A 57671-nucleotide genomic window follows, 5' to 3' on the forward strand; every position below is an offset into this window, starting at 1 on the left:
GGTTGGGGAAGCTCACGGCGAGAATGCGGTATGCGCGATGCGTTGATCTTTAGAAGACGACGCGCAGGATAGACACCGTCGCCGCAGCGATGGCGGCGGCCGCCGGAAGAGTGATGACCCATGCCAAAGCGATGGGCTTCATCAGCTTCCAGTTGGCGGCGTGGTTCACAATGCCGACACCAAGGACGGCACCGATGAGGATGTGGGTAGAGGACACCGGCAGGCCCAAGAGGGAAGCGGCCATGACGACGGCAGCAGCGGCCAGCTCGGCAGCGAAACCGGAGGAGGGGTGCATCTGGGTGAGGCCAGAACCAACGGTCTGGATGACGAAGCGGCCGATGAACCAGAGGCCGGCAACCAAGGCGATACCCATGGCTACCATGACCGGCAGCGGCACGGAAACTTCATCGGAGATCTGGTTGGTCTGCAAGACATCGAAGACTGCGGCGAAGGGGCCGATGGCGTTGGCGATGTCATTGGAACCGTGCGAGAACGCGAAGGCGGAGGCGGTGAAGACCTGCATCCAGGAGAAGAGGAGGAAGGTAGAGCGCTTCAGGGACTTCTTCTTCAGGGAGCGGGCAAAGATGAAGACGGCCATCCAGACGATGGCGCCAACCATGCCCATGACCAGGAAAGTTTCTAGGGCAGTGACATCGATGCCGGTGTGCTTCAGACCCTTGAAGAGCAACATCGCGGAGATAATCACGGCACCCAGAGCCGCGAGCAGCGGAACCCAGTTCTCGAGCGCGCGGTGTGCATTGACATCCTCGAGATCCTTGTTGAGGTTGTGCAGATCGCGGTAGTAGTCGGACTCGAGAGCCTCTGGGTCGTAGTCCTCTTCGGCGGTAAGGGCGGCGTCGCGAGCCATCGCATTTGTATAGGAGATCTGCTGCAGCTCGTTCATGCGCTCAAAGCGGGTCTTGTGCTCCTTGCGCAGCTCGGCGCGGCGAAGTTTGATGTCACGCAGGCGTTCGTCTGCGGCGTCGTTATACACCAAGATGGAAGACTTGATCCACTTGAAAAGGAGGTATGCGGCAATACCGCCGAGAACCGGAGAAAGCACCCAGGAGAAAGCGATGGTGCCGATTCCGCCCCATTGCACCATGTCCATGCCGCCCTTGCCGGTGATGAAGCCGACGGTTAGAGCGGCGCCGACGATGCCGCCGACGATGGAGTGGGTGGTAGAAACCGGCCAACCCATGCGGGTGGCTACCAAAAGCCAGATGGCAGCGCCGAGGAGTGACGCCATCATGATGTAGACAAATTCCATCGGGTCGAGGCCATCGATGGCATCGAGGTCAACGATTCCGGAGCGGACCGTATCAGTCACCTCGCCGCCGGCGAGGATGGCTCCGGATACCTCAAAGACCGCCGCGACAGCGAGGGCCTGCTTCATGGAGAGGGTTCCCGCGCCCACGGAGGTACCGAAGGAGTTGGCGACGTCATTGCCGCCAATGTTGAAGGCCATAAAGACAGCGAAGATAATTGCTGTAACAAGGACTACCTTGTTGGTTCCCTCAGCAACTTCTCCGTTGCCCCAAATGATGAAAAAGATCAGGGTGACAGCCGTGATGGCGCCGAAGAACAGGTGCCAAATCCAGTCCTTGTTCTTACCATTCATCGACTCAAGATCAGGCATCGTCGGCGTGGCGGTGCTCAAAACGTCGTTCCTTTCATGAAGAGAACGCTGCGTGATGAGACAGCGTGAGCAGGCCGCGGGCGGGGTGCATTCGGCGTTGGCGCGGGCAGCGCCATACCTACCGCGGTGCAGGTGATAATGACATCACGCGCAGTTCTTTTATGCTTTTAAAGACAGAGCGGAACCCACCACGAACCGGCGGGAACTTGACTACCTTAAAGCATTAAGGTGTACGACAGGTAAACACTTGGTGTATGTGAATCTAATCTGGGCTAATGGGGCACATTTGGGGGTGGTGCGACCTTGGGGTGGGCGCTTTTTAAGACCCTAAGACTTGTAAACCCCACGGCCTAAGGTGTCACACTGCTCCATTTTGCCGGAATTATAACCGGCGAGGAACGACTGCGCACGGTCTTCGGAAGAGCCGTGCGTCCACGTATCGGGGCGTACTTCGCCCCCTGAGCGGCGCTGGATGTTGTCATCGCCCACGGCGCGTGCAGTGTTGACGGCATCAGTCACCTGCTGCTCGGTAATGGTTTCGAGCAGGGCATCGTCACCCTTGTCGGCGTAGTGCGCCCACAGGCCGGCATAGCAATCGGCTTGCAGCTCAATCTTCACCGCGTTGGAATCCTCGCCGGGCTCGTTGTAGTTCGAGAGGCTGAGTGTTCCTTCCAGCTTTTGGATGTGGTGGCCGAATTCGTGGGCCACGATATACATTTGTGCCAATGGGGCGTTATCGCCGCCAAAGTTGCGGAGCTGATCAAAGAAGGCGGTGTCGAAGTAGGCCGACTCATCCGCCGGGCAGTAGAACGGGCCCGTGGCGCCGGAGGCCTGGCCACAGCCCGACATAGTGGTGTTGTTAAAAATGACGCGGCCAGGTTCGACGTAGTCGATGCCAGCCTGGTCTGGTAGCTGCTGCGCCCACACCTTGTCCACGGACTGGGCCGCAAACATGACGCGGCAATCGTCATACTTGTTGCCGTCTTCAGCGGTTTGGCAGTGCGCAAACGCGTCCTCCCCGCTTTCTTCGGGGCCGACCTGGGTCTGGTCGGCCTGGGGATCGCTTCCGGTGATGGCGCCGGGATCGCCGCCGAGAAGGAGATAGAGGCCGATGAGGAGGAGCGAACCAATGCCGCCGCCGGTAGCGATCATGCCGCCGCGGCCTCCACCGCCGGAGCTTGCTCGCTTACCATCAAAATTGGCGCCAGATTTAAAAGTCATGCTCCAGATTTTGCCACATGCTGGTGGTGGTGTCTGCTCGATAGTGGGTGCACCGCCATGCGCGCGGTGCTCACCCTAGCGCTGAGCAAGTCCGGTGCGGGCGGTAGACTTGGGCCGTTCAAGTACTTGCATCCCTCGGCGCGTGCTGTCTACGCGTGGCGTGAGTGGGTGTGAGCGTCAACGATGAGAAGGGATTGAACGAGAGTGCTGCGTACACATTTGGCAGGCGAACTGCGCAAGGAGTTGGCGGGGGAGACCGTCACCCTGACGGGGTGGGTCGCACGCCGTCGCGACCACGGTGGTGTTATCTTCATTGACCTGCGTGACCGCTCCGGCGTTGCCCAGGTTGTTTTCCGCGAGACCGAGGTAGCTGAGCGCGCCCACGATCTGCGTTCCGAGTACTGCGTCAAGGTCACTGGCGTCGTGGAGCCCCGCCCGGAGGGCTCGGCCAACCCGAACCTGGCCTCCGGCGAGATCGAGGTCAACGTCACGGACCTGGAGGTACTCAACAAGTCCGCAGCGCTGCCGTTCCAGATTGATGATCCATCCTCCTCCGGTGAGGTCGGTGAGGAGACCCGCCTGAAGTACCGCTACCTGGATCTGCGCCGCGAGCGCCAGCACGAGGCGCTGCGCCTGCGCTCGGCCGCGAACCGCGCTGCCCGCCAGGTCCTGGACAGCCACGATTTCACTGAGATCGAAACCCCGACCCTGACTCGCTCCACCCCGGAGGGCGCCCGTGACTTCCTCGTGCCGGCGCGCCTGAAGCCGGGCAGCTGGTACGCACTCCCGCAGTCCCCGCAGCTGTTCAAGCAGCTGCTCATGGTCGCCGGAATGGAGCGCTACTACCAGATCGCTCGCTGCTACCGCGATGAGGACTTCCGTGCTGACCGCCAGCCGGAGTTTACGCAGCTCGACGTCGAAATGTCCTTCGTGGACCAGGATGATGTCATTGCTCTGGCAGAAGAGATCGTCTCCGCGCTGTGGAAGCTCATCGGCTACGAAATCAAGACCCCCATCCCGCGCATGACCTATGCCGATGCCATGAAGTACTACGGTTCCGACAAGCCGGACCTGCGCTTCGACATCAAGATCGTGGAGTGCACGGACTTCTTCAAGGACACCACCTTCCGCGTCTTCCAGAACGAATACGTCGGTGCCGTCGTCATGGAAGGCGGAGCCTCCCAGCCGCGCCGCCAGTTCGATGCATGGCAGGAGTGGGCAAAGCAGCGCGGTGCGAAGGGCTTGGCCTACATCACCGTTGCTGAGGATGGCACATTGGGTGGCCCGGTAGCCAAGAACATCACGGATGCCGAGCGCGAGGGTATTGCCGCCCACGTCGGCGCCAAGCCGGGCGATGCCATCTTCTTCGCTGCCGGCGAGACCAAGGCTTCCCGTGCGCTGCTGGGCGCAGCTCGCGGTGAGATTGCGAAGAAGCTCGATCTCATCAAGGACGGCGACTGGGCCTTCACCTGGGTCGTCGACGCACCGCTCTTCGAGCCCTCCGCCGATGCCACCGCCTCGGGTGACGTGGCTTTGGGCCACTCCAAGTGGACTGCAGTCCACCACGCCTTCACTTCGCCGAAGCCGGAGTACCTGGATAACTTTGACCAGAACCCGGGAGAGGCCTTGGCTTATGCCTACGACATTGTCTGCAATGGCAATGAGATTGGCGGCGGTTCCATCCGTATCCACGACCAGGATGTGCAGAAGCGCGTCTTCGACGTCATGGGCATCGGCGAAGAAGAAGCCCAGGAGAAGTTCGGCTTCCTGCTCGACGCCTTCCAGTTCGGTGCTCCGCCACACGGCGGCATCGCTTTCGGCTGGGATCGCATCGTCTCCCTGCTGGGTGGATTCGAGTCCATCCGCGATGTCATCGCCTTCCCGAAGTCCGGTGGCGGCGTCGACCCGCTGACCGACGCCCCCGGCACCATCCCCGCCGCGCAGCGCAAGGAGACCGGTGTGGACTTCAAGCCGGAGAAGGCTGCGAAGGCTGCCCAGGGTGAAAAGGCTGGGAAGGAGTCCTAAAGGCCCCACACCATGGGTGTACCTCATTGGGCCGACAACAAGTGGAAGCAGGCAAGCAAGTGAATCCGACGGGACACGAGTCCATGAATAATTCTGTGGCTGATGTCGTGGTAGCAGAAGCCTCACAGATGATTTCGCGCCGCTATGGCGGGGAGCCTGAGCTGAGTGACGTTGAGCAACTCACCGGCTCGGGCAATGCCGTGGTACTTCGTGCTCGGACGACTCCCAGCGCCTTCTTCCCGCATCGTTCGGTCGTCATCAAGTACAACCCGGTCACCGGGCACACTATTGATGACGCCGCACTTCTCCGTGAAGTGGTGGCCTATCAGTTCACCACGGCGCTGTCTGAGGAGGTCCGCCCAGGACCTGTGTTGCTCGCGCACGACGTGGACAAGCGCATTCTTGTGCTGTCCGACGCCGGCGAAGGCGACACCCTGGCGGACACCCTTGCGCGCAGCGGTGATGAAGACCGCGGCGAGCTGCTCAGGGCTCTGGGCAGCGCGTTGGGCAAAATGCATGCTGGGACCGCCGGGCGCGAAGAAGACTATGACGCCCTGCTCAAGCGCCAGTTACGTCGGCATCCCGAATACGCTGAGCACCAGGCATTGCGCGATGATTCCTTGCAGAGCTCCATTCTGATTGGTGCGGATATCCTCAGCGAGGCAGGACTGGAACCGCCGGAACACGTCCGCACATTGGCCCGTGCCGCCATGCAGAGTCTGAGTTCTGGCCGCAACCGCGCTTTTACTCCCTTCGACCTGTCCCCAGACAACATCATCGTCGGCTCAACGCTGACCTTCTTGGACTATGAGTGGGCCGGTTTCCGCAACGTCGGCTTTGACGTGGCCTGCGTGGTGGCCGGCTTCCCGCAGTTTCTTTTTTCTCGGCCGATCACTGATGCCGAGGCGGGGCTTTTCATCCATGCCTGGCAGCGCCGCATTGTCGATGTCTGGCCGCAGCTCGCCGATGAGAAGACGCTGCACGAGTTGCTCGTCTCCTGCCTCATCGGTTGGGCTCTGTCGAGCGTGACCACGATGTATGCCGGCGGGATCGAAGGGGTCGTCGCGTTGGCGGAAGGCAACGCTGAGATCTACCGTGACCCGCACCGTTCTCTGCTTCGTCGATCCGACCATGGTCCGTTCAGCGAGGATGAAATACTGATTCGGCGCGATCTTTATGAGACCTTCGAAGCGCTGTCGCGGTTTGCCGCGCAATGTAGCAATGACGGGTGCTCTGCGGTCGCCGAGTTTGGGCGAGCCGTGGCCTCTCGACTCCGGGAGCCCTGATGGGGCAGGAGTCACTCTTCGGCGATGACCAGTCAGCGCCAAGCCTGCCGGGTGGCCCCGATATGTTTGCAACCCACCCCGGTTCGCCGCTGGCCGCGCGCATGCGGCCGCAAAACCTCGATGAAGTAGTGGGGCAGAAGCACCTCCTGGAGCCGGGAACCCCGCTGCGTAGGCTGGTGGAAGGCTCAGGCGAGGCCTCCGTCATCCTGTACGGGCCGCCGGGAACCGGAAAGACGACGCTGGCCTCACTCATCGCATCTTCCTTGGGAGATAACTTCATTGGGCTTTCCGCCTTGGACTCCGGTGTGAAGCAGGTTCGAGAGGTGATCTCCCACGCCCGCCGTGAGCTGATTCAAGGGCGCCGCACCGTGCTGTTCATCGATGAGGTGCACCGCTTCTCCAAGACTCAGCAGGACGCGCTGCTCGCGGCCGTCGAAAACCGCACCGTGCTGCTCGTGGCCGCCACCACCGAAAATCCTTCCTTTTCCGTCGTGGCCCCGCTGCTTTCGCGTTCCTTGTTGCTGCACTTGGAGCCGCTGGACGACGCCTCCCTGCGCACCCTCGCCGAGCGCGCATTGACCAGCGAGCGGGGATTGGCGGGAAGGATCACCGCAACGGACGATGCTCTAGACCAGCTGGTGCTGCTCGCCGGGGGCGATGCTCGGCGCACACTGACCTATCTTGAGGCGGCGGCCGAGGCAGTGCCCGATGGCGGTGAACTCACCGTTGAGGTTCTCAAAGAAAACGTCAATCGCGCGGTGGTGCGCTATGACCGCGACGGCGACCAGCATTATGACGTGGTCTCCGCGTTTATTAAGTCCATCCGCGGTTCCGACGTGGATGCCGCGCTGCATTACCTGGCCCGCATGATTGAGGCAGGCGAAGACCCGCGTTTCATCGCCCGCCGGCTTATCGTGCATGCCTCCGAAGACATCGGAATGGCTGATCCCACCGCGCTGCCCACTGCCGTGGCCGCAGCGGAGGCCGCGGCCCTTATCGGATTACCCGAGGCGCGTATTCCGCTGGCTCAGGCGACAATCCATCTCGCTACGGCACCGAAATCCAATTCCGTTATCAACGCCATCAACGCGGCCCAGGCCGACGTTCGCGCCGGCAAGAGCGGGCATGTGCCCGCGCACCTGCGCGACGGCCATTATGAGGGAGCGAAACGCTTGGGCAATGCAGTGGGCTATCAGTACCCGCATGATGATCCGCGCGGTGTACTGTCCCAGCAGTATTTGCCGGAGACGCTGGCGGATGCCGAGTACTATCACCCCACCGACCATGGCGCGGAGAAGCGTGTGCGCGAGTACCTGGGAAGGCTGCGGGACATCATCCGGGGGCGGCGTCGCTAAGCACAGCACCGGACGGGTAAAGTTGAGCGCTGACTAGAAACCATTCAACAGTGAAGGAATTTTGCTCGTGAAGACTCATGAGATCCGGGAACGCTTTACCCAGCACTTCGTCAAGGCCGGCCACGAGGCCGTCCCCAGCGCGTCGCTGATCCTGGATGACCCGAACCTGCTCTTCGTTAACGCCGGCATGGTTCCCTTCAAGCCCTACTTCCTGGGCCAGCAGAACCCGCCTTTTGCTAACGGCACGGCGACCTCTATCCAGAAGTGCGTGCGCACCTTGGACATCGAGGAAGTGGGCATTACCACCCGTCACAATACCTTCTTCCAGATGGCGGGTAATTTTTCCTTTGGCCAGTACTTTAAGGAAGGCGCAATTACCCACGCCTGGAACCTGCTGACCACCTCCGTCGATGAAGGCGGTTTGGGCCTCGACCCGGAGCGTTTGTGGGTCACGGTCTACCTCGACGATGATGAGGCGGCCGATATTTGGCACAACAAGATCGGCGTGCCCACCGAGCGTATTCAGCGCCTAGGCATGGAAGACAACTACTGGTCCATGGGTATTCCCGGGCCGTGCGGTCCGTGCTCTGAGATCTACTATGACCGCGGGCCGGAATATGGCCAGGATGGCGGCCCGATTGCGGATGATAACCGCTACATGGAGATCTGGAACTTGGTCTTCATGCAGAACGAGCGTGGCGAAGGCATCGGCAAGGGCAACTTCGAGATCGTGGGCGAGCTGCCCAAGAAGAACATTGATACCGGCATGGGCATCGAGCGCGTGGCCTGCATCCTGCAGGGTGTGGACAACGTCTACGAGACGGACCTGCTGCGCCCGGTCATCGACGTAGCCGAGGAACTTACCGGTGCGACGTACGTTCCGGATGCTCCGAAGGAAGACCTCATTCGCTTCCGCGTGGTGGCGGACCACTCGCGTACCGGCATGATGCTCATTTTGGACGGCGTTACCCCCGGTAACGAGGGTCGTGGCTACATTCTGCGTCGCTTGCTGCGCCGCATCATCCGCTCCGCCAAGCTGCTTGGTGCGAAGGGGGAGACCATGGAGCGTTTCATGAACACCATCATGGACACCATGACTCCGTCCTACCCGGAGATCGCCGATAACCGCGAGCGTATCCTGCGCGTTGCCGTGGCGGAGGAGAAGGCCTTCCTGAAGACGCTGGAGTCAGGCACCAAGCTTTTCGACGAAGCCGTGGAGGAACTGAAGAGCACCTCTCGTGCGGCCACCCCGAAGGTCCTCTCCGGCGAGAAGGCTTTTGAACTGCACGATACCTATGGTTTCCCCATCGACCTGACCTTGGAAATGGCTCAGGAAGCCGGTTTGACCGTAGATATGGACGGCTTCGACGCCGCCATGGGCGAGCAGCGCCGCCGCGCCAAGGCCGATAACCAGGCCAAGAAGCATGGTCATGCTGACCTGTCGCTCTACCGCGAGTGGGTGGATAACCACCCGACGTTGTTCACGGGCTATGAAACCCTGGAGTCCGAGGCCAAGGTCATCGGCCTTGTGCGCGATGGTCAGAAGGTAACCGAGGTCGAGGCAGGAGATACCGTCGAGGTAATCCTGGACCAGTCGCCGCTTTATGCTGAAGCCGGTGGCCAGACCGCCGACCATGGTCGAATCTTCGCGGGCGAGACCCTCCTTGAGGTCAACGATGTGCAGAAGATTGGCAAGAAGCTGTGGGTGCACAAGGCTACGGTGACCGCCGGTGGGCTTGAGTTGGGCAACGGCGTGACGGCTGCCGTTGATGAACAATGGCGCCACGGCGCCGTGCAGGCGCACTCGGCGACGCACCTTATCCACGCAGCGCTGCGCCAGGTGCTAGGCCCGACTGCAGTCCAGGCTGGTTCCTTGAACCGACCCGGCTACCTGCGCTTTGACTTCAACTACACCGACCAGCTCACCCAGGAGCAGCTCGATGAGATCGCTTTGGTGACGAACCAGGCGGTGGACCAGCACTTCCCGGTCAATACCATCGAGACGTCTTTGGAGAAGGCCAAGGAGATGGGCGCGATGGCCCTCTTTGGTGAGAACTACGGTTCCGAGGTCCGCGTCGTGGAGATGGGTGGCCCGTTCTCCATCGAGCTCTGCGGTGGTACGCACGTGAAGAACACCGCTGAGATTGGCCCGGTGTCTGTCCTTGGCGAATCCTCCGTGGGTTCGGGCGCGCGCCGTATCGAGGCTTATTCGGGTCTGGATGCATTCCGCTTCTACTCCAAGGAGACCGCACTCGTGGAAGGCGTGTCCCGCGAGCTCAAGGTGCAGACTGAGGATCTTCCGGAGCGCATCGCGCAGCTGACGGAGAAGCTCAAGGCCGCTGAGAAGCAGATTGCGGAGCTGCACAAGGCCCAGCTCATGTCGCAGACCGCGGAGATGATTTCTGGTGCGACCACCGTTAATGGCTTCACCCTCGTATCGGTCAAACTTCCTAACGGAGTAAACGGCGGTGATCTGCGCACGTTGGCCTCGGATATCAAGAACCGTCTCGGTGATGTCGCCGGTGTGGTTGTCCTGGCATCGGAGAACGAGGGCGGCAAGCTCCCGTTCATCGTTGGCGCCACTAAGCCTGCCGTCGAGCGCGGCGTCAAGGCTGGTGACTTGGTCAAGGTTATTTCTGGCTATGTTGACGGCAAGGGCGGCGGAAAGCCCGATATGGCTCAAGGTTCCGGCGCCAACGCTGAAGGTCTCCAGCAGGCCTTCGACGCCGTCCGTGATGAGCTCGAAGCCCACTAACGAACGCGCCCTAGTTGGCTGCAGTTGTAGCTGACTCGCAGAATCAGGAGGAGCACGATGGCCGTAGAACCCGACAAACCAGTCGCGGACGATCCCGGCCCGGGGCGCCGTTTGGGCCTCGACGTCGGTACTGTCCGCATCGGCGTGGCCGTCTCTGACCGGGACGCGCGCTTGGCCATGCCGGTCGAAACCGTCCGGCGTGAGACCGGGTTTAAAGACCGCGATCAGGGTGATATCGACCGCCTGCTTGAGCTGATTTACGAGTATGACGTGGTTGAGGTAGCCGTTGGTTTGCCGCGCGATCTCAAGGGCAATGGTTCATCAAGTGTTAAACATGCCAAGGAAATCGCGTTTCGTATCCGCCGCCGCTTGGCAAAAGATGACAGGATGAAAGAACCTCCGCCCGTGCGTATGGTGGATGAACGCCTTACTACCGTGGTCGCCTCCTCCGCATTGCGGGCCTCTGGCGTATCAGAGAAGCGAGGTCGCTCGGTGATTGACCAAGCAGCCGCGGTGGAAATTTTGCAATCCTGGCTGGATGCGCGCCATTTCGCGTTGAACGGCCACAGCCCTTCAAACGTAGGAGACGAAGTACGTGAGCCGTAAACCTTCACGCATCGGACGCTCGATGGAACCCCAATATGTCAAGCGCCGTCAGCGCGGCATGGCCGTGCTCATTGCGAGCTTGGTCCTGATCATCGGTGGACTTGGCTACATTGGTTTCCGCCTGTTGGGAGGGGGCAGCACCTTGGACTATGAGGGGCAGGGCAATGGAGTAACCCAGCTTGTTCAGGTTCCGGAGGGCTCGTCGATGAGCGAGCTGGCACCTGAATTGGCGGAGAAGAACGTGGTGAAGACGCCCGAAGCTTTCTCTTCTGCGGCCAACTCGAATCCGCGCGCGAGCCAAATCAAGCCTGGATTCTACCGCCTTCAGGAGGAGATGAGCGCGAAGTCTGCCGTCGAAGCGCTGCTTGATGAAGGCAACATGGTTGACCTCCTCGACGTGCAGGGCGGAGCTACGCTTCTCGACGTCAACGTGGTCGGCGGTGATGTCCGCTACGGTATTTACTCGCTGATTTCTCAGGTCTCCTGCAAGGAGGGCGAATGCGTATCCGCCGAGGAGCTGGAGAAGATCGCGGCCACGGTGGATCCTGCTGAGCTGGGTGCGCCGGAGTGGGCATTGGAGGAAATTCGTGCCCGCGGTGAGGACCCCAAGCGTATTGAGGGCCTTATCGCTCCGGGCCAGTACGTCCTCGATCCGAACATGGACGCTAAGGAGATTCTGACGGATCTCATCACACGTTCGACGAAGAAGTACAACGACACCAATATCGTTGACCGCGCCCAGGCAATTGGCCTCAAGCCCTACGAGCTTCTTACTGCGGCTTCGCTGGTGGAGCGCGAGTCCCCGGCCGGTGAGTTCGACAAGGTCGCCCGTGTAATCCTCAACCGCCTTGATGAGCCGATGCGCCTCGAGCTGGACTCCACGGTCAACTATGGCCTCGAGGATGTTGAGCTGGCCACCACCGATGAGGATCGCCACCGCGAGACTCCTTGGAATACCTACGCGAAGGACGGTCTCCCTGACTCACCGATTGCCTCTCCTTCGGAGGAAGCTATCGGGGCCATGGAGAACCCCGCGGAGGGCAACTGGCTCTTCTTCGTCACCGTCGACGACAAGGGCACCACGGTGTTTACCGATAATTACGACGAGCACCTCGCCAACGTCGATGACGCTGTTCGCTCCGGCATCCTTGACAGCCAGCGCGAAGGCGCTGGCGAGCCGCCGGCCGGCGAGCCACCGGCTGAGGAGCAGTAACCTGATGCCCCGCGCCGCAGTTCTGGGCAGCCCTGTCGCTCATTCCTTGTCCCCGGTCCTCCATAACGCAGGCTATGAAGCTGTGAATTTGGAGGATTGGGACTACACCAAGATTGAGGTGACGGACCTAGCTGCCTTCCTCGCCGATGCGGGGGAGGAGTACCGCGGCTTTTCGGTCACCATGCCGCTCAAGTTCGACGCACTCGCCTGCGCGAACATCGTCAGCGAACGCGCCGAGCTCATCGGCTCCGCGAATACCCTGGTGCGCACCGAAGACGGGTGGCGTGCGGATAACACGGATACTGAGGGAGTTCTGGGCGCGCTCGACGAGCTGCTTGGAACGTCCCAACCGTCGACGGCACTGCTCATCGGAGCAGGTGGAACCGCACGGCCTGTCCTGTGGGGCCTAGCCCAGCGCGGTGTGCAGGACGTTACGGTGCTCAATCGCTCCGACCGCCTCGCCGAGCTGCGCCCGCTGGCTGATGACCTTGGCCTCACCCTCCACGCGGCAACGTTCAGCGATGATCTCGCGGGGCTTGCGCGTTCGGTAGATCTCGTGGTCTCCACCGTTCCCTCCGCCGCCGTGGAAGAGCACCTAACGCAGCTGGCCAAAGCTCCGGTATTTGACGTTATCTATGATCCGTGGCCAACTCCGTTGACCGTTTATGCCGCTGCCGACGGCTACCCGACAGTCGGCGGGCACGTCATGTTGGCCAACCAGGCCTATTCGCAATTCGAGCAGTTTACAGGGCACACCGCTCCACGGGCAGAGATGCTGGCTGCATTAAACAAGGCGCTCAAGCTATCCTGATCGGTTCCCCAAACCACCGCGTGCGCCTTGTCTTTCCGCGCGGTAGGCTGCGGGCTATGGGGGACGTGCTTTTCTTGGCGTGGGGGTGCGCCTTAATTGTTTATGACCTGCGTTTTAAGCGCTTGCCTAATTATCTGACGCTGCCAGCCGCGGCTTTATCGTTGTGCTGGTTCAGTTTGGCGGGCCTGCTCTGGATAGGGCTCTACGTGCTCGTGGCCTGGTTTAGCCGTGCCGGAAGCGTGGGCGGGGGCGACCTCAAGCTAGCTCTGCCTCTGGGAATGGTGACCGCCCACGCAGCGGGCCTACCAGGGGTTGCGTTGGCGATGATGGGGGCGGCGCTCAGCACCGTGTTGTGGGGAATCATCACGCGGGATAGGGCGCCTGCGCATGGTCCCGGGATGCTGTTTGCTGCGGCTCTCGTCGTGTTCTTTAGCCCCAACACGGTGTGATAGTTGGCCTAGTGACCACGAAAGAAGCCCTGGCATGCGATAATAGTCCGCATGCTTCGTTGGACTACCGCAGGTGAATCTCACGGTCAAGCGCTCATTGCACTCATTGAGCACATGCCCGCCGGGGTTCCCGTTTCCCAAGACGACATCGCTCTCCAGCTCTCTCGCCGCCGCCTTGGCTATGGACGTGGCGCGCGCATGAAGTTTGAGGCTGATGACCTCACCCTGCTCAGCGGCATCCGCCACGGCTTGACCCTGGGCAGTCCTATCGCCATCATGATCGGCAACACTGAGTGGCCAAAGTGGACCACCATCATGTCGCCCGATGCCTTGGATCCGGAGGATCCGGAGTCCGCTAAAGCTATGGCTTCCGGTCGCGGCGCCCCGCTGACCCGCCCGCGCCCCGGCCACGCTGATTTTGCTGGCATGGTGAAGTTTGATCACTCGGAGGCGCGCCCCATCTTGGAGCGCTCTTCCGCGCGTGAGACCGCCGCCCGCGTGGCCGCAGCCACCGTCGCACGCAATTTCCTCCGTGAAACATTGGGCGTCGAAGTGCTCTCCCACGTGATCTCGATTGGCGCCTCCGATCCCTACGAAGGCCCGTCGCCCAGCTTTGCAGAAATCGAAGCTATCGATGCTTCTCCAGTTCGGGCCTGCGATAAGGCCGCAGAGGAATCTATGATCTCAGAAATTGAAACCGCTAAGAAGCAAGGCGATACCCTTGGCGGCATCGTTGAGGTCATCGTGGAGGGCTTGCCAATTGGCTTGGGCTCGCACACGTCAGGGGAGGACCGTCTCGACGCACAGCTCGCCGCTGCCTTGATGGGCATTCAGGCCATCAAGGGCGTTGAAGTCGGTGATGGTTTTGCTGAGGCCCGCCGTCGTGGAAGCGAGGCTCATGATGAGATGGTCCGAACCGATCGCGGCGTGGATCGAGAAACTAACCGGGCGGGCGGTCTAGAAGGTGGAATGACTAACGGCCAGACGCTGCGCTTGCGCGCGGCGATGAAGCCGATTTCCACCGTTCCGCGCGCCTTGAAGACGGTGGATATGGCCACAGGTGGAGCGGCGACCGCCATCCATCAGCGCTCCGATGTGTGTGCGGTTCCGGCTGCTGGTGTTGTCGCAGAAGCAATGGTGGCGTTGGTCCTTGCGCGCGCCGTGTTGGAAAAGTTTGGTGGAGATAGCCTCGCTGAGACTAAGCGGAATATCGCCTCCTACCAGGACTATGTGGCAAGCCGCCTGGATTGGGGTGAAGCATGAGCTCCCCACACGTCGTCTTAGTTGGGCCTCCCGGCTCTGGAAAGACCACGATTGGTCGCCGCTTGTCACGGGCGCTGAACTGTGACGTTGTTGATTCTGATGATCTGATCGAGGCCCGCTACGGCAAGGCCTGCGGTGAAGTGTTTTCTGAACTGGGTGAGCCGGCATTCCGTGAGGTAGAAGCAGAAGCGGTGCGCGAGGCACTGGCCACCACTGGGGTCGTGAGCCTCGGCGGCGGAGCAGTGCTGACCGAATCCACACGTGCCTTGCTCGATAACCTGACCGTCGTATTCCTCGATGTCACGCCGGAAGAAGGCGTAAGCCGCACGTTGGGTGATGCGAACCGCCCCGTGTTGGAATCTGCAGATCCATTGGCGCACTATACCCAGCTTTTGGAGGCGCGCCGCCCCCTTTACTCGGAGGTAGCTGATTTGAAGGTGCGCACTGGTGTGCGCTCCCCGCAACAGGTAGTGGGCGATATTCTGAGTTTCCTTGAAACCCTCTAAATCGCCGGCTGTTTTGCTTTAACCTCATGATGAAGCCGCACAATCACCGCTAGCCCAGCCAAAGGAGCACTACTCATGCACACTATTCCGGTTAAAGGACCTTCACCTTATGAGGTCACAATTGGCACTGGTCTGAGCACAGAAGTGATTGGGCGCGTGGCGGACATTGGAGCGGCTAAGGTGGCGGTCATTCACCAGCCGCCGCTCGCGCAGGCTGCCGGTGACCTCGCCGAGCAAGCCCGTGCACAGGGAATAGAGGCAACTCTGGTCGAGGTACCTGATGCAGAGGCAGCTAAGCAGCTCGATGTACTTGCCCGGCTTTGGGATACCTTCGGGGAGGCTGGTTTCAGCCGCCGTGACGCCGTTATTGGTCTCGGCGGCGGGGCCGTGACCGACTTGGCAGGCTTTGCCGCAGCGACGTGGATGCGTGGTATCCCAGTAATTCAGGCCCCGACCACACTGCTCGCGATGGTGGACGCGGCCGTTGGTGGAAAGACAGGTATTAACACTGCCGCAGGCAAGAACCTTGTTGGGGCTTTCCACGAGCCGGACTCAGTCTTTGTCGATCTGGACCACCTGCGCACCCTACCTGCCGACGAAATCGTCGCCGGTTCTGCGGAGATCATCAAGACTGGCTTCATCCATGATCCGCGCATCATCGAGCATTACCTTGCGGATCCTGCCGCTTGCTTGGACCCCGACGGCCTGCTGCCCGAGCTCATCCAGCGTTCCATCGCGGTCAAGGCGCACGTGGTGGGCCAGGACTTAAAGGAATCGGGGCTGCGCGAAACCCTCAATTACGGCCACACCTTCGGCCACGCCGTAGAGCGCCGCGAAAACTACACCTGGCGCCACGGCCGCGCGGTAGCAGTGGGCATGATGTTCATCGCCTACTTGTCCCACGCACGCGGGCTTATCGACGCCAACCTGGTAGTCACCCACCGCGACATTCTCACCCGAATTGGGTTGCCCACAACCTATGAGCAGGGCCATTTCGAACAGCTGCTGGATGGCATGCGCCATGACAAGAAGAACCGCGGTGGCCACATCCGTTTTGTGGCCCTCACGGGAATCGGGGAAACCACGCGCTTGGAAGATGCTACCGTCGACGAGCTGCGCGCAGCCTATGCGCAGCTCGCCTCATAAAAGCTTAAGGAGTTTGCCATGACCATTCTCGTTCTCAACGGCCCGAACCTCAACCGTCTGGGCAAGCGCCAACCAGAAATCTATGGCAGCGAAACCCTAGAGGACATCGAGCGTCGCGTCCGCGCAGCGGCGGGGGAGGAAGAGATCGTCTTCTTCCAGTCCAACCACGAGGGCGAGCTCATCGAGCAGGTGCATCGCGCCGCCGACGAAGGCTGGCCCGTCATCATCAATCCGGGTGGGTTTACGCATACGTCGGTGGCACTGCGCGATGCCCTAGCGGAAGTAGCCGATGGTGCAGGTTTTGTTGAGGTACACCTATCTAATGTGCACGCGCGGGAAGCATTCCGTCAGCACTCCTATCTGAGCCCGATCGCACGCGGTGTCATTGCTGGGCTTGGCTCTTATGGATATGTCGCGGCACTGGGGTACTTCCTCGCAAATTAGCTATCATGGAGTATCGCTTGAAATGAATGGAGTGGTTCTCACATGGCATTAGCCGATACTCGTTATAGCAACCGCCGCCGCAAGCTCATGACCGAGCTATCTGGTCAGCGCGTCGACGCGATCATCGTCACCCATTTGACGCACGTGCGTTATCTCACCGGCTTCTCCGGTTCGAATGGTGGTCTACTGTTGCGCAAGGACCTCTCCGCGCTCATGGCTACGGACGGCCGCTACACCACACAAATTGCTGAAGAGGTCCCGGATATCGAAGCCAGCCTCGGTCGCGATGTGGGCCCGCACCTGCTGGGGCAGGTTTCTGAGGACCTTCGCGTTGGCTATGAAGCCGACTATGTCACCGTTTCACAACTTGAGCGGCTGGAGAAAGCAAAACCGGAGGGCGTTACTCTGGTGCCTGTCACCGGCGTAGTAGAGAAGATTCGCCTCGTCAAAGACAATGTCGAGCTTCAAAAACTCGAAGAAATCGCAGCTTTGGCAAACCAGGCGCTGACCGACCTCGTCGAGGCCGGGGAAGTAGCCGCCGGACGCACGGAGCGCCAGGTAGCTGCCGACCTTGAATACCGGATGCGCATGCTTGGCTCGGAACGCGTGAGCTTCGACACCATCGTGGCCTCCGGCGAGAATTCTGCAAAGCCCCACCATGGTGCGGATGACCGCGAACTGTGCAAGGGCGATTTGGTAACGATTGACTTCGGCGCTCACCTCCGCGGCTTTAACTCAGACTGCACCCGTACCTTCGTCATCGGTGAGGTTTCTGATTTCGCCCGCGAAATCTATGACGTTGTCCTGCGCGCCCAGGAAGCGGGTGTCAAGGCAGCGGTGCCAGGTGCCAAGCTTGTCGACGTCGACGCGGCCTGCCGCGACATTATTGCCGATGCTGGCTATGGTGACTACTTCGTTCACTCTACTGGCCACGGCATTGGTCTCGACGTGCATGAAGGGCCTTATGCGGCCACAACCGGAAAGGGTACGTTGGCTGAGGGCATGACCCTGACCATTGAGCCCGGCATCTACGTCCCAGGCAAGGGAGGAGTGCGCATCGAGGACAGCCTCATTATCACTTCAGGTGCCCCGAAGATCATCACGGCTTACCCGAAGGACCTTCAGGTGCTTTAGCTAGCACCCCTTGGCGCCGTACTTGATGCGCGTACGGTATGCTTAGACACTGTTTTCATAGTTTCGACTACAAGTTATTTGGGAGAGTCATTTCATGGCAGATACCACTGATTTCAAGAACGGCCTCGTTCTGAAGATCGACAACAAGCTGCAGCAGATTGTTGAGTTCCAGCACGTCAAGCCCGGCAAGGGCCCGGCATTCGTGCGCACCAAGCTCAAGGACGTGGTCTCTGGCAAGGTGACCGACAAGACCTTTAACGCTGGTGTGAAGGTGGAGACCGCAAACGTCGACCGCCGCGACATGACCTACCTGTACAACGATGGCCAGAACTACGTGGTCATGGATGATAAGACTTTTGAGCAGTTCGAGCTGCCGTTTGATAAGTTCGGCGACGCTGGCAAGTTCCTGCTGGAGAACATGCGCGTTCAGGTGTCCTTCCATGACGGTGAGGCTTTGTTCGGCGAGCTGCCGATCTCCGTTGACCTGAAGGTGGAGCACACCGAACCGGGCCTGCAGGGTGACCGCTCCAATGGTGGCACCAAGCCGGCAACGCTCGAGACCGGTGCCGAGATTCAGGTTCCGCTGTTCATTGAGATCGGAAACGTTCTCAAGATTGATACCCGTACCGGCGAGTACCTCTCTCGCGTCAACAACTAAGATGACCCAACCAGAGCCAAACTATAAGCGCCACACGGCGCGCTACCGAGCACGTCGCCGCGCCGCGGATATTCTTTTCGAAGCTGAATCGCGCGATGTCGATCCGGTAGCCATCGTTGAGGACCGCGTAGAGCTGGCCCGCGACCCTGAAAACGGCGTGGCGCCGGTCGCGGACTACACCCGCGAAATCGTCAGCGGAGCTGCCGAAGAACTGGATGACATCGATGATGCGATCGCCCGCTACCTCTCCAGCGAGTGGTCGCTCGAGCGCATCCCGGCTGTCGATCGTGCGATCATGCGCGTAGCGGTATGGGAAATCCTCTTTAACGCGGATGTGCCTAACGCTACCGCGCTCGTCGAAGGCGTGGAGCTTGCCTCGGAATACTCCAATGACAAGGCAGCACCTTATATCCACGCTGTGTTGGATGACGTTATCCAGGCCCAGTCTGCGGATAGCCCAATGGACTCGGCATCTGCCGAGGAATCTGAAGAACCCGCTGAGACTGCGGAAGATGAAGGCGACTCCGAGTAGAGCCTACGTCTTTCCCTGAATCCCGAAACTCCGGCCAACTAACCTTTGTGGACTGGCCGGAGTTTTGTCTTGGTCGAGTTCAAATAGGAAACTGCCCTAGCTGCCAATGATCCTGAACCTGCCTGCGGCAGGAGCAAAGGTGTTGGCAACTAGGGCATTTGCGGTAGTGATGCTGCGTGCTAGAGCAGCGAAGAGAGGAAATCCTTCGTGCGCTGGTGCTGCGGATTGTCCAAGACTTGCTCGGGGGTTCCGGTTTCAATGACGCTGCCGCCGTCCATGAAGACGATGTTGTCGGCGACTTCACGTGCAAAGCCCATCTCGTGAGTAACGACGAGCATGGTCATGCCATCGGCGGCAAGCTCCTTCATAACGCGGAGGACTTCGCCGACCAGCTCGGGGTCGAGTGCGGAGGTGGGTTCGTCGAAAAGCATCAGCTTTGGATCCATGGCCACAGAGCGGGCAATGGCGACGCGCTGCTGCTGACCACCGGAAAGCTGCACCGGGTACGCATCTGCCTTGTGCGCGAGGCCCACCTTTTCCAGCAGTTCCATCGCTTTCTTCTTTGCCTGTTCTGGATTCTGCTTTTTCACCTGGACGGGGGCCTCGATGATGTTTTCCAGTACTGTGCGGTGGCTGAACAGATTGAACTGTTGGAACACCATGCCGATGTCTTGGCGTTGAGCGGCGGCTTCCTTTTCGGAGATTTCATAGAGCACGCCGTTGCGTTCACGGAATCCGATGAGTTCGCCGTCGACGTAGAGGCGGCCGGCCGTGACCTTCTCTAGGTGATTGCAGCAGCGAAGGAAGGTTGATTTTCCGGAACCGGAGGGGCCCAGTAGGCAGGTGACCTCGCCGGGCATGACGGTGAGATCGATGCCCTTGAGAACCTCGAGCTGACCGAAGGATTTATACACATTTTGTGCAGAGATCATTGGGGTGGTCATTAGTTCTTTACCTCCGGGATGACAGACACGTTGCGGGGAATGGTTCCTTCAGCATCCGCCAGCGCAGCCAGCTGGCGGCCGGTGAGCTCGCGGGTGGCGCCACGTTCGAAGCGGCGCTCCAAGAAGTACTGGCCCACCATAAGAAGCGAGGTGATGGCCAGATACCACGTCGCCGCCACCATGAGTAGCGGGATGGGCTCGAAAAGTGCGGCGGAAATATCCGTGGCGCGGCCGAAAATCTCTGCGGTGTAGGGAATTGCCACCACAAGGGAAGACGTCTTCAGCAAGGAAATGAACTCATTACCGGTCGGCGGGATGATGATGCGCATGGCCTGCGGGAGAACCGTGCGGCGCATGGTCATCCACCAGCCCATGCCCAGGGCCTTGCTGGCTTCTTTCTGGCCCTCGGGAACCGAGGAGATTCCGGAGCGGACGATTTCCGCCATGTAGGCGGCTTCGTTCAGGCCCAAACCGAGCACGGAGAGTAGGAATGCATTGGTGAGTACCTCTGTGAGAGAAATCTCCGTAAACCCGAGGTTGATGGATTGGTAGAGCGCGGAGAGCAGGCCCCAGAAGACGAGCTGCACGTAGATCGGGGTTCCTCGGAATAGCCACAGGAAGAGCCAGGACACACCGCCGAGCACGGGGTTGGGGGACATACGCATCACGGCGAGAGCGGCGCCGCCCACGACGCCGATGATCATCGCCAGAATCGTAATCGCGATGGTATGCAGCGCGGCGGTGGCGATGCGTGTGTCGAAGAGGTACTGGAAGTAGGTGCCCCATCCGAAGGCCTCGTTGCGTGCCGAAGAGATGACGAACCACACAGCAAGGAGAACGAGGAGGGCGGCGAAGACCCATCGCCACGGGTGGCGAAGTGGCCGGGCTTCGATCTTTGGTGGGGTAGCCGAAGCCGCAGAATCCGATGCTGCTGGGAGAGAGGAATTAGTCATTGATCGGCCTTTCATTAATCATTGCGTGTTCGACGAGTCCCTCGGTAACGCCCCATTTTTCGAGGATTTCTGCGTAGGTCCCGGTGTCAATAAGGTGCTGGAGCGCGGCCGCCACGGCAGGTCCGAGCTCGGAGTCCTTAGGTACGGCAAACCCATAGGGAGCGGCGTCAAACATTTCGCCGACCATGGACATACGCCCGCCCGAGCGGTTGACCGCCCACGCAGAGACTGGTGAGTCCGCCGAAAGTGCGTCCGCGCGGCCCATGAGTACCGCAAGGGCGGCGTTGTCACTCGTGTCATAGGGAAGGATGGTTAGGTCCCCATCGCAGGCTTCTTGCTTCGGACGTAAGTCGTCCGTCTCGGACACGGTGGTGCGTTGCACCGCGACGGTGAGGCCACAGGGATTCGATGGATCAACCTTGTTGGGGCTGTCGGTGAGCTCCGCCCACTGAATGCCGGCGTAGAGGATATCGACGAAATCGAAGTTCTCACGGCGCTCATCGGTATCGGTAAACCCAGACCCGCCGAGATCAATCTGCCCGGACTGGACTGCCGGCAGGATCATGGAAAAGTCCTGCTCCACCGGCTGGAATTTGAGGCCCATCACTTGAGCGACTGCATTGGCCAAGTCCATTTCAAGACCGATGAGTGAACCATCGGAATCCTTGAACTCGAAAGGCGCAAACGGTGGGTTTGTGCCTACGGTGAGGACCCCATCTGCGTCCTGGTACATCGCGGCGATCTCGGGTACTTCGTCCACGTTAGGCTCTGACCAGCCTTCTGGCAGCGCCGGCTCCTCGTTGGTGACGCAGCCGGAGAGGGCAACAGAGGCCAGCGCTCCGACGGCGCCCACGACGGCCTTCTTCTTATTCATGCTTTAACTCTCTTGATAACTTGCGGCTTTGCGCCTATCCACGACGATGAAAATGGCGACGATGATGCCGCCGAGCGCGAACATGAGCAGGATAAGTGGTGTGGAAGCATCCTGGTCCGCGCCCCACGGCCATAATGCGCGAAGTGAGCCCAGCATAAAGCCGGCCATGGCGGCGAGGGTCGGATCGCGGTGGGTATCGAGTAGGTAATTCAAAATCTTGACGAACGCGGCAAGGCCGCACACCGCGCCGAGGGCGAAGACGCCTACGACGGTCATGTTCCGGTCAGAGACCGCGCCGATGACCGGCTGGTAGAGGCCCATTGTCAGCAAGATGAGTGAGCCCGAAACGCCTGGGAGAACGAGCGCGCAGACGGCCACCATGGCCGCCAAGAACACCACAATCAGGCTGGGGTCTTCGACGGGAGTTGAAGTAAAGCCGGTAACGAAGAAGATCGCGACGGTGGCGATGATGAATGCAGCGATGGACGCGGGGGTAAACCGCGACATCATGCTAATTGGAACGATGATGGACACGGCGACCATGCCGAGGAACAATGCGCGGGACAAGGACACTTGCCCTTCCACAAAGTTGTGGAGCAACGTGGAAAAACCGAAGACGGCAAGGAACATGCCGGCGGCGACTGAGACGAGGAAGCCCCATTCAACTTTTTTGAAACGGCCGGAAATGAGATCATTGGCGTTGTGCAAAGCGCGTTCATAGATGCCTACGATGAGCGCGACGGTGCCTCCGGAAATTCCGGGGACCAGCTCGGCCATGCCAATGAGGGCGCCGCGAATGGCGTTAAGAATATAGTGCATAAACCGAAAGTAACGTTGACAGTCTCCTCGGTGGGGATGCCGTGCCGAGGGAGAGGAATGAGCAGATGACTCCTTATTCTCTCATTGTGCGACGTGCTTATGCAAACTATTCAGCCCATAGAAGGTTATACGTTGACTACATCGGCAAGCGCTTTGCTACTTCGCCATAGATTGAGCCCAAGATGGCGAAGGCGGCGAGGCCTACGAGACCGTCGAGAAGCACGGTGTAGAAGGTATTCAATTGCGGGTCATCGGAGGAGGCTGCGGACTTGCGCAGCTCCTGGTAATAAGAGGAGCCTTCCACCTTGGAAGAAACTTCCTTGTCGGTGCTGGATTCCGCAGCGGTAGCAACAGTGGTACCGCCCAGAGTAAGGGCGGCTGCGGTGCTCAAGGCAATGATCGTGCGACGCATGATGACGGGTTCCTTTCGGTTGAAAACACTAATACCCCACAACATTCTCTGTTGCGGGGTGGAATTGTGCCCCTGGTGAGACTCGAACTCACACTACACGGGTTTTGAATCCGTTGCCTCTGCCAATTGGGCTACAGGGGCGCACAAGCAACGATACTAGCGCAGCTGACCAATGGGAACCTAATTGCCTGCCTAAGGGCAGCGTCGGTGCTGATTGGCGCAACACGTTAGGATGGGCCGGGTGACTACTTCTCAGCCCCGACTCTTGCTCATCGACGGCCACTCCATGGCCTTCCGCGCATTTTATGCACTGCCCGCGGAGAACTTTTCTACCTCGGGCGGGCAGCATACGAATGCGGTCTACGGATTCCTTTCCATGCTGGCGAATATCTTGGCGGAGGAGAAGCCGGACTTCGTCGCGGTAGCCTTCGACGTGGGCCGCAAGACCTTCCGCACGGAGATGTTCCCCGCCTACAAGGCACAGCGCGAAGCCGCGCCGGAAGAGTTCCGGGGGCAGGTTGAGCTCATCCGTGAGGTTTTGGAGACGCTGGGAATCACTACGCTGTCGCGCGAGAACTTCGAGGCCGATGACATCGTGGCTACGTTGTCCACGCAGGCGGGCGCGGACTATGAGACCTTCCTGGTCACCGGTGACCGCGACTATTTGCAGCTTGTCGACGACTCCACGACCGTCCTCTATCCCATGCGCGGGGTGTCCAAGCTGCATCGCTTTACTCCAGAGGCAGTGGAGGAGAAGTACGGTCTGACCCCGCAGCAATATCCGGACTTTGCTGCCCTGCGCGGAGATCCTTCCGATAACTTGCCCTCCGTGCCAAAGGTGGGGGAGAAGACCGCCACGAAATGGATTACCCAGTATGGCTCCCTCGATGGCCTTATCGAGCATGCCGAGGAGATCAAGGGAGTGGCGGGCCAGAACTTCCGCGACCGCATCGAACAGGTCAAGCTCAACCGACAGCTCACCCAAATGGTGACGGATATGGACCTGGAGGTTGGCCCCGCGGATCTGGAGTTTAAGGGAGCGGTCGCTAGCGAGGTCGCGGCTCGCTTCGACGAGTTGGAATTCGGCACCAACCTGCGCGAGCGGGTCCTCAACGCCGTCCCGCACGACGCCGCCGCGGAAGCTGCTGCGGCTGAGGAAACCCCGGACGTCACGGTTACCGTGGTGGACACTCCGCTGGCTGAGTGGCTCGAGGGTAAGGAAGACGTAGCAGTCTTCGTACAAGGTGATGGGACCCCGGGCGCGGGTGATGCTGCAGCACTGGCACTGGTCGATTCCTCCTTTGAGGGCCGCCAGATTGAGTTGGCAGATCTCGATGCTAAGGACGACGCCGCGCTGGCCGCGTGGTTGTCATCAGACGCGCCGAAATACCTACACGAGGCGAAGGCCGCCTGGCACATGCTGGCCGGCCGGGGGATTGAACTGCGCGGAATTGCTCACGACACCGCCCTTGCCGCCTACCTCTTGCGTCCGGGTCAGCGCACGTATGCGTTGACGGACGTGTACCAGCGCCACCTACAGAAGTCCCTCGGCGCGGCCACGGAGCAGCTCTCCATCCTTGATGAGAACCCACTGGTGGATCAGGCCGCTGCCATTATGGAGTTAGCGGCAGAACTAACGCGTCAACTCCAGGAGATTGACTCCTTCGAGCTCTATACCGACCTAGAGTTGCCGCTGGTAGGCATCCTTGCCCGCATGGAAGCCGCCGGTATTGCGGTCGACAGAGATGTCTTAGAAACTCAGCGTGATGCCTTCATTGAGCAGGTCAATGAACAGGAACGCGCCGCCCGCGAGCTGGCCGGTGATGATTCTCTCAACCTGAATTCCCCGAAGCAGCTGCAGTCGGTGCTCTTCGATACCTTTGACATGCCGAAGACGAAGAAGACCAAGACCGGCTATTCCACCGCGGCTAAGGAAATTGAGCAGCTTGCTGCAACTCATCCGCACCCCTTCTTGGATCACCTGCTGGCCCACCGCGAGTATCAGAAGATGAAGACAACGCTGGAAGGTCTCATTAAGACCATTCAGCCGGATGGCCGCATCCACACCACGTTTAACCAAACGGTGACTTCGACGGGCCGTCTGTCTTCGACGGAACCGAACCTGCAGAATATTCCGGTGCGCACTGAGGCAGGACGCCAGATCCGTTCGGCTTTTGTGGTCGGCGAAGGCTTTGAGTCCTTGATTACGGCCGACTACTCCCAGATTGAGATGCGTGTCATGGCGCATCTCTCCGCAGACCCCGGGCTCATCGAGGCCTACCGCGAAGGCGAGGACCTGCATAACTACGTCGGATCCAAGGTTTTCGATGTACCGGTGGATGAGGTCACCTCGGAGCTGCGCCGCCGAGTCAAGGCTATGTCCTATGGCTTGGTCTATGGACTTTCCGCTTTTGGCCTATCGCAGCAGCTGGGTATCCCAGCGCGCGAGGCTAAGGAGATTATGGAGAGCTACTTTGAGCGTTTCGGCGGCGTGAAGCGCTACCTCGACGAGGTAGTGGTGCAGGCCCGAAAGGACGGTTATACCTCCACGGTCTTTGGGCGCCGCCGCTACCTGCCGGAGCTAAACTCCGATAACCGCGTGGCCCGTGAGAACGCTGAGCGCGCTGCCTTGAACGCGCCCATCCAGGGAACTGCTGCGGATATCATCAAGGTTGCCATGATCCGTGTGGATAAGGCCCTTGAAGGCATGGCCTCGCGCGTGCTGCTCCAGGTTCACGATGAGCTTGTCGTGGAGGTGGCTCCCGGAGAGGCAGAAGACGTACAGCGCATCCTAGAACGCGAAATGGACAAGGCTATCGAGTTGACTGTTCCGCTCGAGGTGTCCGTTGGCGTGGGCAAGAACTGGGATGCCGCAGCGCACTAGAGGTTAGGTCAAGCCCACCGCGCGCTCGTCCTCGGTGGGCGTGCGGCGCTCGACCAAACACCCGGCGAGGAGATCGAAGGGGGTTTGGCCCAGCACAAGGACGCTGAGGCCAAGGATGGCCAAGATGGTTGCTTCAACATAGGGGAGTCCTGTCAGCGCAACAAGAGTAAGGAGTAGCCAGCTGTTGCGAATTGCTGCGCTGGCGATTCCGGGATGCTCAGCGATGACTTCTAGCTTCAGCGACCACTTGCCTAGAGAAGTGTGCTTCGTTGACTCCGCCCACACCCGGTAGACGTAGAAGACGAGGGCGAGCGCGATGATGTCGTAGATAGCTCCTGCTCTGCCGCTCAATACTCCGTCGGTGCCGAGGTTGATTGCCCATTTGATCACCACGATGACAGCGGCGGCGAGGAAGGCGTCAATCCACCAGGCCACCGTGCGGCGCAGGAAAATCCCAAGGCGTTCTAAAAGCATGGCTGCCAGCTTAGTTCGCTGCGGGCGGCACACTCCGCACCAGGGTAGGCAAGGTCCGGTCTATCGTGCTTCGCACACGAAGATGGCGGTGCCGGGGAAAATTACACCTCGTTCTGGAGACCACTGGCCCCACGTGAGGTCGAGGCCCTCTGGCCACTCGGGTTCAATGAGGTTGCGAATCTCGAAGGATCCGCGAACCTGTAGTGCTCGCACCCAATCACCCATCGTGCGGTGAAACTCGGCGTAGCTAAGCTTACCGTTGGCATCCTGCTCGAGGTAGGCGCGCTCAAAATAGGACAGCTCTGCTGTGAGGCTCTGGGGACCGTCTGGGAAGACCCAGCGCATTGGGTGCGGCACAGAAAAGACAAAGCGTCCACGTGGGCGCAGGACCCGGTGGACCTCGCACAGTGCCGTGTCCAGGTCGGCCACGAAGGGTAGGGCGCCGAAGGCGGAGAAGACGACGTCAAAGGATTCGTCGCGATAGGGAAGCGCTAGAACATCAGCTTGGACTAGCGGTAGCTCGGGCGCGGCATGGGAGAGCATTCCCGACGAGAGATCGAAACCCGTCGCAAAGCGTGTGCGTCCTTGCAACCACTGCGTGCACGGCGCGGAGCCGCAACCGAGCTCGAGAACGGTGGCGGAGGAGACGTCGCCAAGCAGCTGCGCCTCAGCCTCATGCAGCATTTCCGGGCACCAGTAGAAAGAGGATAGGTACTCGGGGTGTTCCGCGTGGTAGGAATCGGCGTCACGATCCCAAAAATCGCGGTTGGCAGAGGATGCCGAAAACGCTGCTGCAGACACTCTTCCTTTCCCAATTCTTTTTCCATGGCGCATTTGCCGTTTTAGCTGCGAGGATGTAGGGTTGTACGGGCGTGTCTATGACTCGGGACGCGCTGGGCTACTGTAGGAGAGCTCGGCACGGCTGCGAGTCGGGATTGAAATCCATCTTAAGCCTTGCGCATTCGCGCTGCTTAATGACGCTTTTCAAGAGACGCGTAACTGTCCAATTACGATCTCCTACGTTTATTCGGAGCATAACTACATGCCAACTTCTAACACCCCTCAGGTTGCGATCAACGACATCGGAACCGCAGAGGACTTCCTCGCAGCTGTCGACGCCACCATCAAGTACTTCAACGATGGTGACATCGTCGAGGGCACCGTGGTCAAGGTTGACCACGACGAGGTCCTGCTCGACATCGGTTACAAGACCGAGGGCGTCATCCCGTCCCGCGAGCTCTCCATCAAGCACGACGTCAACCCGGATGAGGTTGTCGAGGTCGGCGACGAGATCGACGCACTTGTTCTCACCAAGGAGGACAAGGAAGGCCGTCTGATCCTGTCCAAGAAGCGCGCACAGTACGAGCGTGCTTGGGGCGCCGTCGAAGAGCTGCACGCCAAGGAAGAGCCGGTCACCGGTACCGTCATCGAGGTTGTCAAGGGTGGTCTCATCCTGGACATCGGCCTCCGTGGCTTCCTCCCGGCTTCCCTCGTTGAGATGCGCCGCGTCCGCGACCTGGAGCCGTACATCGGCCAGGAGCTCGAGGCCAAGATCATCGAGCTGGACAAGCAGCGCAACAACGTTGTCCTGTCCCGCCGTGCATACCTCGAGCAGACCCAGTCCGAGGTCCGCTCCGAGTTCCTGCACCAGCTGCAGAAGGGCCAGGTCCGCAAGGGCGTTGTCTCCTCCATCGTCAACTTCGGCGCCTTCGTCGATCTCGGCGGTGTCGACGGCCTGGTTCACGTTTCCGAGCTGTCCTGGAAGCACATTGACCACCCGTCCGAGGTTGTCACTGTGGGCGACGAGGTCACCGTCGAGGTTCTCGACGTCGACCTGGACCGCGAGCGCGTGTCCCTGTCCCTGAAGGCAACCCAGGAAGATCCGTGGCGCGTCTTCGCCCGCACCCACGCTGTGGGCCAGATCGTTCCGGGCAAGGTCACCAAGCTCGTTCCGTTCGGCGCCTTCGTTCGCGTCGAGGAGGGCATCGAGGGCCTCGTCCACATCTCCGAGCTGGCTCAGCGCCACGTGGAGGTTCCGGACCAGGTTGTCAACGTTGGCCAGGAAGTCATGGTCAAGGTCATCGACATCGACCTCGAGCGTCGCCGTATCTCCCTGTCCGTTAAGCAGGCAGACGAGGACTACACCGACGAGTTCGATCCGTCCAAGTACGGCATGGCTGACTCCTACGACGAGCAGGGCAACTACGTGTTCCCGGAGGGCTTCGACCCGGAGACCAACGAGTGGCTCGAGGGCTACGACGAGCAGCGCCAGGCTTGGGAGGCTCGCTACGCAGAGTCCGAGCGTCGCTTCAACCTGCACACCGCTCAGATCGAGCGCAACCGTGCTGCAGCCGCTGAGGCCGCCGAGTCCGCTGCCAACTCCAACTACTCTTCCGAGTCTCAGGATGCAGCTCCGGCATCCGATTCTCAGGCAGAGGTTGGCGGCTCCCTCGCTTCCGACGAGCAGCTTGCTGCTCTGCGCGACAAGCTCGCTGGCAACTAAAAGCTAAGTCCTCTCGGATAGGCTCCGCCGTTTAGTCCGAGACGATCTAGTTCTTGCAGAAAGGCCGCTTCTCCCCGCTGTGGGAGGGGCGGCCTTTCGCGTATCCTAAGCCGGTATGAAACTCATTGGCCTCACTGGCGGAATCGGCAGCGGAAAATCGACTGTAGCGCAGCTTCTCGTGCGCCACGGCTGGGAATTAGTGGATGCCGATCAGATAGCCCGGGACATTGTTGAACCGGGTCAACCAGCGCTCACAGAACTGGCGCAGGCTTTCGGGGAAGACATTCTCCAAGAAGACGGGAGCCTGGACCGGGGGTTGCTAGCTTCCCGTGCCTTCTCTAGTCGCGAGAAGACCGCTGTGCTCAACTCGATTACGCACCCGCGCATTAACGAGGAAACCCAAGCCCGCTTCGACGAAGCGCGGCAAGCCGGTGCGGATTTCGTGGTCTATGACATGCCACTCCTCGTGGACAAAGGACTCCACAAGGATATGGACGCCACCATTGTTGTTGACGTTGACGCAGAGGAGCGTGTGCACCGCCTGGTGGCATACCGCGGGCTGGATGAGGAGGACGCACGCCGCAGGATCGCGGCGCAGATTCCGGACGATGTGCGGCGTGCTGCCGCTGATTTCATCATTGACAACAACGGCCCCCGCGAAGCACTGGATGAGCAGGTCGAGGGGGTCGTCGCCAAGCTCCGCGCCCGCCTAGGTTAGGCACGCAACTTCCTAGCAACAGTTTTCTGGCAGAAGCTCCTAGCGCGTTGCTACGACGTCAGAGACTGCGATGTGGTCGTTGTTTTCCATGTCCTCGCCCACGAAATCAAGGTCAGTGCGCATCAGCATGGTGTTGTAATCGTGCCACGATGTCAGCGTGTAATACAGGTGCTGGTCATCCTGGTCTGGCAGCACGAAGGGCGCGTACGTGTCGTTGAGTGGCTCGCCGCTGACAACCTCGGTGGTCTTCGCGCCCACAAGCATGCGGCGCGGCGACCACGGTCCTTCGGGGCTATCTGCGGTGCGCATGACGATGCCCTCTCCCTCCACTCCATACATGGTGACGTACTTGCCCAAGTAGTGGTTGTAGGCCACGGAAAGCTCGGAGACTTTGCCATCGAGCACCTCGGTGGCCCGCGCGGGATCCTTCACCCATGAGCCATCTGAGTAGTAGCTGAAGGCATCTTCGTTGGGGAATTCAGATTTCAACGCGCGGGATAAATATGCCGGGCCACGGCGGCCGTTTCCGGTGGAGTAACGGTAGATATAGTCGTCGTGCTCGATGAAGGCCGATTGCTGCAGCTTTTCGAACCCTGGGCGGTAGTTTGCGCCGCCGGGAATGGGAGCGTTCGTCCCGTGGCTAGCGTTAGTGCGTGTGGCCTCCGGTACCGCGCGCCACGTGACTCCGCCGTCGGTCGACTTCACGGTCCCACCAAAGTTGGTTGACCAGCCGGTTTTCGGGTCGTGCCAAGAGCGCACGGACATGTAGTCGATGTAGTGCACGCCGTCGACCACGATGCCCGCTGTGGGGATGGTGGTGCGCTCGCCGTTGGTATCTTGATCTCCCACCTTTTGGGAGGGGATGAACTCCTTTGCGCGGCCATTGGCGGACCATCCGGAGTTAGTCAGCGCCTCCTCCAGACGTAGGCCATCACCGTAGTCGTGGTCGCTCGTGCGCAAGAGGAGGTTGGAACGCCACCCATCACCGTCGCTCGAACAATCCATGGAATCGCCGAAGACGTAGTAGGAGCGGCCCGCGTTGTCAGAGTAGGCAATGCCGAGGTCGGTTCCGGAAATGTCGAATTTTTGGTCGGTGCGGTTCGGGGAACCGGAACCGGTGATGAGCTGCATGATTTGTGTCGGTCCGCCGGTGATTTGGCGCTGGTTATAGTTGCTGCGCTGTGGTGCTGCGGAGTCACCTGAACTGCTCGAACGGGAGGAGCTCCCCAGCAGCGCGTCGAGCCCTCCTAGCGAAGAGCCGCCTCCCGGCCCGGAGGCCTCGGGCTTCGACGTGAAGCTACCGGACTTCGAATAGGCCGTACACGGAGAAGCTTGGGCGGTGGGCGTGTGGGACACGATAGCGACGGGCACGAGACCGGCGATGGTCATTGCGCTGGCGAGGGAACGAAACTTCATGCCAGCCGATTCTAAAGGAGAGCGGCAACTTTTAAAGCATATGGTGGCTAAAATTTACCTTGTGCTCGCGCACCGTTCATCTTGAGTGCTTAATCTGCCCCTCCATGGGAACCTGGGACGTTGGGCCTTTTGATAATCACGCCGCGTGCGAAGTGCTCGCGGAAATTCGTGATGGCTCCTTCGACCTCGACACGTTTAAGAAGAGCTGCGTGGATTCTCCCATCGATGTTGACGACGCCGAGGTCGTCATCGCCTTAGGCGCACTGGCGACGTCCCCGGCGGACAAACTTCCCGCTGGAGTCAGTGTCGAATCCGTTAAAGCGCTGCGCACGCCGCAGACTCGGGCCTGGCTGCGCCAGAAAATTAACACAGCGATGGAGCCCAATAATTCCCCGATTTATGCTCTGTGGGAAACCACGGGTGAGTTAGATCTGTGGCTGCGCACGACGCGTGCTGTATTGCCCTAAACCGTTCTCTCTTGCCTCACACAGTGGCTGGGTTGTTGACCTGCCGGGACCTAGCAGGTTTAGGCTTCGGCGCGTTAGACTGGTCGGCATGGCTTTTGCTGCTGAACACCCTATCCTGCCGGTCTCGGAACACCGTCCTGTCGGTGAAATCGAACGGCGCTCGGCCGATTTTCGTGTTGAATCAGAGTACCAGCCCGCCGGCGACCAACCCGCCGCCATCGCGGAACTGGATGAGCGGCTGAGCCGCGGCGAGCGCGACGTCGTCCTCATGGGTGCCACGGGTACCGGTAAATCCGCTACTGCGGCGTGGCTCATCGAAAAGCAGCAGCGCCCGACACTCGTGATGGCGCCGAATAAGACGCTGGCGGCCCAGTTGGCAAATGAGCTGCGCCAGCTCCTCCCGCACAACGCCGTTGAGTACTTCGTTTCTTACTACGATTACTACCAGCCGGAAGCCTATATCGCGCAGACGGATACCTATATTGAGAAGGACTCCTCGATTAATGAGGACGTGGAACGCCTGCGCCACTCCGCCACCTCGGCGCTTCTTTCCCGCCGTGATGTTGTCGTTGTGTCCTCTGTGTCCTGCATCTATGGCTTGGGCACGCCGCAGTCCTACCTCGACCGCTCAGTCGTGCTGGAGGAAGGGGAGGAGATTGACCGCGATCGCTTCCTGCGCCTGCTCGTGGATATCCAGTACGAGCGCAATGACGTGGGTTTTACGCGCGGAACCTTCCGCGTCAAGGGCGATACCGTGGATATCATCCCCGCCTATGAGGAGCGTGCGGTGCGCATCGAATTCTTCGGCGATGACGTGGATGAGCTCTACTACATCCACCCGTTGACGGGCGATGTTCTCGAGCGAGTCGACGAGGTGCGAATCTTCCCCGCGACTCATTACGTGGCGGGTCCAGAGCGCATGGCGCGGGCCATCGAGGACATCAAGGAAGAACTTGCGGAACGCCTCGCCGAGCTGGAGAACCGCGGCAAGTTGCTCGAAGCACAGCGCCTGCGAATGCGCACCGAATACGACCTCGAGATGATCGAGCAGGTGGGCTTTTGCTCCGGCATTGAGAACTATTCGCGCCACGTCGACGGGCGCCCTGCCGGTTCGGCGCCGGCGACACTCTTGGATTATTTCCCGGAGGACTTCCTTACCATCATCGATGAGTCCCACGTGACCGTCCCGCAGATCGGTGGCATGTTTGAGGGTGATATGGCCCGTAAGCGCAACCTCGTGGAGTTTGGCTTCCGTTTGCCGTCTGCCGTAGACAACCGGCCACTCACCTTTGATGAGTTTGAGGAGCGCGTGGGGCAAACCGTCTACATGTCGGCCACGCCTGGTGATTTTGAAATGACGGCCTCCGGCGGCGAGTTCGTCGAACAGGTCATTCGCCCCACCGGCCTGGTGGATCCCAAGGTGACGGTCAAACCCACCAAGGGCCAGATCGATGACCTCATCGATGAGGTCCGCGCCCGCACCGCTAAGCAGGAGCGTGTATTGGTCACCACCTTGACCAAGCGCATGGCAGAAGACCTCACTGATTACCTTCTAGAGCATGGCATCAAGGTGCGCTACCTCCACTCGGATATCGATACGCTGCAGCGCGTGGAGCTACTGCGGCAGCTGCGCTTGGGTGAATTCGATGTGCTCGTTGGTATTAACCTGCTGCGCGAGGGCCTCGACCTTCCCGAAGTCTCACTCGTCGCTATTTTGGACGCAGACAAGGAAGGCTTCCTGCGTTCCACCACTTCGCTCATCCAGACAATCGGCCGCGCCGCCCGAAACGTGTCCGGTGAGGTCATCATGTATGCGGACAAGATTACGGACTCGATGCAGGAAGCCATCGAGGAGACCGAGCGCCGCCGTGAAAAGCAGATTGCCTATAACAAGGAACACGGTATCGACCCGCAGCCATTGCGCAAGAAGATCGCTGACATTTTGGATCAGGTTTACGACAACGCCGATGAGCAGGAGCAGGGGGCGGACCCCACGGCAATCGTCGAGAAGCCCGATGTGTCCTCCATGGCTGCCGACGAGGTGCAGGCGCTTATCGACGACCTGACGACCCAAATGCGCGAAGCCGCCCGAGAGCTTAAATTCGAGCTGGCGGGGCGCTTGCGCGATGAGATCGCGGACCTGAAGAAGGAACAACGTGGACTCAAAGAGGCCGGGATTTAACAGTCTGGGTCGGCGTACTGAAACCTCGTTAGTGCACTGGGCGGGTAACACCACACTCAGTGTGGGCAGCCGTGCCATACTGTTAGGGATTAACCACTAGTTATAAGGAGAATCATGCTGAGCTACAACGTCATCGCCGTGGGAACCGATGGATCACCGACATCCCTGCGTGCCGTCCGTTCTGCCGCATCTATGGCGCGTGCTTATGATGCGACGTTGATCATCGTGTCTGCTTTCTACAACCACTCCGGTTCGATGCTCGGCGCACCGAACGCAGAGGACGCCCGCGTGCCCGTTGTCAGCGAGGAAATGTCAGAGAATTTCCTCAACAATGCCGCGGAGATCGCGCACGGCGAGGGTGCGAAGCGCATCGAGATCATCGCTAAGTCTGGCGACCCTGTGAACTCACTCATCGAGGTGGGCAAGGACTATGATGTCGACTTGTTCGTGGTGGGTAACAAGGGAATCCATTCAGTTCGCGGCCGGGTATTCGGTTCCGTTGCGACGGAGCTAACCCGTAAGGCCCACGCGGATGTTGTGGTGGTCAACACCACTGAGTAAGCGCCGGACCCAGTCGGGTGCACAGCACACGCGCTGATCGACGCGAACACGCCAGCGTTGTTAGACTAGCGGGTGCGCAAAAGCTTTTAGAATTTTGTTTAGCGGTGGCCTCAAGGTTGGGGCCCAGCGAAGAAAGGTCATCATGAGCGATTACAACAAGATCGTGGTCGGTACCGACGGTTCCAAGTCCTCCCTGCTCGCAGTGGAGCGCGCCGCCAAGATCGCCGCAGCCTTCGATGCCACCCTCATCATCGGTTGCGCCTACTACGAGAACCAGGAGCAAGCCTCCAAGACACTGCGCCAGGATTCAGTGACGATTCTCGGTGATGAGAAGGCTCAGGCCAACCTCGCCTCCGGCAAGGAACACGCAGAGAAGTTCGGCGTGACGAAGGTGGAGACCGCTGTGCGTCCGGGCACCCCGGTTCAGGCTCTGATGTCCATCGTCAACGACAACAAGGCTGACCTGCTCATCGTTGGTAACCGCGGAATTAATTCCTTGACCGGCCGTCTGCTCGGTTCGGTTCCGGCGGATGTCGCGCGTCAGTCTGATTGTGACGTCATGATCGTCCACACCGTCAACTAAGCCTTCTCGGGCTACGGTACGCACACGCCCCAGAAACTTCTTCGTCGGAAGTCTCTGGGGCGTGTTTGCGCGTTGTGGTGCTTTTCTAAGAGCCGAACCGAAGCTTGCGATAGGCGCGGGCGAGGGCGTTACCGTCGGCGCCTTGAATAAGCGGGATATCGAAAGAAGACTCTTTGTTGACCTTGACTAAGGGAGCAAGCGAGCCATGGGAGAGCAGCTGCTCTTGTGGCGTGAGGTTGCGTATTGCTAGCGCTGCCACACGGTTGGGATGCTCCGCCGCGGCGTCGGCATAAGTCAGAGGATCGTGTTGCCCATCATCACCGATGAGAAGCCAGCGCAATTTGGGGAAAGCAATGAACAAGTTGCGCAGTTGGACACGCTTGTGTTCTTGGCCATTGCGGAAAAGACCGGTGGGCGTTGGGCCCCAGTCGGTGAGCAACAGTGGGCCACGTGGGAAGCCGTTCTCCGCCATGAAATTGACCAAGGTGTCATAGGTATTCCACGCACCGGTGGAGAGGTAGACGAAGGGAACCTCTGGGTGCTGTTGAGAGATCTCCCGGTAGAAACTGGCCATGCCTTCGACGGGGGTTCGCGTATTGGTGCGCTTTACCCAGGAATTCCACGCTGCAATCATGGCTCGCGGCAGCCAGGTCACCATGATGGTGTCATCGATATCGCTGACCACACCGAATGTCGTGTCTTTGTCCACTATGAGGACTTCTGCGCTCACCTCGTCTGCGCCTTTGGCGCGGATGGTGACGTCGTGCCAGCCAGGTTCTAGCCCGTGGTCATGGACGAGGACATCGATGTAGCCGTTGTCATTCGTGGTGCCCGGCACCGTCTTACCGCCAACTGTTACTTCGACCTCGTGGTGCGTGACCTGGATGGTGAAGAATTGGCGGTATCCGCGTTGGGTCCACGTATCGCGTTCCTCAGCCTTGGGATCGTGCATGAGCACGCGGCCGAGCACGTGGACAAAGTCCTCGTTGCCATAGCCGGCGTAGCCAGTAATGCTGGGTTGCCACCCTTTGCGCGCCGAGTGCTTGAGTGAGAATGCATTCGCGGTGGATTCGACTTTGCGGGCGATATCGGAAAGTGCCATGCGCACCAGACTAACCGAAAACCTCCGCGTAACGGCCGGCGATGGTCAAGGACTGTGTCGCGCGCGTGAGGGCCACATAGAGGTTGTGCAGACCTTGCGGTGATTCTGCCACGATGTCATCCGGGTTGACTACGGTGACGTGGTCAAACTCTAGCCCCTTGGTGTGCTCAACGTTGGCCGCAGTGATCACAGCCCGCAGGCGCCCTTCATCATCCTGGAAGGTAGCTGGCTCAAGGTCGTCCGTATCATCGCGCCAGATGACGTCCACGCCGTCGCGAACAGCGATACCCGGCGTCGCTTCGGGGTTGATGGATTCCAAGAGTTGATTGGCCAATTCGGTAATTGGGCGCGGGGTGCGGTAGTTGACGCTTAACCCGTGAAGCCGAAAGCGCTCGCCGACGAACGGCTCGAGCGTGTCCGCCCAATCATCGACGCCGGCAGGGGCACCGGTCTGGGACGTGTCGCCCACGAGAGTCATCCACCGCGAGGGGCTACGGCGAAAAATCATGCGCCATTCCATCGGGGTGAGTTCTTGGGCCTCGTCGACGATGACGTGCCCGTAGGCCCACGTGTAGTCTTCACGGGCGCGCTGGGCGGTGGTGCGGGAGTCCCGAACCTCGTGGCGTCGAGCGAGGTGCTCGGCGTCGATGACGTCGTGGGCAGAGAGAATCTCCGCTTCGAACATGTCGTCATCGTTGTCGGTGGAATCGGAAGAGCTCAGGATATCGAGTGCGTCTTCTGCCTCTGCGACTTGCTCACGCCATTCTTTTTCTTCGGCGACACGTTCTGCTTCGGGGTCGGGCATGCCGATGAGAACCGCAAGTTCGTCGAGAAGCGCGGCGTCGGAAGGCGCCCAAGCTCGGCCGTCCTCACGGTAGAGCGCACTGCGGGTTTCATTATCATAGTCGCCGGCCGCCGAATCGATGCGTTCGGTGCTGCTGAGGAGATCGGCGAGGACATCGGTGGGTGTCAGGTGGGGCCAGAACTCGTCGATGAGCTCTAGCACCTGGGGTTCTTCCGCGAGGTCGTCGTGGAGCTGATCCACATCCGCGCGGGAGAGCAGGTTGTTGCCGCCGAGAGGGTCAGCGCCAATGCGTTCAGCCATCTGCTGGGCCAGTGACTCGGTGAGGTGTTCCGCAAACGCTGCCTGGGCATCGTTGTGTGGTTTGCGCGAGCGCCGTGCACGCGTCCGTGCTGCCTTGACCATCTGTGGGTCCACGGTGAGCTCGAGCCGATCGATCTCGAGCGTGCGCGATTGTTCCGGCAGGCGTTGATAGTCTTTCACCGCGTTGCCGAGGATCTCCACCATGGCCGCGGAGCCTTTGATTTCGCGCGCGAGCAGGGACTCAGGGTGAGTAGCCTCAATGCCGGGGAAGAGAGAAGAGATGGTAGAAAGCACAACGCCGGTTTCACCAAGCTCCGGAAGCACCCGGGAAATATACTCCAGGAAGGTGGAGTTGGGACCCACGATGAGCACACCCGTGGCGGCCAGTTGTTCGCGGTAGGTGTAGAGCAAATAGGCCACACGGTGCAGTGCCACCGCCGTCTTGCCGGTTCCTGGCCCGCCTTCGACCACCATGACGCCGCGCGTGCTGTCACGGATGATTTCGTCCTGCTCCCTCTGAATGGTTTCCACAATGGAAGGCATGTGCCCAGTGCGGGCCTGTTGCATGACGTGGTGGAGGGCGGACTCACTGGCAACGTCGCTGCTGTCGGTGTGTGACTCGCCTTCGAGGACTTCGTCGCTGATTCCGGTTACCGTGCGCCCAGTAGTCCTGATGTGCCGGCGGACGTGGACTCCCTCGGGGTGCGCGGTGGTGGCAAGGTAGAAAGGTCGCGCCATCGGGGCGCGCCAATCCAGAAGGAGCGTGCGGTAATCCTCCTCGCGGGCATCGAGCCCCATGCGGCCGATATAGCGGCGGTCTAGTCCCTCCGGGGTGGGGTTATCACCGGGCGCATCAATGTCGATGCGCCCAAAAACCAGTCCGAGTTGGGCGATGTTTAGACGGTCCAGCTTGGCCTGCAACCCGTGGTACTCGGTTTCGCGGCGCACCAGAGCATCGGCATCCGGGGTATGCGGATCGACAGCAGCCTGTACCTCATTGAGGCGCTCATTTGCGGCGTGGACCTCGTTATCGAGACGCGCAAAAAGGCCATCGACGTAGGCTTGCTCACTGGCAATCTCGGTGTGCGGATCGTTTGCTTGAGCACTAGGGTTTGCGGTGCGAGGCACGGATGAAGATTCAGACACAAGGCTCCTTGGGCGCGTTTGAAGGCTTCTCCTGGGTGGAAAAGAACAACGGCCCAGCATACTAGCTGAGCCGTTGTTGTCTCCACCGCTTCCATGTATCACGGTGCGTTGCGGGGCTATCCGCAACTTTAGGCGACGTGCTTAGAGGCGGTCACCGAACTTCTTGAATGCCTTATCGAGCTTCTTGGATGCTTCCTTCTGCAGCTTTTCCGCGCGCTTGCGAGCCTTCTTCTGGGCGCGCTTGCTATCAAGCGAATCGGCCTTGGCCAGGGCCGCGTCAGCGCGGTCCTGCGCCTTGCCGGCCGCCTTGACGAGGCCCTTGCGAGCGGTAGCGGAGTTATCACGGGCTGCGTCGAGCCAGTCATCCTTGTTGTCCTCAATGAACTCGCGCGCGGTCTCGGCGGTGTCTTCCATGAAGGTGCGTGCGGACTCGAGGAAATCGCGTCCGGTGGACTCCCAGTCATCGCGGTTGTCCTCGACGTAGTCCTTGGCGGTCTCGAGCCAGTCATTGGCCTTGGCCGTGACATCAGAAGAAATCTCATTGGCGCGGGTGGAGAAGTCCTCCGCAAACTTCTGCTGCTCGGACTTGCCCGGCAGCGCCTGCTGGATCTTCTTGTTCGCGCGCTCGGAAGCCTTGGCAGCGCGCCAACGCACAGATGGCTTACCTTCGGTGTCCTGGGTGACGATGGCCAGGGCGCCGAGCAGAGCGGTGTTGGTAATGAAGCCGTTGCGCTGTGCTTCCTTTTCTTCCTTGGAATCTGCGGTCCAGAAAGCATTTCCAACCAAGTTGGGGACGTGAGTCAGCGCCAGCACAGCAGCGGAGGTGCGCGGTGCCTTGCCCAGCGCCAAGCTGGTGCCCGCGGCGGTCTTTGCGCCGCCGAGCGCGCGGGTAACCAGCTCGGGGTCGTTAGGGATGTAGCCTGCGTACTCGCGCGGCAGCACCTTGCGCAGGCGCTTGAGCACGGACTCGGTGTCCGCGACGTGCTCCGAGGTGTTGCGGAGCGTATCCACACCATCCCAGATGAACACGGAGGCCAGCATAGGACGGGCAAACTTACGAATCATGACGTGCTCCATTCGATAGATCTGTAAAGACGTTCGTCACACCATAGTACGCGGGTTAAACAACTGCTGCTGTGAGGGCAGCAGTTAACACGTCGTTACCAACGGCGCTCCCACCACTCGTCCAGATGCGGGCGCTCTGTGCCAAGCGTTGTGGGCGCTCCGTGTCCAGGGCGGACGATCGCTTCGTCGGGGTAAACATCAAAGAGCCGCTGCGTGACATCCTTGTACAGGCGCACGAAGTCACCTTCCGAGGTGGTTTTCCCCACGCCGCCGGGGAAGAGGGAATCGCCGACGAAGAGGTTGGTGACACCGTCAATCTCCGCTGCAACCGCTGCACCGCCTGGAGTGTGTCCGCGCAAAATGATGACGGGTAGGTCGAAGCCGGCAAAAGGCAGGGTATCGCCATGCTCGAGCTCCACGTCGACGGGCGCGGGCAGGGCAGGGGAGTCGAGGAAAGAGGCATAGTGCACGGCGCCGGTTGTGTCCAAGACTTCTTTCAATGCACGCACGTGGTCCCAGTGGCGGTGGGTGGTAAGCACGGAGGTGATCTTTACTCCGTTATCTGCGGCTAGAGAAAGAAGCGCGGGGGCGTCAGCGGAGGCGTCGATAAGCAGCGCTTCTTCGCCCGCACACAGTAGGTAGCAATTGTTGTTCATGTCGGACACGGAAATTTTATGAAGCTCAAGCGCGTTGTTCATAAGTCCAACCATACGGGTACATTCTGATTGAGAACTCTCTGAACACACATACATTTGTGTAGGAAGGCAGCAACTAGTGGCTGATCGTTTGGTCGTACGAGGTGCGCGTGAGCACAACCTCAAGGGCGTGGATATCGATATTCCGCGCGACAAATTGGTGGTGTTTACCGGCCTATCTGGCTCGGGCAAGTCCTCGCTTGCTTTCGACACCATCTTTGCCGAGGGCCAGCGGCGCTACGTTGAGTCCTTGAGCTCCTATGCGCGCATGTTCCTTGGCCAGATGGATAAGCCGGACGTTGAGTTCATTGATGGGCTTTCTCCGGCGGTGTCCATTGACCAAAAGTCCACCAACCACAACCCGCGCTCAACAGTGGGAACCATCACCGAGATCTATGATTACCTGCGTCTGCTCTTCTCCCGCGCGGGCACGGCGCACTGCCCTCAGTGCGATGCCGTCATTGAGCGTCAAACCCCACAGCAAATCGTGGATGAGGTTTTAAGCCACGAGGAGAAGCTTAAGTTTCAGGTCCTCGCACCGGTTGTGCGCCGCCGTAAAGGCGAGTTCGTTGACCTCTTCGCGGACCTCGCGGCGCAGGGATATTCCCGCGTCCGGGTGGATGGTGAGCTCTACCAACTCAGTGATCCGCCCAAGCTGAAGAAGCAGATTAAGCATGACATCGACGTCGTCGTGGATCGCTTGCAGGTCAAGGCTTCCCAAAAGCAGAGGCTGACGGATTCCGTGGAGACTGCTCTGCGCTTGGCTGATGGCCTGGTAACCCTGGATTTCGTCGACAGGGAGGAGCTCACTCACACCTACTCGGAGAAGGCTGCCTGCCCCAACGGCCATACGCTGACCATTGAGGAATATGAGCCGCGCGCCTTTTCCTTCAACGCACCTTTCGGTTCCTGCCCGGTGTGTGACGGTTTGGGCACCCGCCTTGAGGTTGACGTTGATCTGTTGATCCCAGACCCGGATGCTCCGGCTGTGGAGGCCATCCAACCGTGGACGTCGAGTCCCAATGCGAGGTACTTCGTCAAGCTCGTCGAAGGCCTAGCGAAGGCCCTCGACTTCGATCCCCGCACACCGGTTTCTGAGTTGACTGAGGAGCAGCGTCACGCCTTGATTTATGGCACTGACGTGGAAGTCAGCGTGCGCTACAAGAACCGCTATGGCCGCCAACGCAATTGGTCCGCGCCTTTTGAAGGTGCCATCGGATTCCTGGAGCGCAAGCTTGATCAGGCTGATTCCGAATCGCAGAAGGACCGCCTGCTTCAGTACACCCGTCGCGTTCCTTGTAATGCCTGCAACGGCACGCGCCTCAAGCCCGAAATCCTGGCGGTGCGCTTGGCCTCGACCGCTCACGGTGAGCAGTCCATCGCGGGCCTGACGGCGCTGTCCATCGAGGAGGCAGCAGAGTTCCTCGACTCGCTCGTTCTGGGCCACCGCGAGGAGATCATCGCTGGTGCTGTACTAAAGGAAATCCAGGCGCGCTTGCGCTTTCTTCTCGACGTCGGTCTGAACTACCTCACCCTCGACCGCGGCGCCTCCACGCTGTCCGGTGGTGAAGCGCAGCGCATCCGCCTCGCCACACAGATCGGTTCCGGCCTAGCGGGAGTTCTCTACGTGCTCGATGAGCCCTCCATCGGCCTACACCAACGCGATAACCAGCGCCTCATCGCCACGTTGAAGCGCTTGCGCGATATCGGAAACACCTTGATCGTGGTGGAGCACGATGAAGACACCATTCGGGAGGCGGACTGGCTTGTCGACGTCGGACCGCGCGCCGGCGAGTACGGCGGAACGGTGGTCTATCAGGGTGAACCCGCCGGTATCGAAGCCGTGGAGGAATCGCTCACTGGGCAATACCTCTCGGGCAAGAAGAAGCTCGCTGTCCCCGATACGCGCCGTGCGATCGATCCTGAGCGCATGCTCAAGGTGGTCGGCGCCCGCGAGAATAACCTCAAGGGCATTGACGTGGAGATCCCGCTGGGTGTCCTCGTCTGCGTCACAGGTGTGTCCGGCTCCGGCAAGTCCACCGTGGTCAACCAGATTTTGGCCAAAACCTTGGCCAACAAGCTCAATCGCGCCCGCCAAGTGCCGGGGCGAGCCAAGCGCGTCGAGGGCGTGGAGCACCTAGACAAACTCGTGCAGGTGGACCAGAGCCCTATCGGGCGCACCCCGCGCTCAAACCCAGCGACGTACACAGGGGTCTTCGACAAGATCCGCAACCTCTTCGCGGAAACCCAGGAGGCCAAGGTTCGCGGCTACAAGCCGGGCCGCTTCTCCTTCAACGTCAAGGGCGGACGCTGCGAAGCGTGCCAAGGTGACGGCACCATCAAGATTGAGATGAACTTCCTGCCCGATGTCTACGTGCCCTGTGAAGTATGCGAGGGTGCACGCTACAACCGCGAGACCCTGGAGGTTCTTTTCAAGGGCAAGAACATTGCTGAGGTCCTCAACATGCCGATTTCAGAGGCTGCAGAGTTCTTTGAGCCCATCACCTCCATTCACCGCTACCTCAATACCTTGGTGGAGGTGGGCCTTGGATACGTCCGCCTGGGCCAAGCCGCTACAACACTTTCCGGCGGTGAAGCACAGCGCGTGAAGCTGGCATCTGAGCTACAAAAGCGCACGAATGGGCGCACGGTCTACATCTTGGATGAGCCGACGACGGGCCTGCACTTTGAGGACATCCGCAAGCTCATGCTCGTCATTCAGGGTCTGGTGGATAAGGGCAACTCCGTTATCATCATCGAACACAACCTGGACGTCATTAAGGCCGCGGATTGGATCGTTGACATGGGCCCCGAGGGCGGCTCCGGCGGCGGTACCGTCGTGGCTCAGGGCACACCAGAAGATGTGGCACAGGTGGAAGGCTCCTATACGGGAGGGTTCCTCAAGGAGATGGTGTGATGGTAGGGCAGAAGCTCACGCACGCGGCTGCGCTGACTCTCGGTCTTGCCGTGGCTACAACTGCGGCGGGCTGTTCTGCCCCGGATAGGGACGCAGTGCAGGAAGCTCCAGAAACATCTAGTGAGGGGGTTAAGAACAGCTACGGCCTCGATGCGGAGCTGCGCGCCGTCGTCGCAGACGTCGAAAGTGAGTATGACGTTCAAGCTGGAGTGTCAGTGGCGGATCAACAGGCAACATTCAACGCTGGACTAAGGGGTGAAGAGCCTGCATGGTCAACCGTAAAGGTGCCGATCGCCATCGCGGCTTTGCGCGACGAGGCTAGCCCTGAGCTTGTGGACCTCGCCATTAAGGAATCGGACAACGATGCCGCCTACGCACTGTGGTCCCACGTTCGTTGGACCGAGGGGGACGCGGGAAGCGCAGTCAAGGCTCTCTTGAAGGAATATGACTCATCCGGCGAATTTGAGGAACCATTTGGATATTCCACGTGGTTGCTCGAAGAGCAGGCCAAGTTTGGCGCACACTTGCCGTGTATCCCCGAAGCCGCGCAGGTTTATGACGCGATGGATGACATCGTGGAATGGCAAGACAATGGACTCGACCGCCTCCCGCATACCCGGGCCAAAGGCGGCTGGGGGCTTTCCGAGGAGGACAACGGGTATACCCATCGCCAGATTGGGGTGCGGGAAACCGAGGGGGCCGGTAAGGATGCCGATGGCGCGGTGGGATTGGCCATTGAGGTCACCATGCCCGGCGACTACGCCGAGGAGGCTATACCCGCTCTTAACTTGCTTGCTGCAGGCGTAGACCGTGTTGTCACCGAGGCGCTGGGGGAGGGCGCGCTAAAGCCCTTGGTTGGTTGTGCGCGGCCTGGCGCAGCGCCGAGGGCTGAGGAGGCGTCGGCAAGCGCAGCGTCGAAGAGACAAGGTGCGTCGGCCGAACCAACAACTAACTCACCTGCTCGCCGATTTGGTGATTGATGCATGTGGTGTTAGAGTAGTGCGCACTACCGCCCGTAGCGCCTCCTCCAGGAGGTACTTGGGCCGCAAGCGGAGTTTCTCCCACCTGAGGCCGCGTAGGAATCACCATTCCAACGCAGGATAAAGGTTAAGAGTAGGCGCCACGCGGTGGTGCGTGCTTGAAAAAGAAACTCCCGGATGCCACTGGCGCCGGGATTTATTCGTTTGTGGCCTCGGTAGGCACACTACTAGCCCCACAATCGAGGAGAACCACAATCAGCGCTGAAGCTCGCATTAATGAGCGCATCCGAGTACCCGAGGTCCGTCTTGTTGGCCCCGGTGGTGAACAGGTGGGCATCGTCCGTACTGACGATGCTCGCAAGCTCGCGTACGAAGCGGATCTTGACTTGGTCGAGGTTGCACCGAACGCGAAGCCGCCCGTAGCCAAGATCATGGATTACGGCAAGTTTAAGTACGAGCAGGCCCAGAAGGCCCGCGAGTCCCGTAAGAATCAGCAGCAAACTGTGGTGAAGGAACAGAAGTTCCGTCCGAAGATTGATGATCACGATTACGAGACGAAAAAGGGCAACGTGGTGCGCTTCCTGGAGAAGGGTTCCAAGGTAAAGGTGACCATCATGTTCCGTGGCCGCGAGCAGTCGCGTCCGGAGCTGGGTTTCCGCCTGTTGGAGCGTTTGGCTGACGACGTCGCAGAGGTCGGCGTTGTGGAGTCGCGTCCCAAGCAGGATGGTCGCAACATGACCATGGTTCTTGGACCCGTCCGCAAAGGCAAGAAGTAGACCACGCTCCACTTAGGATTTAAGGATTTAATTCTCATGAAGCAGAAGACTCACAAGGGCACCGCCAAGCGCATCAAGGTGACTGGCTCCGGCAAGCTGCGCCGCGAGCAGGCTAACCGCCGCCACCTCCTGGAGGGCAAGCCGTCCAAGCGCACCCGTCGTCTGAAGGGCACCGAGGACGTCGCCAAGGCAGACACCAAGCGCGTCAAGCGCCTTCTCGGCCGCGCATAGTCAGCGCCGAAACTCCCATCCCCACACACTCACAATCAAGATAAGGAAGTATTACTGTGGCACGAGTAAAGCGCTCAGTTAACGCCAAGAAGAAGCGTCGCGCAATCCTGAAGTCCGCTAAGGGCTACCGCGGCCAGCGCTCCCGCCTTTACCGCAAGGCCAAGGAGCAGTGGCTGCACTCCATGACTTACGCTTACCGCGATCGTCGCGCCCGTAAGTCCGAGTTCCGCAAGCTGTGGATCCAGCGCATCAACGCTGCTGCTCGTATGAACGACATCACCTACAACCGCCTCATCCACGGCCTGCGCCTGGCTGAGATCGAGGTTGACCGCAAGATCCTCGCCGAGCTTGCAGTTAATGACTTCGAGGCTTTCTCCGCACTGTGCGAGGCTGCTAAGGCTGCACTTCCGGAGGACGTCAACGCTCCGAAGGCTGCCTAAGCACCGCGCGTAGACGCCAGATGCACCCACCGCCCCTGATGAAGGGACGGTGGGTTTTGTCGTTGCGGGAGTAATGCCCGCAAGAACCCTTAAGCCCTGCTTCTCCCGAGGGATTGTGTTACATTGCACAGTACTGTCATGAGAGCCGCCTGCCCTTAGTCCTTGGGGCTGGCCAGAGATACATGGTGTGAAGGAGAGAAGAGAAATGACCAACCCGAACAACGCTTATCAGCCCAATGGCGACGCTTTTGACGGCGCTTCTAATGGAGGACAGCCGCAACAGGCAAACCCCTTCGGATCTTCGAGCGACCAGTACGGTTATAGCGCGGCCCCCTATGGTGGTTCGCAGCAGTCCCACAACGTTCCGGCACAGCAGGGCGCTTACCAGTCACACTATGGCCAGCAGCCACAAGCCGCAGGAGAGCAAAAGTCATGGGTAGTAGCACTGCTCTTGTGCTTCTTCTTGGGAGAATTGGGAGTTCATAACTTCTACCTCGGCCGCACGAAGCGCGGTATGTGGCAGCTGGCCCTTGCGATCATCGGCATTATTACCTCCTTCATCATCATTGGTATTTTCCTCGTCGCTGGATTGGTGATCTGGAAGTGGGTCGAGCTGGTGTTCATCGCCGGTGGTTTCTCTAATTACGATAAGGACGCAAACGGCGTACCGCTGAAGAAGTAACCGCGCGCAGAGAGCAGTAACTGCGCGCAGAGAATCGCGGAGAACTCTTATCCCGCTTGCCCGCCCGAACGTGGTGGGCAAGCGGGACTTTTCAATGTGAAGCTCGGTCGGTACCGTCACATACATGGATCTGGATTTCTCCTCTGCTTTTACCGAACGCACGCCGCGCGTAGTCAATGCGGCCAAGCTGCACCGCGCGGCCAACCGTCGTAAGGCGGAGCGCTTCATCATCGAGGGCGAAAACGCTGTGGACGCGGCGGTGTCCACGGGAGCGGCGACCGACGTCTTCGTGACGGAAAGAGCCGCCGAGCGCTTCGCCCACATCGTGCAAGCCTGCGGATATATGGACGTCTATGTCCACCCCATCACGGATAAGGCGGCCAAGCACCTGTCTGATACCGCGACGAGCACCGGGCTCTTCGCCGTGTGCCGCCCCGTCCTGTGGAGCGCCGGCAAGATTCTGGCGGGCAAACCACAGCTGGTCTCAGTCCCAGTGCTGACGTCTGAGCCTGGCAACGCAGGTACCCTGATTAGGACTTCGGACGCCATGGGGGCGGACGGTGTCATCTTCGCCGGTGAGGCGGTCGACCCTTTGGGCTGCAAGGTCGCGCGCGCGTCGGCGGGGTCGCTGTTTCATGTGCCCGTTGCTCGCGATCCCAACATCAAGGACGTCCTGGGCAAGCTGCGCTCTTCCGGGATGCAGGTGCTAGCCACGGCTGCTGATGGTGAAGTAGATCTAGCTGAGGCAGATCTGAGCCAACCCACCGCCTGGTTATTCGGTAACGAAGCACATGGACTGGGCGAGCTCTTGGATGAAGCTGACATGCGTGTGCGCATTCCGATTCTTGGGCGTGCAGAGTCACTCAACCTGGCTACGGCCGCCAGCATTTGTCTTTATGAATCAGCCAAGCAACAGAACAGCTAGCTCTGCTCTGTGACTAGGGCTGGTGGCCACAGTAGTCGTTAAGCACGGTAAGATAGCTCGCGTTAGTTTTTGTGCGAGAAGAAGGTAATCAAGGCACGTGTCCGATACACCTCAGATCGAATTGACCGAAGAGGCCCTGGGGGCCGCCGCGGAGAAGGCCATTGCCGCCTTCGAGGCTGCATCCGACCTCGACGAGCTCACCTCCGCCCGCCGCGAACACCTTGGTGACGGTGGCTATATTCCGCAGGCCCGCCAGTCGCTGGGCCAGTTGCCCAAGGATCAGCGCAAGGACGCCGGTCGTGCCGTAAACATGGCCCGCGGCAAGGTGGAAAAGCGCTTTGCACAGATTCGTGAAGTGCTGGAGCAGGAGGCTCGCGCCGCTCAGCTGAAGGCGGAGAAAGTCGACGTTACCGTCCCCACCACGCGGGCGCAGACTGGTGCTTTGCACCCTATTACCGCGTTGTCGGAGCGCATCGCCGACATCTTCGTGGGCATGGGCTGGGAGATTGCCGACGGCCCGGAGGTTGAGGCCGAGTACTTTAACTTTGATGCGCTGAACTTCAAGCCCGATCACCCTGCGCGTACGTTGCAGGACACTTTCCATGTGGGCAAGGAAGGCTCCAAGCAGGTCTTGCGTACGCATACCTCGCCGGTGCAGGTACGCACGATGCTTGAGCGAGACGTACCGCTGTACATCGCTTGCCCGGGTCGCGTTTTCCGCACCGACGAACTCGATGCCACCCATACTCCGGTCTTCCACCAGGTGGAGGGCCTAGCAGTGGACAAGGGGCTGACCATGGCCCACCTTCGCGGCACCCTGGAGCACCTAGCCAAGGTTCTTTTTGGCCCCGAGACCACCACCCGCATGCGCGTGAACTACTTCCCGTTCACCGAGCCCTCGGCCGAGGTCGATGTGTGGTTCCCGAATAAGAAGGGCGGCGCCGGCTGGATCGAGTGGGGCGGCTGCGGCATGGTCAACCCCAACGTTCTGCGTGCCGTGGGCATCGACCCCGAGGAGTACACAGGTTTCGCCTTCGGCATGGGCCTTGAGCGCACCTTGCAGTTCCGCAATGGTCTGACCGATATGCGTGACATGGTTGAAGGCGATGTTCGCTTCACCCTGCCCTTCGGCGTGCAGGCATAGGAACCCAGAGAAAGGATAGAGAGAAAACAATGCTTATTTCCCAAGACTGGGTTACCCGCATCCTGGGCACCGCGAATTCCGGCTGGAGCGTACCTTCCGAAGAGTTGGACTCCGGCTTTGTTCGCGTTGGTTTTGAAACCGAGGGATTTGAGGCCCTCCCAGAGACGACCGGCCCGCTGGTCATTGGCCAGGTCGTCGAGATTGAAGAGCTCACGCAGTTCAAGAAGCCAATCCGTTATTGCCAGGTCAACGTTGGCCACGCAAATGGCACCGGCGAGCTGCAGGGCATCATCTGTGGTGCCCGCAATTTCCGTCTCAATGACTATGTCGTGGTCTCCCTCCCAGGTGCTGAGCTGCCCGGCGGCTTCAAGATTGCTGCCCGCGAGACCTATGACCACATCTCCAACGGCATGATGTGCTCCGCCGCTGAGCTCGGCTTCGGCGACAAGGCCAACGGCATTATCGTTCTAGGGGACGAGGTGGCGGACAAGGTTGGCGAGGACGCCCGCCCCATCATCGGTCTGGCTGATACCGCCTTCGACGTCAACATCACCCCGGATCGCGGCTACGCCCTCTCCGCGCGTGGTTTGACCCGCGAGGTGGCTTCGGCGTTTGACCTCACCTTCCCGGACGTGGCTCAGGACCCGAGCGCGGCCGGTGTGGATATCTCGGCTGTTCCTCAGGCACAGGGCGCGTTTATCGACGTTGACCTGCGCGAGGAAACCAAAGCCCAGCGCTTCGGTCTGCGCAAGGTCACCGGTATCGACCCCGCTGCCCGAACTCCATTTTGGATGGAGCGCGAGCTCATGTTGTCCGGCCAGCGCAGCGTCAACGTGGCCACCGACGTCACGAACTACGTCATGCTGTTGCTGGGTGCCCCGATGCACGCCTTCGATGCCAATGTGATCAGCGGCAACCTCGTGGTGCGCAATGCCGCAGAAGGGGAGAAGTTCGAGACCCTAGATCACGTCAAGCGTGAGCTGTCGGCTGGTGACGTGGTCATCTGCGATGACAACGGCATTCAGTCCCTCGCCGGTGTCATGGGCGGTACGACCTCAGAGATTTCCGATGAGACCACGGATGTCTACTTCGAGTCCGCCATCTGGGATCCGATCACCGTGGCCCGGACCTCTCGCCGCCACAAGCTCTCCTCTGAGGCGTCCCGCCGCTTCGAGCGCGGCGTCGACCCGGACATTGTTGAGGTCGCCCTCGACGTCGCCTGCGCGCTGCTGCAGCAGATTGCTGGCGGCACCATCGAGGCTGGCAGGACGCTCGTGGGAGACGTCGCCAAGCGCGAGCCCATCACCCTGCGTACCGCCAAGCCCAGCGAATACGCCGGCGTGGAGTACTCCCGCGACACCATTATCCAGCGCCTGCACGAGGTGGGCTGCGACGTCACCGACAACGGTGATGAGCTGCAGGTTACCCCGGCGACGTGGCGCACGGATATCTCCATGGACGTCGACCTCATTGAGGAAGTCCTGCGCCTGGAAGGGCTAGAGGACATTCCCACTATGCTGCCGACCCCGGCAGGCGGTCGCGGTCTGACGCCGGCCCAGAAGCGCCGCCGCGCTATTGGCCACGCTTTGGCCTATGCCGGTTATGCCGAGGTCTTGCCGGCGCCGTTTATCCCGAACGACACCTTTGATACATGGGGCTTGGACAAGGAGGATCCGCGACGTAAGACTGTGGCCGTGCAGAATCCTCTCGAGTCCGACAAGGCCATTCTTTCTACGACGTTGCTCCCGAACCTTCTTGAGGCCATCGCCCGCAACGTGGCCCGTGGCCGAAGCGACCTTGCCCTTTTCGGTCTCCAGCAGGTGGCTTTCAAGCGCGCTGATGCGTCGCCGATGCCTTCGGTGGAGTCCCGCCCGGAGGAGTCCGTCGTGGCTGAGCTTTTGGAGTCCCTGCCTCTGCAGCCGCTGCACGTGGCTACGGTTGCTACCGGCAACATTGAGCACGAAGGTCCGTGGGGGACCGGCCGCGCGTATAGCTACGCAGATGCGATCGAGTCTGCGCGCCAGGTGGCTCGTTCCGCTGGTGTTGACGTTGCAGTTAAGGCAGCCGAACAGCTTCCGTGGCACCCGGGTCGCTGTGCCGCAATTGTCCTCGCCGATGATGAAGAGCAGGTCGTGGGCTATGCGGGTGAGCTGCACCCGCAGGTTCTTGAAGCTTTGGAGCTTCCTGCACGCACGTGTGCAATGGAGCTCGATGTCTCAGCACTGCCGTTGGAGGAGAAGTTCCCGGCACCTGTGTTGTCTTCCTTCCCGGCCCTGCACCAAGACATCGCTTTGGTCGTCGATGATGCCACCCCGGCTGAAGAGGTTCGTAAGGTCGTTGAGGAGGGCGCCGGTGAGCTGCTGGAGTCCGTGGAGCTTTTCGACGTCTTCCGCGGCGAGCAGCTTGGTGAGGGCAAGAAATCCCTTGCCTTCCAGCTTCTTTTCCGCGCTGATGACCGCACACTGACTGATGACGAGGCGAACCAGCATCGTCTGGCCGCTGCGGAGCTGGCTCAGCAGCGTCTCGGCGCACAGATGCGGGCTTAGCCTATCGACATCTCTTAATCCATCAACCCGGTTCACCCCGCAGGTGGGCCGGGTTTCCCTTTGCGCAAGCGTGCGAAGGCGTGGGGAAAGATCCCCCAGCGCTGGTAGGTGTGTGGTTTAGCTCATAGCCTCAGAGGGGCAGCGTTTCCAACCCCGAAAGGATTGTCTACACCATGCGTCTGTTGTCCCGCCTTACCGCCACCGCCGCCGTTGTCGGTGCACTCACGATTGCCCCACATGCCTCCGCCGACCTATCACAAGGCTTCTCCAATGCCGACGGCACCGTCAACTGTGAAAGCGCGAATATCGAAGGAACCTACGTAGCATGTCTGTCCGAAGGCGCACGAGCTACCAGCCCGCAGTGCAACCCGCCAGGCCAACTGGCACCGCGTTTTATTTACCATGCAGGCCGCTCTAAGGCTGACTGCTTTAACCAAGGGCTTACGACCACGAACTTCAAGCGCCTCCAGCCAGGCCAAGTTCACCAATTCAATGAAGTCACCGCTATCGCCGATGCGCAGGGCGGCATCCACTTCGTCGGCCCACAGGGCTACCTAGGCTACGCAGGAAAAAAGGCCGTATCTGGTTCGGAAGGACTGGGGGACGTCTCTTCCCGCGTCATGTAGTCCAAATACAGCCCTCGTTTCATAAAAGGGCCCGGAGTTAGCCGGCCCCGCGTCACTCCTATTTCCTCATCCACAGCTCGGAATTTCGCACTATACCGCGAGAATCCGAGCTTCGTCGTTCATGGAATGAAGAAATATCGCGGCTGTTTTTGAATAACATACGGCCGACTGCATTATTTGCTAGGGTGGCTGCATGAGTATTTCAGTAGCAATCGCCGGAGCCACAGGTTATGCAGGGAGCGAGATTCTACGCCTCTTGCTGTCGCACCCAGCGTACCTTTCAGGTGATCTGCGCATTGGCGCGCTCACGGGGCACTCCAATGCTGGCCAGCGAGTCTCCGAACTCATGTCGCATCTGCCGCAGTTGGCAGACCGTGTCATCGAGGACACCACCCCAGAAGTCCTCGCCGGCCATGACATCGTATTCCTCGGTTTGCCGCACGGGCATTCGGCGGAGATAGGCCGTCAGCTGGGGGAGTCCGTCACCGTCATCGATTGTGCCGCCGATTTCCGCCTCCGCAACAAAGAAGATTGGGATGCATTCTATGGCGGTGAGTATGCCGGCGCGTGGCCCTACGGGATCCCGGAAGTTCCCGGCAACCGCGACAAGCTCAAGGGCAGCAACCGCGTGGCTGTTCCAGGGTGTTTTCCCACCACGATTACCCTGGGGGCCCTTCCTGCCGTGGCGCAAGGGCTAATTGAGCCGGACCTGTCCGTCATCGCGATTACCGGTGTATCCGGAGCCGGTAAGAAGGCCTCCGTAGCTCAGTTGGGCGCGGAGACAATGGGCAACCTCAAGGCCTACAAGCCGGGTGGCACCCACCGCCACACCCCGGAAGTACTGCAGAACCTGCAACCCTTTACTCAGGAGCCGGTGTCCGTGAGTTTTACTCCGGTGCTTGCCCCTCTGCCGCGCGGCATTTTGGCCACGATTACGGCGCCGCTGAAGGGGGGCGTCGACAAGCGCCGTGTTGCCCAGGCTTTCCGTGCGTTCTACGCCGACGAGCCATTTTGCCTTGTGCTTCCGGAAGGCCAGCAACCGCAAACCCAGAACGTGGTGGGCAGCAACATGGTTCATATTCAGGCACACGTGGATGAGCGCGCTAACCGCCTTGTCATCACTGCGGCTTTAGACAACCTATGCAAGGGCACCGCCGGCGCGGCCGTTCAGTGCATGAACCTCACCTTGGGCTGGGAGGAACCTCTGGGCCTGCCGCAGGCAGCCGTCGCCCCCTAGATAGCCAAATACTCGCCCGCGCGTTCCTCGCGCCACCCAATCCCGCTGGAACTGTAGTTCCGCTAAGACAAGGAGAAACTAGAAATGATTACTGCACCCGCCGGCTTCCTCGCTGGCGCCACGACGGCTGGGATTAAGCCCTCCGGAAAGCCGGATATGGCCCTTGTGGTCAATCAAGGTCCCAACTTTGATGCAGCCGCAGTGTTTACCCGTAACCGCGTGGTGGCCGCTCCCGTGAAGCTTTCCCGTGCAGCAGTAGCGGACGGTGCCATCCAAGCCGTCATTTATAACTCAGGCAACGCGAATGCCTGCAACGGCGTGCAAGGAGACAAGGATGCGGCGGCGATGGTAGCCGCTGTCTCCGAGCACACAGATATCCCCGCAGCCAACATCGCGGCGTGCTCGACGGGTCTTATCGGAGAGCTGCTTCCCATGGAGAAGGCATTGGCCGGTATCGAAGCGGTTGCCGGGGATCTCGGTTCTGATGAATCGCACGGTCAGGCCGCCGCGGAGGCAATCATGACCACCGATACCGTGGTCAAAGAATCGCTCTTTAAGGCCGAGGGTTGGAGCATGGGCGCCATGGGCAAGGGTGTGGGCATGATGGCTCCCTCTCTGGCCACCATGTTGGTATGCGTGACGACGGATGCCGTGGCCTCCCCACAAGCCTTGCGTTCGGCGCTGCAGACCGCTAGTGATCAGACCTTCAACACGCTTGACGTTGACGGCTCGACCTCCACCAATGACACGGTCATCATCCTGTCCTCTGGTGCTTCTGGTGTAGAGCCTAGCCAGGAAGAGCTGGATGCTGCTGTTCTGGCGGTGTGTTCCGATATCGCGGATCAGCTCCAGGCAGATGCCGAGGGGGTGACCAAGCGCGTGAAGATCACGGTCGAAGGAACCTCCACCGATGAACAGGCGCTGAACGCCGCGCGCACCTTGGGGCGCGACAACCTTTTCAAGTGTGCGATGTTCGGCTCGGATCCCAACTGGGGTCGCGTGCTCGCCGCAGTGGGCATGGCAGATGCTGATATGGATCCGGAGAACATCTCGGTGTTCTTCAATGACCAGGCTGTGTGCGTTGGCTCCACCGGCGCGCCCGGCGCGCGCGATGTTGACCTTTCCGGGGCTGACATTGACGTACGCGTTGACCTAGGTACTGGTGGAAGCGGTACCGCTTTCGTGCGCACCACCGACTTGTCCCACGACTACGTGGAAATCAACTCCGCGTACAGCTCCTAAGAGAAGCAGGGAGGAAAGATGATTCAGGGACTCAGCAATGTAGACCGCGCCACTGTGCTCGCGGAAGCCTTGCCGTGGCTGCAGCACTACCGCGACAAGATCGTCGTCGTGAAGTACGGCGGCAACGCGATGGTGGATGACTCGCTCAAGGCCGCCTTCGCCGCTGACATGGTTTTCCTGCGCACCGTGGGCGCTAAGCCCGTGGTGGTGCACGGCGGGGGCCCGCAGATCAATGAGATGCTGGGCAAGCTGGGCATTGAAGGAGAATTCAAGGGCGGTTTCCGCGTGACCACCCCGGAAATCATGGATGTGGTTCGCATGGTTCTTTTCGGCCAGGTGGGTCGCGGTCTGGTGAATCTCATCAACTCCCACGGTCCCTACGCCGTGGGAACCTCCGGTGAGGACGCGGGTCTGTTTAAGGCCCGCAAGCGGCTTGTCGACGTCGACGGCGAGCCCACCGATATCGGCATGGTGGGAGACATCGTCAGCGTCGATCCCTCCGCCGTCATGGACATCATCGAGGCTGGGCGCATTCCGGTGGTCTCGACCATCGCTCCCGGAAATGACGGCGAGGTCTACAACATCAACGCGGATATCGCCGCCGGTGCATTGGCACGAGCACTGGGTGCTGAGCGCCTTGTCATCCTCACCAATGTGGAGGGCCTGTACACCGACTGGCCCAATCGCGATTCACTGGTGTCGAAAATTGAGGTCGATAAACTCAAAGCCCTGCTCCCAGGCCTGGATTCGGGCATGATTCCGAAGATGGAGTCCTGCCTTATGGCTGTCGAGGGAGATGTGAGCGCCGCCCACGTCATCGACGGGCGTATCGCCCACGCCGTGCTATTGGAGCTGCTCACTACGGGCGGCATCGGCACGATGGTGCTGCCCAATGATTACAACCGTGAGGACTACCCAGAAGGAACAGTCTTCAGGAAGGACGATAAGAAATGACCGCGCAGACCACATTGACGCAACGCTGGGGGCAAGTGCTCAGCAACACCTACGGCACCCCACCCGTGGCCATCGTGTCCGGCAAGGGCGCCACGGTGACCGATGAAGACGGTAAAGAATACATCGATACGCTCGCCGGCATTGCGGTGAACTCGCTGGGCTATGCCCACCCGGCCATCGTCGAGGCGGTCAGCGCCCAGGTGGCGACCGTTGGACATGTCTCCAACCTCTTTGCCAGCAAACCCGTCGTCGAGGCTGCCGGCAAACTTCTGGAGAAAGTGGGGGATAGCGAGGCCCGTGTCTTCTTCTCAAACTCCGGGGCGGAAGCCAATGAGGCTGCCTTTAAGCTGGCACGCTTGACCGGCCGCCGCCGCATCCTCGCCGCGGACCATGGTTTCCATGGCAGGACGATGGGCTCTCTCGCCATGACCGGGCAACCTGCCAAGCGCAAGGCTTTTGAACCTTTCCCGGGTGGGGTGGAGTTCTATACCTACGGTGACATTGACTACTTGACCACCTTGGTGGAACAGAACCCGGAGGATACCGCCGCCATCATCTTGGAGCCCATTCAGGGGGAGACGGGTGTGATACCCGCACCCGATGGATTCCTGCGCGCCGTGCGGGAGCTCTGTACCAAGCACGGCATCCTCATGATTGTCGATGAGGTGCAAACTGGTGTGGGGCGCACCGGCGATTTCTTTGCCTTCCAGCATGAGGGTGTTCTTCCGGATGTCATCACCATGGCTAAGGGATTGGGCGCGGGTATGCCGATCGGCGCCACCATTGCCCGTGGTCAGGCAAAGGATCTCTTCACCCCGGGTTCCCACGGCACGACCTTCGGCGGCAATCCCGTTTCCTGTGCGGCGGCAGCGACGGTGCTGGAGCTTGTCGACGCCCCCTTCCTCGCCGACGTCGCCCGAAAGGGGGAGTGGCTACGCAGTGAGGTGGCCAAAATCCCGGCGGTGCAGTCAGTCAGGGGCCGAGGGCTTATGCTAGGTGTTGTATTAAATAAATCGGTGGCAAAGGACGTTGTGGCTGCAGGCTTGGACCACGGTCTCATCCTCAATGCCCCAAGCAGCGAGGTCTTGCGCTTGACCCCGCCGTTGGTGATCACCGATGAGGAACTCACGCAAGCAATCGATCGCCTGCATAAGGTACTGGAGGAAATAGGATGAGCGTGCGCCATTTCTTGGCAGATGACGACCTCACACCGGAGGAGCAAGCAGAGGTCTTGGACCTTGCCTTGAAGCTGAAGAAGGACCCCTTCTCCGAGCGTCCGCTGGAGGGCCCGAAGTCGGTCGCGGTTCTTTTTGACAAGACGTCGACGCGCACGCGATTCTCCTTCGAGGCGGGAATTGCTCACCTGGGCGGGCATGCCATCGTCACGGAGACAAAGTCCACGCAGATGGGCAAAGGCGAGACGTACCAGGACACCGCTGCTGTTCTCTCCCGGTTTGTCGAGGCAATTGTCTGGCGCACCTACGCGCACCAAAACCTGCTAGAGATGGCTGAAACCGCGACGGTACCCATCGTCAACGCTCTGTCCGATGACCTGCACCCGTGCCAGATCCTGGCGGATTTGGTGACCTGCCGCGAGAATTTTGGCGAGCTGACCGGCCTTAAGGCCGTCTACCTCGGCGATGGCAATAACAACATGGCCAACTCCTACATGCTGGGTTTTGCAACCGCGGGCATGGAGATGACGATTGTTGCGCCGGAAGGTTTCCAGCCGCAGCCGGAGTTTGTGGAACGCGCACGCAAGCGCGGCACGGTGACCGTGACCGATTCCCTCGACGGCGTCGACGGCGCCGATGTTGTTATTACCGATACGTGGGTGTCGATGGGCCAGGAAGATGATGGCAAGGACCGCCGGACCCCGTTCCTGCCTTACCAGGTCACCTCGGAAGTCATGGCGCGCGCCAAGGAAGGGGCAATCTTCCTGCATTGCCTTCCGGCTTATCGCGGCAATGAAGTGACTGCCGATGTGATTGATGGGCCGCAGTCCCGCGTCTTTGATGAGGCGGAGAACCGCCTCCACGCACAGAAGGCGCTACTCGTGTGGCTTCTTGCAGCTCAGGAGGAGAAGTAGACGAATGACGACGACCCCAACTACGCGCAATGCCCGCCAGGCCAAGATTCTGGAGATACTCGACCGCACTCGGGTCACGAGCCAAGTTCAGCTCTCTGAGCTTTTGCTTGATGAGGGAATTGACATCACGCAAGCTACGTTGTCGCGTGATCTCGACGAGCTGGGCGCTAAAAAGGTAAAACGCGATGGTGGCCGTTCTTTCTACGTTGTGGGCGGCGAGCTGGAGCAATTCGAAGACCAACTCAACGGTCCGCGTGAGAAGCTACGCCGCATGCTCGATGAGCTCGTGGTGTCGCATGACTACTCCGGCAATATTGCGATGTTGCGCACCCCCGCGGGTGCCGCGCAGTATTTGGCATCTTTCATCGACCGCGTGGGCTTGCCGGATGTCGTCGGTTGCATCGCGGGCGATGACACCATCTTCGTCCTCGCTCGTGAGGGATTAGGGGGTCGGGAGCTGGCGGAGAAGCTCACCAACCGCAGCATTTAACATTTATACGTAAGTCTGTATAATATAAATCAGTTCGATTCTTAGCACCTGTTTGTCTTAAAGGAGCAAATACTATGACTGCACGCGTTGTGCTTGCCTACTCTGGCGGTCTGGATACATCCGTCGCCATTCCCTACCTGGCCAAGATGACCGGTGGCGAGGTTATCGCCGTGTCCCTAGACCTGGGCCAGGGCGGCGAGGATATGGACTCCGTGCGTCAGCGCGCTCTTGACTGCGGTGCCGTCGAGTCCATCGTGGTTGACGCTAAGGATGAGTTCGCCGAAGAGTACTGCCTGCCCACCATCAAGGCGAACGGCATGTACATGAAGCAGTACCCACTGGTGTCTGCTATTTCCCGCCCGCTCATCGTCAAGCACCTGGTCGAGGCGGCCCAGGCGCACGGTGGTACTCACGTATCCCACGGCTGCACCGGCAAGGGTAATGAC

General features: G+C 60.1%; 53 protein-coding genes and 1 tRNA gene (1 of these 54 running past the window's edge). 39 read left to right on the forward strand and 15 right to left on the reverse strand.

Translation table 11 applies throughout. From position 1 onward, the window contains the following. Positions 1–49 precede the first annotated feature (49 nt). Both HMPREF2698_RS06555 and HMPREF2698_RS06560 read right to left on the reverse strand, forming a co-directional pair. Positions 50–1639: an inorganic phosphate transporter gene (locus HMPREF2698_RS06555; RefSeq protein WP_210386591.1), complete on the reverse strand. Its 1590-nt coding sequence runs from the start codon at positions 1637–1639 to the stop codon at positions 50–52. A gap of 327 nt (positions 1640–1966) precedes the next feature. After that, positions 1967–2860, reverse strand: a complete 894-nt coding sequence (locus HMPREF2698_RS06560) for a KPN_02809 family neutral zinc metallopeptidase (RefSeq protein ID WP_070563032.1) — start codon at positions 2858–2860, stop codon at positions 1967–1969. A 204-nt stretch (positions 2861–3064) separates the two neighbouring features. Between HMPREF2698_RS06560 and aspS the strand changes: the two genes are divergently transcribed. The 15 genes from aspS to nusB all read left to right on the forward strand — a co-directional run bounded on the left by aspS (position 3065) and on the right by nusB (position 19043). Continuing rightward, positions 3065–4885: an aspartate--tRNA ligase gene (gene aspS / locus HMPREF2698_RS06565; protein WP_070563035.1), complete on the forward strand. Its 1821-nt coding sequence runs from the start codon at positions 3065–3067 to the stop codon at positions 4883–4885. Positions 4886–4968: 83 nt separating this feature from the next. Continuing rightward, positions 4969–6171, forward strand: a complete 1203-nt coding sequence (locus HMPREF2698_RS06570; RefSeq protein WP_070563177.1) for a phosphotransferase family protein — start codon at positions 4969–4971, stop codon at positions 6169–6171. Continuing rightward, positions 6171–7526 (forward strand): replication-associated recombination protein A, encoded by a 1356-nt coding sequence (locus tag HMPREF2698_RS06575; RefSeq protein WP_070563038.1) that lies wholly within the window; start codon positions 6171–6173, stop codon positions 7524–7526. Before HMPREF2698_RS06570 ends, HMPREF2698_RS06575 begins: the two co-directional genes overlap by 1 nt. 67 nt (positions 7527–7593) lie before the next feature. Beyond that, positions 7594–10281, forward strand: coding sequence for an alanine--tRNA ligase (gene alaS / locus HMPREF2698_RS06580; protein WP_070563041.1), 2688 nt, complete (start codon positions 7594–7596; stop codon positions 10279–10281). Between the two features lie 57 nt (positions 10282–10338). Next, the gene (gene ruvX, locus HMPREF2698_RS06585; RefSeq protein WP_070563044.1) at positions 10339–10887 is read left to right on the forward strand and encodes a Holliday junction resolvase RuvX; all 549 of its coding nucleotides are present in this window, start codon (positions 10339–10341) and stop codon (positions 10885–10887) included. Positions 10888–10909: 22 nt separating this feature from the next. Continuing rightward, on the forward strand, positions 10910–12100 hold the full coding sequence (gene mltG, locus HMPREF2698_RS06590; protein WP_070563047.1) for an endolytic transglycosylase MltG: 1191 nt from the start codon (positions 10910–10912) through the stop codon (positions 12098–12100). Positions 12101–12104: 4 nt separating this feature from the next. Further along, positions 12105–12911 (forward strand): shikimate dehydrogenase, encoded by an 807-nt coding sequence (locus HMPREF2698_RS06595; protein WP_070563050.1) that lies wholly within the window; start codon positions 12105–12107, stop codon positions 12909–12911. Between the two features lie 56 nt (positions 12912–12967). Then, positions 12968–13360: a prepilin peptidase gene (locus HMPREF2698_RS06600; protein WP_070563053.1), complete on the forward strand. Its 393-nt coding sequence runs from the start codon at positions 12968–12970 to the stop codon at positions 13358–13360. Between the two features lie 51 nt (positions 13361–13411). Next, positions 13412–14623, forward strand: a complete 1212-nt coding sequence (gene aroC, locus HMPREF2698_RS06605; RefSeq protein ID WP_070563056.1) for a chorismate synthase — start codon at positions 13412–13414, stop codon at positions 14621–14623. Beyond that, positions 14620–15129, forward strand: coding sequence for a shikimate kinase (locus HMPREF2698_RS06610; RefSeq protein ID WP_070563060.1), 510 nt, complete (start codon positions 14620–14622; stop codon positions 15127–15129). The genes aroC and HMPREF2698_RS06610 overlap by 4 nt, the downstream gene beginning before the upstream one ends. Before the next feature lie 75 nt (positions 15130–15204). Further along, the gene (gene aroB / locus HMPREF2698_RS06615) at positions 15205–16275 is read left to right on the forward strand and encodes a 3-dehydroquinate synthase (RefSeq protein WP_070522202.1); all 1071 of its coding nucleotides are present in this window, start codon (positions 15205–15207) and stop codon (positions 16273–16275) included. A gap of 18 nt (positions 16276–16293) precedes the next feature. Then, a complete protein-coding gene (gene aroQ, locus HMPREF2698_RS06620) occupies positions 16294–16719 on the forward strand; it encodes a type II 3-dehydroquinate dehydratase (RefSeq protein ID WP_070529866.1) in 426 nt (141 codons plus the stop codon). A 42-nt stretch (positions 16720–16761) separates the two neighbouring features. After that, the gene (locus HMPREF2698_RS06625; protein WP_070563063.1) at positions 16762–17853 is read left to right on the forward strand and encodes a M24 family metallopeptidase; all 1092 of its coding nucleotides are present in this window, start codon (positions 16762–16764) and stop codon (positions 17851–17853) included. Positions 17854–17947: 94 nt separating this feature from the next. After that, complete coding sequence (efp, locus tag HMPREF2698_RS06630; RefSeq protein WP_070522210.1) at positions 17948–18511, forward strand: elongation factor P; 564 nt, start codon at positions 17948–17950, stop codon at positions 18509–18511. Position 18512: 1 nt separating this feature from the next. Next, positions 18513–19043 (forward strand): transcription antitermination factor NusB, encoded by a 531-nt coding sequence (gene nusB, locus HMPREF2698_RS06635; RefSeq protein ID WP_070529882.1) that lies wholly within the window; start codon positions 18513–18515, stop codon positions 19041–19043. 179 nt (positions 19044–19222) lie between these two features. On the opposite strand, the gene HMPREF2698_RS06640 is transcribed toward nusB, so the two are convergent. The 6 genes from HMPREF2698_RS06640 to HMPREF2698_RS06665 form a co-directional block, all read right to left on the reverse strand. Continuing rightward, positions 19223–19987 carry an amino acid ABC transporter ATP-binding protein gene (locus HMPREF2698_RS06640; RefSeq protein ID WP_070522216.1) on the reverse strand — a complete coding sequence of 255 codons (765 nt, stop codon included), beginning with the start codon at positions 19985–19987 and terminating at the stop codon, positions 19223–19225. Next, positions 19987–20940, reverse strand: a complete 954-nt coding sequence (locus HMPREF2698_RS06645; protein WP_070522219.1) for an amino acid ABC transporter permease — start codon at positions 20938–20940, stop codon at positions 19987–19989. The genes HMPREF2698_RS06640 and HMPREF2698_RS06645 overlap by 1 nt, the downstream gene beginning before the upstream one ends. Further along, positions 20933–21814 (reverse strand): ABC transporter substrate-binding protein, encoded by an 882-nt coding sequence (locus HMPREF2698_RS06650; protein ID WP_070563066.1) that lies wholly within the window; start codon positions 21812–21814, stop codon positions 20933–20935. Before HMPREF2698_RS06650 ends, HMPREF2698_RS06645 begins: the two co-directional genes overlap by 8 nt. A 3-nt stretch (positions 21815–21817) precedes the next feature. Next, positions 21818–22633, reverse strand: a complete 816-nt coding sequence (locus HMPREF2698_RS06655; protein ID WP_070563069.1) for a DUF368 domain-containing protein — start codon at positions 22631–22633, stop codon at positions 21818–21820. A gap of 136 nt (positions 22634–22769) precedes the next feature. After that, the gene (locus tag HMPREF2698_RS06660) at positions 22770–23045 is read right to left on the reverse strand and encodes a hypothetical protein (RefSeq protein ID WP_070529889.1); all 276 of its coding nucleotides are present in this window, start codon (positions 23043–23045) and stop codon (positions 22770–22772) included. Positions 23046–23112: 67 nt separating this feature from the next. After that, a tRNA-Leu gene (locus tag HMPREF2698_RS06665) sits at positions 23113–23186 on the reverse strand. Between the two features lie 91 nt (positions 23187–23277). On the opposite strand from HMPREF2698_RS06665, the gene polA reads away from it, so the two are divergent. Beyond that, on the forward strand, positions 23278–25929 hold the full coding sequence (gene polA, locus HMPREF2698_RS06670) for a DNA polymerase I (protein WP_070563072.1): 2652 nt from the start codon (positions 23278–23280) through the stop codon (positions 25927–25929). Positions 25930–25932: 3 nt separating this feature from the next. On the opposite strand, the gene HMPREF2698_RS06675 is transcribed toward polA, so the two are convergent. Together HMPREF2698_RS06675 and HMPREF2698_RS06680 are read right to left on the reverse strand one after the other, a co-directional pair. After that, positions 25933–26403 carry an RDD family protein gene (locus HMPREF2698_RS06675; protein WP_070563075.1) on the reverse strand — a complete coding sequence of 157 codons (471 nt, stop codon included), beginning with the start codon at positions 26401–26403 and terminating at the stop codon, positions 25933–25935. Positions 26404–26463: 60 nt separating this feature from the next. Continuing rightward, entirely contained in the window at positions 26464–27237 is a 774-nt protein-coding gene (locus HMPREF2698_RS06680; RefSeq protein WP_246819443.1) for a class I SAM-dependent DNA methyltransferase, read from the reverse strand. Positions 27238–27445: 208 nt separating this feature from the next. Between HMPREF2698_RS06680 and rpsA the strand changes: the two genes are divergently transcribed. Both rpsA and coaE read left to right on the forward strand, forming a co-directional pair. Then, the gene (gene rpsA / locus HMPREF2698_RS06685) at positions 27446–28906 is read left to right on the forward strand and encodes a 30S ribosomal protein S1 (RefSeq protein WP_010190105.1); all 1461 of its coding nucleotides are present in this window, start codon (positions 27446–27448) and stop codon (positions 28904–28906) included. A 115-nt stretch (positions 28907–29021) separates the two neighbouring features. Next, a complete protein-coding gene (gene coaE, locus HMPREF2698_RS06690; protein WP_070563081.1) occupies positions 29022–29624 on the forward strand; it encodes a dephospho-CoA kinase in 603 nt (200 codons plus the stop codon). A gap of 39 nt (positions 29625–29663) precedes the next feature. Here the strand turns inward: coaE and HMPREF2698_RS06695 are convergent, their stop codons facing one another. Continuing rightward, positions 29664–31040, reverse strand: coding sequence for a DUF4185 domain-containing protein (locus tag HMPREF2698_RS06695; RefSeq protein ID WP_070563084.1), 1377 nt, complete (start codon positions 31038–31040; stop codon positions 29664–29666). 104 nt (positions 31041–31144) lie between these two features. Between HMPREF2698_RS06695 and HMPREF2698_RS06700 the strand changes: the two genes are divergently transcribed. The 4 genes from HMPREF2698_RS06700 to HMPREF2698_RS06715 all read left to right on the forward strand — a co-directional run bounded on the left by HMPREF2698_RS06700 (position 31145) and on the right by HMPREF2698_RS06715 (position 34833). Next, complete coding sequence (locus HMPREF2698_RS06700) at positions 31145–31507, forward strand: DUF4259 domain-containing protein (protein ID WP_141746419.1); 363 nt, start codon at positions 31145–31147, stop codon at positions 31505–31507. Positions 31508–31595: 88 nt separating this feature from the next. Beyond that, positions 31596–33689, forward strand: coding sequence for an excinuclease ABC subunit UvrB (gene uvrB, locus HMPREF2698_RS06705; protein WP_070529903.1), 2094 nt, complete (start codon positions 31596–31598; stop codon positions 33687–33689). A gap of 114 nt (positions 33690–33803) precedes the next feature. Continuing rightward, positions 33804–34250: a universal stress protein gene (locus HMPREF2698_RS06710; protein WP_070523204.1), complete on the forward strand. Its 447-nt coding sequence runs from the start codon at positions 33804–33806 to the stop codon at positions 34248–34250. Positions 34251–34392: 142 nt separating this feature from the next. Continuing rightward, positions 34393–34833: a universal stress protein gene (locus HMPREF2698_RS06715; protein WP_010190091.1), complete on the forward strand. Its 441-nt coding sequence runs from the start codon at positions 34393–34395 to the stop codon at positions 34831–34833. Positions 34834–34918: 85 nt separating this feature from the next. Here HMPREF2698_RS06715 and HMPREF2698_RS06720 read toward each other — a convergent pair whose 3' ends face one another. From HMPREF2698_RS06720 to HMPREF2698_RS06735, 4 genes are all read right to left on the reverse strand, one after another. Beyond that, positions 34919–35935, reverse strand: coding sequence for an App1 family protein (locus tag HMPREF2698_RS06720; RefSeq protein ID WP_070563090.1), 1017 nt, complete (start codon positions 35933–35935; stop codon positions 34919–34921). 10 nt (positions 35936–35945) lie between these two features. Continuing rightward, positions 35946–38186: a HelD family protein gene (locus HMPREF2698_RS06725; protein ID WP_070563094.1), complete on the reverse strand. Its 2241-nt coding sequence runs from the start codon at positions 38184–38186 to the stop codon at positions 35946–35948. A gap of 141 nt (positions 38187–38327) precedes the next feature. Further along, the gene (locus HMPREF2698_RS06730) at positions 38328–39251 is read right to left on the reverse strand and encodes a DoxX family protein (RefSeq protein WP_070563097.1); all 924 of its coding nucleotides are present in this window, start codon (positions 39249–39251) and stop codon (positions 38328–38330) included. A 95-nt stretch (positions 39252–39346) separates the two neighbouring features. Next, positions 39347–39949: an MBL fold metallo-hydrolase gene (locus HMPREF2698_RS06735; RefSeq protein ID WP_070529910.1), complete on the reverse strand. Its 603-nt coding sequence runs from the start codon at positions 39947–39949 to the stop codon at positions 39347–39349. 76 nt (positions 39950–40025) lie between these two features. On the opposite strand from HMPREF2698_RS06735, the gene uvrA reads away from it, so the two are divergent. The 17 genes from uvrA to HMPREF2698_RS06820 all read left to right on the forward strand — a co-directional run. Then, positions 40026–42863: an excinuclease ABC subunit UvrA gene (gene uvrA / locus HMPREF2698_RS06740; RefSeq protein ID WP_070563100.1), complete on the forward strand. Its 2838-nt coding sequence runs from the start codon at positions 40026–40028 to the stop codon at positions 42861–42863. Beyond that, on the forward strand, positions 42863–43843 hold the full coding sequence (locus tag HMPREF2698_RS06745; protein WP_246818364.1) for a serine hydrolase: 981 nt from the start codon (positions 42863–42865) through the stop codon (positions 43841–43843). Before uvrA ends, HMPREF2698_RS06745 begins: the two co-directional genes overlap by 1 nt. 206 nt (positions 43844–44049) lie before the next feature. After that, positions 44050–44619, forward strand: coding sequence for a translation initiation factor IF-3 (gene infC / locus HMPREF2698_RS06750; protein ID WP_083299163.1), 570 nt, complete (start codon positions 44050–44052; stop codon positions 44617–44619). Positions 44620–44655: 36 nt separating this feature from the next. Then, a complete protein-coding gene (gene rpmI / locus HMPREF2698_RS06755) occupies positions 44656–44850 on the forward strand; it encodes a 50S ribosomal protein L35 (protein WP_010190075.1) in 195 nt (64 codons plus the stop codon). A gap of 56 nt (positions 44851–44906) precedes the next feature. Continuing rightward, positions 44907–45290 carry a 50S ribosomal protein L20 gene (gene rplT, locus HMPREF2698_RS06760; RefSeq protein WP_005323264.1) on the forward strand — a complete coding sequence of 128 codons (384 nt, stop codon included), beginning with the start codon at positions 44907–44909 and terminating at the stop codon, positions 45288–45290. Between the two features lie 205 nt (positions 45291–45495). Next, positions 45496–45972 (forward strand): TM2 domain-containing protein, encoded by a 477-nt coding sequence (locus tag HMPREF2698_RS06765; RefSeq protein ID WP_070563108.1) that lies wholly within the window; start codon positions 45496–45498, stop codon positions 45970–45972. Between the two features lie 124 nt (positions 45973–46096). Then, the gene (locus HMPREF2698_RS06770) at positions 46097–46897 is read left to right on the forward strand and encodes a TrmH family RNA methyltransferase (RefSeq protein ID WP_070563113.1); all 801 of its coding nucleotides are present in this window, start codon (positions 46097–46099) and stop codon (positions 46895–46897) included. Positions 46898–46994: 97 nt separating this feature from the next. Further along, a complete protein-coding gene (gene pheS, locus HMPREF2698_RS06775; RefSeq protein ID WP_070523173.1) occupies positions 46995–48041 on the forward strand; it encodes a phenylalanine--tRNA ligase subunit alpha in 1047 nt (348 codons plus the stop codon). 29 nt (positions 48042–48070) lie between these two features. Beyond that, a complete protein-coding gene (gene pheT / locus HMPREF2698_RS06780; RefSeq protein ID WP_070563116.1) occupies positions 48071–50587 on the forward strand; it encodes a phenylalanine--tRNA ligase subunit beta in 2517 nt (838 codons plus the stop codon). Positions 50588–50760: 173 nt separating this feature from the next. Continuing rightward, positions 50761–51213: a hypothetical protein gene (locus HMPREF2698_RS06785; RefSeq protein WP_070529922.1), complete on the forward strand. Its 453-nt coding sequence runs from the start codon at positions 50761–50763 to the stop codon at positions 51211–51213. 193 nt (positions 51214–51406) lie between these two features. Continuing rightward, a complete protein-coding gene (gene argC, locus HMPREF2698_RS06790) occupies positions 51407–52450 on the forward strand; it encodes an N-acetyl-gamma-glutamyl-phosphate reductase (protein WP_070563118.1) in 1044 nt (347 codons plus the stop codon). Positions 52451–52534: 84 nt separating this feature from the next. Beyond that, positions 52535–53692 (forward strand): bifunctional glutamate N-acetyltransferase/amino-acid acetyltransferase ArgJ, encoded by a 1158-nt coding sequence (gene argJ, locus HMPREF2698_RS06795; RefSeq protein WP_070563120.1) that lies wholly within the window; start codon positions 52535–52537, stop codon positions 53690–53692. A gap of 18 nt (positions 53693–53710) precedes the next feature. Continuing rightward, the gene (argB, locus tag HMPREF2698_RS06800) at positions 53711–54646 is read left to right on the forward strand and encodes an acetylglutamate kinase (RefSeq protein WP_070529928.1); all 936 of its coding nucleotides are present in this window, start codon (positions 53711–53713) and stop codon (positions 54644–54646) included. Then, positions 54643–55821, forward strand: a complete 1179-nt coding sequence (locus HMPREF2698_RS06805) for an acetylornithine transaminase (protein ID WP_070563125.1) — start codon at positions 54643–54645, stop codon at positions 55819–55821. The genes argB and HMPREF2698_RS06805 overlap by 4 nt, the downstream gene beginning before the upstream one ends. Next, positions 55818–56735: an ornithine carbamoyltransferase gene (gene argF / locus HMPREF2698_RS06810; protein ID WP_070563127.1), complete on the forward strand. Its 918-nt coding sequence runs from the start codon at positions 55818–55820 to the stop codon at positions 56733–56735. The genes HMPREF2698_RS06805 and argF overlap by 4 nt, the downstream gene beginning before the upstream one ends. A 4-nt stretch (positions 56736–56739) precedes the next feature. After that, positions 56740–57225: an arginine repressor gene (locus HMPREF2698_RS06815; RefSeq protein WP_070529935.1), complete on the forward strand. Its 486-nt coding sequence runs from the start codon at positions 56740–56742 to the stop codon at positions 57223–57225. Between the two features lie 74 nt (positions 57226–57299). Continuing rightward, on the forward strand, positions 57300–57671 hold the start of the coding sequence (locus HMPREF2698_RS06820) for an argininosuccinate synthase (RefSeq protein ID WP_070529937.1). It continues 843 nt past the right edge of the window; 372 of the gene's 1215 nt are visible here — the first part of the coding sequence; the start codon lies at positions 57300–57302; the stop codon falls past the right edge of the window.

Source organism: Corynebacterium sp. HMSC072A02, assembly GCF_001810085.1.
In the GTDB taxonomy this organism is placed as follows: Bacteria; Actinomycetota; Actinomycetes; order Mycobacteriales; family Mycobacteriaceae; genus Corynebacterium; species Corynebacterium hesseae.

Coding starts and splice junctions, on each gene's coding strand:
- HMPREF2698_RS06555 (WP_210386591.1), bottom strand. CDS start 1,639: ATGCCTGATCTTGAGTCGATGAATGGTAAGAACAAGGACTGGATTTGG.
- HMPREF2698_RS06560 (WP_070563032.1), bottom strand. CDS start 2,860: ATGACTTTTAAATCTGGCGCCAATTTTGATGGTAAGCGAGCAAGCTCC.
- HMPREF2698_RS06570 (WP_070563177.1), top strand. CDS start 4,969: ATGAATAATTCTGTGGCTGATGTCGTGGTAGCAGAAGCCTCACAGATG.
- HMPREF2698_RS06575 (WP_070563038.1), top strand. CDS start 6,171: ATGGGGCAGGAGTCACTCTTCGGCGATGACCAGTCAGCGCCAAGCCTG.
- ruvX (WP_070563044.1), top strand. CDS start 10,339: ATGGCCGTAGAACCCGACAAACCAGTCGCGGACGATCCCGGCCCGGGG.
- mltG (WP_070563047.1), top strand. CDS start 10,910: ATGGAACCCCAATATGTCAAGCGCCGTCAGCGCGGCATGGCCGTGCTC.
- HMPREF2698_RS06595 (WP_070563050.1), top strand. CDS start 12,105: ATGCCCCGCGCCGCAGTTCTGGGCAGCCCTGTCGCTCATTCCTTGTCC.
- HMPREF2698_RS06600 (WP_070563053.1), top strand. CDS start 12,968: ATGGGGGACGTGCTTTTCTTGGCGTGGGGGTGCGCCTTAATTGTTTAT.
- aroC (WP_070563056.1), top strand. CDS start 13,412: ATGCTTCGTTGGACTACCGCAGGTGAATCTCACGGTCAAGCGCTCATT.
- HMPREF2698_RS06610 (WP_070563060.1), top strand. CDS start 14,620: ATGAGCTCCCCACACGTCGTCTTAGTTGGGCCTCCCGGCTCTGGAAAG.
- aroB (WP_070522202.1), top strand. CDS start 15,205: ATGCACACTATTCCGGTTAAAGGACCTTCACCTTATGAGGTCACAATT.
- aroQ (WP_070529866.1), top strand. CDS start 16,294: ATGACCATTCTCGTTCTCAACGGCCCGAACCTCAACCGTCTGGGCAAG.
- HMPREF2698_RS06625 (WP_070563063.1), top strand. CDS start 16,762: ATGGCATTAGCCGATACTCGTTATAGCAACCGCCGCCGCAAGCTCATG.
- efp (WP_070522210.1), top strand. CDS start 17,948: ATGGCAGATACCACTGATTTCAAGAACGGCCTCGTTCTGAAGATCGAC.
- nusB (WP_070529882.1), top strand. CDS start 18,513: ATGACCCAACCAGAGCCAAACTATAAGCGCCACACGGCGCGCTACCGA.
- HMPREF2698_RS06640 (WP_070522216.1), bottom strand. CDS start 19,987: ATGACCACCCCAATGATCTCTGCACAAAATGTGTATAAATCCTTCGGT.
- HMPREF2698_RS06645 (WP_070522219.1), bottom strand. CDS start 20,940: ATGACTAATTCCTCTCTCCCAGCAGCATCGGATTCTGCGGCTTCGGCT.
- HMPREF2698_RS06650 (WP_070563066.1), bottom strand. CDS start 21,814: ATGAATAAGAAGAAGGCCGTCGTGGGCGCCGTCGGAGCGCTGGCCTCT.
- HMPREF2698_RS06655 (WP_070563069.1), bottom strand. CDS start 22,633: ATGCACTATATTCTTAACGCCATTCGCGGCGCCCTCATTGGCATGGCC.
- HMPREF2698_RS06660 (WP_070529889.1), bottom strand. CDS start 23,045: ATGCGTCGCACGATCATTGCCTTGAGCACCGCAGCCGCCCTTACTCTG.
- polA (WP_070563072.1), top strand. CDS start 23,278: ATGGGCCGGGTGACTACTTCTCAGCCCCGACTCTTGCTCATCGACGGC.
- HMPREF2698_RS06675 (WP_070563075.1), bottom strand. CDS start 26,403: ATGCTTTTAGAACGCCTTGGGATTTTCCTGCGCCGCACGGTGGCCTGG.
- HMPREF2698_RS06680 (WP_246819443.1), bottom strand. CDS start 27,237: ATGCGCCATGGAAAAAGAATTGGGAAAGGAAGAGTGTCTGCAGCAGCG.
- rpsA (WP_010190105.1), top strand. CDS start 27,446: ATGCCAACTTCTAACACCCCTCAGGTTGCGATCAACGACATCGGAACC.
- coaE (WP_070563081.1), top strand. CDS start 29,022: ATGAAACTCATTGGCCTCACTGGCGGAATCGGCAGCGGAAAATCGACT.
- HMPREF2698_RS06695 (WP_070563084.1), bottom strand. CDS start 31,040: ATGAAGTTTCGTTCCCTCGCCAGCGCAATGACCATCGCCGGTCTCGTG.
- HMPREF2698_RS06700 (WP_141746419.1), top strand. CDS start 31,145: ATGGGAACCTGGGACGTTGGGCCTTTTGATAATCACGCCGCGTGCGAA.
- uvrB (WP_070529903.1), top strand. CDS start 31,596: ATGGCTTTTGCTGCTGAACACCCTATCCTGCCGGTCTCGGAACACCGT.
- HMPREF2698_RS06710 (WP_070523204.1), top strand. CDS start 33,804: ATGCTGAGCTACAACGTCATCGCCGTGGGAACCGATGGATCACCGACA.
- HMPREF2698_RS06715 (WP_010190091.1), top strand. CDS start 34,393: ATGAGCGATTACAACAAGATCGTGGTCGGTACCGACGGTTCCAAGTCC.
- HMPREF2698_RS06720 (WP_070563090.1), bottom strand. CDS start 35,935: ATGGCACTTTCCGATATCGCCCGCAAAGTCGAATCCACCGCGAATGCA.
- HMPREF2698_RS06730 (WP_070563097.1), bottom strand. CDS start 39,251: ATGATTCGTAAGTTTGCCCGTCCTATGCTGGCCTCCGTGTTCATCTGG.
- HMPREF2698_RS06735 (WP_070529910.1), bottom strand. CDS start 39,949: ATGAACAACGCGCTTGAGCTTCATAAAATTTCCGTGTCCGACATGAAC.
- HMPREF2698_RS06745 (WP_246818364.1), top strand. CDS start 42,863: ATGGTAGGGCAGAAGCTCACGCACGCGGCTGCGCTGACTCTCGGTCTT.
- rpmI (WP_010190075.1), top strand. CDS start 44,656: ATGAAGCAGAAGACTCACAAGGGCACCGCCAAGCGCATCAAGGTGACT.
- HMPREF2698_RS06765 (WP_070563108.1), top strand. CDS start 45,496: ATGACCAACCCGAACAACGCTTATCAGCCCAATGGCGACGCTTTTGAC.
- HMPREF2698_RS06770 (WP_070563113.1), top strand. CDS start 46,097: ATGGATCTGGATTTCTCCTCTGCTTTTACCGAACGCACGCCGCGCGTA.
- pheT (WP_070563116.1), top strand. CDS start 48,071: ATGCTTATTTCCCAAGACTGGGTTACCCGCATCCTGGGCACCGCGAAT.
- HMPREF2698_RS06785 (WP_070529922.1), top strand. CDS start 50,761: ATGCGTCTGTTGTCCCGCCTTACCGCCACCGCCGCCGTTGTCGGTGCA.
- argC (WP_070563118.1), top strand. CDS start 51,407: ATGAGTATTTCAGTAGCAATCGCCGGAGCCACAGGTTATGCAGGGAGC.
- argJ (WP_070563120.1), top strand. CDS start 52,535: ATGATTACTGCACCCGCCGGCTTCCTCGCTGGCGCCACGACGGCTGGG.
- argB (WP_070529928.1), top strand. CDS start 53,711: ATGATTCAGGGACTCAGCAATGTAGACCGCGCCACTGTGCTCGCGGAA.
- HMPREF2698_RS06805 (WP_070563125.1), top strand. CDS start 54,643: ATGACCGCGCAGACCACATTGACGCAACGCTGGGGGCAAGTGCTCAGC.
- argF (WP_070563127.1), top strand. CDS start 55,818: ATGAGCGTGCGCCATTTCTTGGCAGATGACGACCTCACACCGGAGGAG.
- HMPREF2698_RS06815 (WP_070529935.1), top strand. CDS start 56,740: ATGACGACGACCCCAACTACGCGCAATGCCCGCCAGGCCAAGATTCTG.